53 protein-coding genes, 1 tRNA gene and 1 pseudogene (2 of these 55 cut by a window edge) are annotated in these 56858 nt (G+C 69.2%); 12 read left to right on the forward strand and 43 right to left on the reverse strand.

The genetic code is table 11. The features are described from left to right. On the forward strand, positions 1–757 hold the 3' portion of the coding sequence (locus DC434_RS17940) for a phosphatase domain-containing protein (RefSeq protein WP_116636684.1). Its footprint begins 269 nt before the window's first position; 757 of the gene's 1026 nt are visible here — the last part of the coding sequence; its start codon lies off the left edge, out of view; its stop codon occupies positions 755–757. A gap of 1 nt (position 758) precedes the next feature. Next, positions 759–1622 (forward strand): 3-methyladenine DNA glycosylase, encoded by an 864-nt coding sequence (locus tag DC434_RS17945; RefSeq protein WP_116636685.1) that lies wholly within the window; start codon positions 759–761, stop codon positions 1620–1622. Between the two features lie 19 nt (positions 1623–1641). Here the strand turns inward: DC434_RS17945 and DC434_RS17950 are convergent, their stop codons facing one another. From DC434_RS17950 to DC434_RS17970, 5 genes are read right to left on the reverse strand one after another with little or no spacing between them, the layout of a single operon-like run. Beyond that, the gene (locus DC434_RS17950) at positions 1642–2832 is read right to left on the reverse strand and encodes a glycoside hydrolase family 3 N-terminal domain-containing protein (RefSeq protein ID WP_243409005.1); all 1191 of its coding nucleotides are present in this window, start codon (positions 2830–2832) and stop codon (positions 1642–1644) included. Between the two features lie 35 nt (positions 2833–2867). Further along, a complete protein-coding gene (locus tag DC434_RS17955) occupies positions 2868–3524 on the reverse strand; it encodes an SDR family oxidoreductase (protein ID WP_116636686.1) in 657 nt (218 codons plus the stop codon). Positions 3525–3565: 41 nt separating this feature from the next. Next, positions 3566–4093: a hypothetical protein gene (locus DC434_RS17960; protein WP_133192838.1), complete on the reverse strand. Its 528-nt coding sequence runs from the start codon at positions 4091–4093 to the stop codon at positions 3566–3568. Next, positions 4090–4881, reverse strand: a complete 792-nt coding sequence (locus tag DC434_RS17965) for a hypothetical protein (RefSeq protein WP_116636688.1) — start codon at positions 4879–4881, stop codon at positions 4090–4092. Before DC434_RS17965 ends, DC434_RS17960 begins: the two co-directional genes overlap by 4 nt. Before the next feature lie 60 nt (positions 4882–4941). Next, positions 4942–6012, reverse strand: a complete 1071-nt coding sequence (locus DC434_RS17970) for an NAD(P)-binding domain-containing protein (protein ID WP_165808127.1) — start codon at positions 6010–6012, stop codon at positions 4942–4944. 137 nt (positions 6013–6149) lie between these two features. Here DC434_RS17970 and DC434_RS17975 point away from each other — a divergent pair. Together DC434_RS17975 and DC434_RS17980 are read left to right on the forward strand one after the other, a co-directional pair. After that, a tRNA-Ala gene (locus DC434_RS17975) sits at positions 6150–6222 on the forward strand. 135 nt (positions 6223–6357) lie between these two features. Further along, positions 6358–6543 (forward strand): hypothetical protein, encoded by a 186-nt coding sequence (locus DC434_RS17980; RefSeq protein WP_116636690.1) that lies wholly within the window; start codon positions 6358–6360, stop codon positions 6541–6543. Here the strand turns inward: DC434_RS17980 and DC434_RS17985 are convergent. From DC434_RS17985 to DC434_RS18015, 7 genes and pseudogenes are all read right to left on the reverse strand, one after another. Next, positions 6540–7574, reverse strand: coding sequence for an Lrp/AsnC family transcriptional regulator (locus tag DC434_RS17985; protein WP_116636691.1), 1035 nt, complete (start codon positions 7572–7574; stop codon positions 6540–6542). The two genes, DC434_RS17980 and DC434_RS17985, sit on opposite strands and share 4 nt — an antisense overlap. After that, positions 7571–8497: pseudogene (locus DC434_RS17990) on the reverse strand (alpha/beta hydrolase); the annotation flags it as partial. The gene DC434_RS17985 and the pseudogene DC434_RS17990, both read right to left, overlap by 4 nt. 4 nt (positions 8498–8501) lie before the next feature. Continuing rightward, a complete protein-coding gene (locus DC434_RS17995; protein WP_116636693.1) occupies positions 8502–9680 on the reverse strand; it encodes a Xaa-Pro peptidase family protein in 1179 nt (392 codons plus the stop codon). Positions 9681–9689: 9 nt separating this feature from the next. Then, positions 9690–10589, reverse strand: coding sequence for an ABC transporter permease (locus DC434_RS18000; RefSeq protein WP_116636694.1), 900 nt, complete (start codon positions 10587–10589; stop codon positions 9690–9692). Next, complete coding sequence (locus tag DC434_RS18005) at positions 10586–11548, reverse strand: ABC transporter permease (protein ID WP_116636695.1); 963 nt, start codon at positions 11546–11548, stop codon at positions 10586–10588. Before DC434_RS18005 ends, DC434_RS18000 begins: the two co-directional genes overlap by 4 nt. 31 nt (positions 11549–11579) lie before the next feature. Next, complete coding sequence (locus DC434_RS18010; RefSeq protein ID WP_116636696.1) at positions 11580–13199, reverse strand: ABC transporter substrate-binding protein; 1620 nt, start codon at positions 13197–13199, stop codon at positions 11580–11582. Then, complete coding sequence (locus tag DC434_RS18015; RefSeq protein WP_116636697.1) at positions 13199–14407, reverse strand: membrane dipeptidase; 1209 nt, start codon at positions 14405–14407, stop codon at positions 13199–13201. The genes DC434_RS18010 and DC434_RS18015 overlap by 1 nt, the downstream gene beginning before the upstream one ends. A gap of 170 nt (positions 14408–14577) precedes the next feature. On the opposite strand from DC434_RS18015, the gene DC434_RS18020 reads away from it, so the two are divergent. Beyond that, positions 14578–16233, forward strand: coding sequence for an ABC transporter ATP-binding protein (locus DC434_RS18020; protein WP_116636698.1), 1656 nt, complete (start codon positions 14578–14580; stop codon positions 16231–16233). 6 nt (positions 16234–16239) lie between these two features. Here DC434_RS18020 and DC434_RS18025 read toward each other — a convergent pair whose 3' ends face one another. The 10 genes from DC434_RS18025 to rplU all read right to left on the reverse strand — a co-directional run bounded on the left by DC434_RS18025 (position 16240) and on the right by rplU (position 23730). Beyond that, on the reverse strand, positions 16240–16929 hold the full coding sequence (locus DC434_RS18025) for an SDR family oxidoreductase (RefSeq protein ID WP_116636699.1): 690 nt from the start codon (positions 16927–16929) through the stop codon (positions 16240–16242). A 1-nt stretch (position 16930) separates the two neighbouring features. Then, positions 16931–17311 carry a ribosome silencing factor gene (gene rsfS, locus DC434_RS18030; protein WP_116636700.1) on the reverse strand — a complete coding sequence of 127 codons (381 nt, stop codon included), beginning with the start codon at positions 17309–17311 and terminating at the stop codon, positions 16931–16933. Next, entirely contained in the window at positions 17311–18588 is a 1278-nt protein-coding gene (locus tag DC434_RS18035) for a hypothetical protein (protein ID WP_116636701.1), read from the reverse strand. The genes rsfS and DC434_RS18035 overlap by 1 nt, the downstream gene beginning before the upstream one ends. Beyond that, positions 18585–19190: a nicotinate-nucleotide adenylyltransferase gene (nadD, locus tag DC434_RS18040; RefSeq protein ID WP_116636702.1), complete on the reverse strand. Its 606-nt coding sequence runs from the start codon at positions 19188–19190 to the stop codon at positions 18585–18587. Before nadD ends, DC434_RS18035 begins: the two co-directional genes overlap by 4 nt. Positions 19191–19196: 6 nt before the next feature. Then, the gene (locus DC434_RS18045; RefSeq protein ID WP_116636703.1) at positions 19197–19421 is read right to left on the reverse strand and encodes a hypothetical protein; all 225 of its coding nucleotides are present in this window, start codon (positions 19419–19421) and stop codon (positions 19197–19199) included. Positions 19422–19486: 65 nt separating this feature from the next. After that, on the reverse strand, positions 19487–20740 hold the full coding sequence (locus DC434_RS18050) for a glutamate-5-semialdehyde dehydrogenase (RefSeq protein WP_116636704.1): 1254 nt from the start codon (positions 20738–20740) through the stop codon (positions 19487–19489). A gap of 9 nt (positions 20741–20749) precedes the next feature. Beyond that, positions 20750–21535: a glutamate 5-kinase gene (gene proB / locus DC434_RS18055; RefSeq protein ID WP_116636705.1), complete on the reverse strand. Its 786-nt coding sequence runs from the start codon at positions 21533–21535 to the stop codon at positions 20750–20752. Further along, entirely contained in the window at positions 21532–23031 is a 1500-nt protein-coding gene (gene obgE / locus DC434_RS18060; protein ID WP_116636706.1) for a GTPase ObgE, read from the reverse strand. The genes proB and obgE overlap by 4 nt, the downstream gene beginning before the upstream one ends. Positions 23032–23145: 114 nt before the next feature. Further along, positions 23146–23403, reverse strand: a complete 258-nt coding sequence (rpmA, locus tag DC434_RS18065; protein WP_028501603.1) for a 50S ribosomal protein L27 — start codon at positions 23401–23403, stop codon at positions 23146–23148. Between the two features lie 18 nt (positions 23404–23421). Further along, entirely contained in the window at positions 23422–23730 is a 309-nt protein-coding gene (gene rplU / locus DC434_RS18070; protein WP_046012653.1) for a 50S ribosomal protein L21, read from the reverse strand. Between the two features lie 213 nt (positions 23731–23943). Between rplU and DC434_RS18075 the strand changes: the two genes are divergently transcribed. Next, entirely contained in the window at positions 23944–24213 is a 270-nt protein-coding gene (locus DC434_RS18075) for a DUF4031 domain-containing protein (protein WP_116636707.1), read from the forward strand. Here the strand turns inward: DC434_RS18075 and DC434_RS18080 are convergent. Then, positions 24175–26760 (reverse strand): Rne/Rng family ribonuclease, encoded by a 2586-nt coding sequence (locus DC434_RS18080; protein ID WP_116636708.1) that lies wholly within the window; start codon positions 26758–26760, stop codon positions 24175–24177. The genes DC434_RS18075 and DC434_RS18080 overlap by 39 nt on opposite strands. Positions 26761–27043: 283 nt before the next feature. Here DC434_RS18080 and DC434_RS18085 point away from each other — a divergent pair, with 283 nt between their 5' ends. Next, on the forward strand, positions 27044–27661 hold the full coding sequence (locus tag DC434_RS18085; RefSeq protein ID WP_116636709.1) for a vitamin K epoxide reductase family protein: 618 nt from the start codon (positions 27044–27046) through the stop codon (positions 27659–27661). A gap of 70 nt (positions 27662–27731) precedes the next feature. Here the strand turns inward: DC434_RS18085 and ndk are convergent, their stop codons facing one another. From ndk to DC434_RS18110, 5 genes are all read right to left on the reverse strand, one after another. Beyond that, positions 27732–28148 (reverse strand): nucleoside-diphosphate kinase, encoded by a 417-nt coding sequence (ndk, locus tag DC434_RS18090; RefSeq protein WP_067120383.1) that lies wholly within the window; start codon positions 28146–28148, stop codon positions 27732–27734. A 1-nt stretch (position 28149) separates the two neighbouring features. Then, a complete protein-coding gene (locus DC434_RS18095; RefSeq protein ID WP_116636710.1) occupies positions 28150–28572 on the reverse strand; it encodes a DUF4233 domain-containing protein in 423 nt (140 codons plus the stop codon). After that, a complete protein-coding gene (locus DC434_RS18100; RefSeq protein WP_116636711.1) occupies positions 28560–29912 on the reverse strand; it encodes a folylpolyglutamate synthase/dihydrofolate synthase family protein in 1353 nt (450 codons plus the stop codon). Before DC434_RS18100 ends, DC434_RS18095 begins: the two co-directional genes overlap by 13 nt. Beyond that, a complete protein-coding gene (gene ileS, locus DC434_RS18105) occupies positions 29909–33310 on the reverse strand; it encodes an isoleucine--tRNA ligase (protein ID WP_116636712.1) in 3402 nt (1133 codons plus the stop codon). The genes DC434_RS18100 and ileS overlap by 4 nt, the downstream gene beginning before the upstream one ends. Before the next feature lie 341 nt (positions 33311–33651). Then, positions 33652–34335: a DNA/RNA helicase gene (locus DC434_RS18110; protein ID WP_116636713.1), complete on the reverse strand. Its 684-nt coding sequence runs from the start codon at positions 34333–34335 to the stop codon at positions 33652–33654. Between the two features lie 285 nt (positions 34336–34620). On the opposite strand from DC434_RS18110, the gene DC434_RS18115 reads away from it, so the two are divergent. Then, positions 34621–35271 (forward strand): pentapeptide repeat-containing protein, encoded by a 651-nt coding sequence (locus tag DC434_RS18115; RefSeq protein WP_116636714.1) that lies wholly within the window; start codon positions 34621–34623, stop codon positions 35269–35271. On the opposite strand, the gene DC434_RS18120 is transcribed toward DC434_RS18115, so the two are convergent. The 4 genes from DC434_RS18120 to DC434_RS18135 are packed head-to-tail and all read right to left on the reverse strand — an operon-like array spanning position 35261 to position 40143. Next, a complete protein-coding gene (locus DC434_RS18120) occupies positions 35261–36769 on the reverse strand; it encodes an ABC transporter ATP-binding protein (RefSeq protein WP_116636715.1) in 1509 nt (502 codons plus the stop codon). The genes DC434_RS18115 and DC434_RS18120 overlap by 11 nt on opposite strands. Then, the gene (locus tag DC434_RS18125) at positions 36766–37578 is read right to left on the reverse strand and encodes an ABC transporter permease (RefSeq protein ID WP_116636716.1); all 813 of its coding nucleotides are present in this window, start codon (positions 37576–37578) and stop codon (positions 36766–36768) included. Before DC434_RS18125 ends, DC434_RS18120 begins: the two co-directional genes overlap by 4 nt. Further along, positions 37575–38519 (reverse strand): ABC transporter permease, encoded by a 945-nt coding sequence (locus DC434_RS18130; RefSeq protein WP_116636717.1) that lies wholly within the window; start codon positions 38517–38519, stop codon positions 37575–37577. Before DC434_RS18130 ends, DC434_RS18125 begins: the two co-directional genes overlap by 4 nt. A gap of 16 nt (positions 38520–38535) precedes the next feature. Then, positions 38536–40143, reverse strand: a complete 1608-nt coding sequence (locus DC434_RS18135) for an ABC transporter substrate-binding protein (protein ID WP_116636718.1) — start codon at positions 40141–40143, stop codon at positions 38536–38538. A 194-nt stretch (positions 40144–40337) separates the two neighbouring features. Between DC434_RS18135 and valS the strand changes: the two genes are divergently transcribed. Further along, the gene (gene valS, locus DC434_RS18140; RefSeq protein WP_116636719.1) at positions 40338–42944 is read left to right on the forward strand and encodes a valine--tRNA ligase; all 2607 of its coding nucleotides are present in this window, start codon (positions 40338–40340) and stop codon (positions 42942–42944) included. Beyond that, complete coding sequence (locus DC434_RS18145) at positions 42944–43174, forward strand: hypothetical protein (protein WP_116636720.1); 231 nt, start codon at positions 42944–42946, stop codon at positions 43172–43174. The genes valS and DC434_RS18145 overlap by 1 nt, the downstream gene beginning before the upstream one ends. Before the next feature lie 19 nt (positions 43175–43193). Here the strand turns inward: DC434_RS18145 and DC434_RS18150 are convergent, their stop codons facing one another. From DC434_RS18150 to tdh, 4 genes are all read right to left on the reverse strand, one after another. Further along, complete coding sequence (locus DC434_RS18150) at positions 43194–43412, reverse strand: hypothetical protein (RefSeq protein ID WP_116636721.1); 219 nt, start codon at positions 43410–43412, stop codon at positions 43194–43196. Continuing rightward, positions 43409–44020, reverse strand: coding sequence for a helix-turn-helix domain-containing protein (locus DC434_RS18155; protein ID WP_116636722.1), 612 nt, complete (start codon positions 44018–44020; stop codon positions 43409–43411). The genes DC434_RS18150 and DC434_RS18155 overlap by 4 nt, the downstream gene beginning before the upstream one ends. A gap of 73 nt (positions 44021–44093) precedes the next feature. Beyond that, a complete protein-coding gene (locus DC434_RS18160; protein ID WP_116636723.1) occupies positions 44094–45272 on the reverse strand; it encodes a glycine C-acetyltransferase in 1179 nt (392 codons plus the stop codon). Then, on the reverse strand, positions 45272–46315 hold the full coding sequence (tdh, locus tag DC434_RS18165) for an L-threonine 3-dehydrogenase (protein ID WP_116636724.1): 1044 nt from the start codon (positions 46313–46315) through the stop codon (positions 45272–45274). The genes DC434_RS18160 and tdh overlap by 1 nt, the downstream gene beginning before the upstream one ends. Before the next feature lie 82 nt (positions 46316–46397). On the opposite strand from tdh, the gene DC434_RS18170 reads away from it, so the two are divergent. Continuing rightward, positions 46398–47315 carry a LysR family transcriptional regulator gene (locus DC434_RS18170; RefSeq protein ID WP_116636725.1) on the forward strand — a complete coding sequence of 306 codons (918 nt, stop codon included), beginning with the start codon at positions 46398–46400 and terminating at the stop codon, positions 47313–47315. Between the two features lie 32 nt (positions 47316–47347). Next, entirely contained in the window at positions 47348–49399 is a 2052-nt protein-coding gene (locus tag DC434_RS18175; protein WP_116636726.1) for a M3 family metallopeptidase, read from the forward strand. A 363-nt stretch (positions 49400–49762) separates the two neighbouring features. On the opposite strand, the gene DC434_RS18180 is transcribed toward DC434_RS18175, so the two are convergent. The 7 genes from DC434_RS18180 to DC434_RS18210 all read right to left on the reverse strand — a co-directional run. Next, on the reverse strand, positions 49763–50872 hold the full coding sequence (locus tag DC434_RS18180) for an epoxide hydrolase family protein (RefSeq protein ID WP_116636727.1): 1110 nt from the start codon (positions 50870–50872) through the stop codon (positions 49763–49765). Between the two features lie 56 nt (positions 50873–50928). After that, positions 50929–52197: an ATP-dependent Clp protease ATP-binding subunit ClpX gene (clpX, locus tag DC434_RS18185; RefSeq protein WP_116636728.1), complete on the reverse strand. Its 1269-nt coding sequence runs from the start codon at positions 52195–52197 to the stop codon at positions 50929–50931. Between the two features lie 157 nt (positions 52198–52354). Further along, entirely contained in the window at positions 52355–53206 is an 852-nt protein-coding gene (locus DC434_RS18190; RefSeq protein WP_116636729.1) for an aldehyde dehydrogenase family protein, read from the reverse strand. Then, positions 53203–54645, reverse strand: a complete 1443-nt coding sequence (locus DC434_RS18195; protein WP_116636730.1) for an aldehyde dehydrogenase family protein — start codon at positions 54643–54645, stop codon at positions 53203–53205. Before DC434_RS18195 ends, DC434_RS18190 begins: the two co-directional genes overlap by 4 nt. A gap of 8 nt (positions 54646–54653) precedes the next feature. Beyond that, positions 54654–55655: a deoxyribose-phosphate aldolase gene (gene deoC, locus DC434_RS18200; protein ID WP_116636731.1), complete on the reverse strand. Its 1002-nt coding sequence runs from the start codon at positions 55653–55655 to the stop codon at positions 54654–54656. Further along, positions 55652–56587, reverse strand: a complete 936-nt coding sequence (locus DC434_RS18205) for a sugar-binding domain-containing protein (RefSeq protein WP_116636732.1) — start codon at positions 56585–56587, stop codon at positions 55652–55654. The genes deoC and DC434_RS18205 overlap by 4 nt, the downstream gene beginning before the upstream one ends. A gap of 154 nt (positions 56588–56741) precedes the next feature. Continuing rightward, positions 56742–56858, reverse strand: partial view of an ATP-dependent Clp protease proteolytic subunit gene (locus DC434_RS18210; RefSeq protein WP_116636733.1) — the final stretch only. Its footprint extends 525 nt past the window's final position; only the last 117 of its 642 coding nucleotides appear in the window; its start codon lies off the right edge, out of view; it ends in the stop codon at positions 56742–56744.

Raw genomic sequence — 56858 nt, forward strand, 5'->3', positions numbered from 1 at the left:
CCACGTCGGCGGGTCGACGCACCAGGTGGTCGCCGACCGCGGCGGTGTCGTCGACACCGTCATCCACGCCGACCTCGAACCGGGGTGGCAGACCTTCACGATCTCCGTCGAGGGACAGGAGCCCGTAGAGGCGCGGGCGTTCATCGTGGCCGAGAGCACCACGTTCGGCGTGCTGTCCGACGTCGACGACACCGTGATGGTGACCGCACTCCCGCGTCCGTTCATCGCCTTCTGGAACTCCTTCGTGCTCGACGAGCATGCGCGCCTCCCCGTCCCCGGAATGGCCGTGCTCCTCGATCAGCTGCTGCGACAGCATCCGGGCGCCCCGATGGTCTACCTGTCGACCGGCGCCTGGAACGTGGCGCCCACGCTGTGGCGCTTCCTCAGCCGTCACCTGTTCCCGGCCGGCTCCATGCTGCTGACCGACTGGGGTCCCACGCACGACCGCTGGTTCCGCAGCGGACGCGAGCACAAGCTCACCAACCTGCGGCGACTCGCCACGGAGTTCCCCCACGTGAAGTGGCTGCTGATCGGCGATGACGGTCAGCACGACGAGTCCATCTACACGCAGTTCATGGAGGAGCACCCCGAGTCGGTGGCGGGCGTCGCCATCCGTCGCCTGCTCCCCGCCGAAGCCGTGCTCGCCGGTGGTCGTGCCGAGTCGGAGCCGCACGCCGCGGACTCCGCTCCCTGGGTCAGCGCCGAAGACGGCGCAGGGCTCCGCGATCAGCTGGGCGAAGCCGGCATCCTGCACTGACATGGCACTCGCACGCGAGGAGTGGCTGGTGCGCGAGAGCGCCCACCAGGAGCGAGCAGACGCCCTGACGGCCGCGCATCGCGACCGCGCAGCGCGCGGAGAGAAGCACCCGGTGTGGGACTTCCTGTTCACCTACTACGCCTACAAGCCCGCCCAGTTGCGGCGCTGGCACCCGGGGGCTGGCGTCGAGCTGGCGGATGCTCCCGAGCGCGCCTCGTGGCGCTGGTACTCCCCCGGCTCCACGGAGAACTCCGTCGTGCCCGACGCCGAGGCGTTCGCTGCGGAGAAGCAGGAGCTCGCCGGACTCATCGAACGGATGCTGCGCCGCACGGCCTCTCGACCCGGACAGTTCGGATGCTTCGGACTGCACGAGTGGGCCATGGTGTATCGGACCGACGAACTTCGCCACCCCGTGCCGCTGCGGCTCGGACAGGCCGGCACCGACGCGGTGGTCGAGGGGCACGACCTGCGCTGCACGCACTTCGACGCGTTCCGCTTCTTCACCCCCGACGCCGTGCCGCGCAATCGCACCGCGCTGTCACGCGAGGAGCAGCCCCTGTTCGAGCAACCCGGCTGCCTGCACGCCGGGATGGACCTGTACAAGTGGGCGATGAAGCTCGGACCGCTGATCCCGGGCGAGCTGCTGCTCGACACCTTCGAGCTCGCGCGCGACATCCGTCTGCTCGACATGGAGGCGGCACCGTACGATCTCTCGGCCTGGGGTGTCGTGCCCGTGCCGATCGAGACCGTCGACGGAAAGAGCGAGTACGTGCGCCGTCAGCGCGGGTTCGCCGACCGCGGCATCGTCCTGCGCTCCGCGCTGCTCACGGCATGGCTCGGAGAGAGCACCGCCGAGGCCGCCTGAGCGTCAGGCTGCCTGGTCCTCAGTCCGCCGGCTCGCAGTCCGGGCACACGGCCCACTGCGCCGTCGCGGTGGACAGGCTGAGGCGAAGCGCCATCACCCGTGTCGCGGCCTCGGTCAGCCGCTCCGCCGGGAGCGACCCGGATTCGACGGCGGCCGCGATGCCGGCGGCCATCTGTCCGGCCGTCTCGGCATCGGACCCGGCGATCATCAGCACGAGGTCGTTGCCCGCGGCGACGGCCGCCACGCCATTGGCCACCGGGTCGGCGTACGCGGGATCTCCGGAGGAGAGCAGCATGCCCAGATCGTCGGTCACCGCGACGCCCTCGAAGCCGAGCTCCTCCCGGGCGATCTCGTGCCACGTCGCCGACAGCGAGGCGGGCGTCGGATCGACCGACGTGTACGACAGGTGACCGAACATGAGCAGCGACGCGCCGGCATCGATGCCGGCGGCGAAGGGCAGAGCCTCCGTCGCGCGCCATTCGTCCAGGCCCATCGGCGTGCTCGGGATCGCACTGTGCGAGTCCCCCGGTGCGGCCCCGTGGCCGGGGAAGTGCTTGAGCGTCGACCCGACGAACTGCTCCTGAGCCGTCGTGGCAGCGGCGACCCGATCGGCCGCGGACGACGCGTCGGCGCCGAGCGACCGACCGTAGCTGAAGGATGCGGTGTCCGCCGTGAAGTCGGCGACCGTTCCGAAGTTCACTGTGATGCCGGCGCGGGCGACGAGAGAGCCGCGGGCGGCGAAGGCTGAGGCCGCGTCTTCCGGCGGGAGGACCTTGAGGGTCGTCGAGGCGGCGAAGTCGTCGCCGTCGAGCCGCGAGACCAGACCGCCTTCCTGATCGACGGCGATCAGCGGCGGAAGGGCCGGATCGATGGTCAGCGCGGCGGTGAGGCCCTGGAGCTCGGCCTCGGTCGCCGGGATGTTGGCGCCCATCAGGATGAAGCCGCCGATGCCGGACTCCATGTACGAGCGGAGAGCCCCCGCATCGGTGCTCGGCACGTGTCCCATGACGATGCTCGCCGCCTGCTCCGCCACCGTCATCCGGGCGACGAGCTGGTCGGCACGATCGCTCGGACCGGAGGGCACGGCAGCGACCGCCGGAGCGGGTGCCCGCGTCGTCGCCGTCGCCGACGCGGCCGTCGCGACGCACACCACGGCGACGACGATCCCGGCGAGGGCGGCGGCCGCCCACCCACGGTGTCGACGCGTCACGGCGCTCCTCCTCGTTCTCCCTGCCCGTGGCACGCTCAGCAGGCGAGCGCCTCGGCGATGGGCAGCGCGGTCTGCGTGCTCCCGTTGCCGAAGCGGAGGGTGCGACCGATCGTGCACGGCTCTGCGAGCGACGCGGCGATGACCGCGGCGACGTCGGCCCGGGACACCTCTCCGCGGCCGTCGGGGTCGATCCGGATCCGGCCGGTCGGGTCGTCGAGCGTGAGCGTTCCGGGAGCGAGGATCGTGCCCTCGAGCCCCGTGCCGCGCAGGTGCTCGTCGGCCGCCCACTTGGCATCGGCGTAGGCGAAGAACGAGTCGCCCTCGGGGACGCCGTGATCGGCGGTCGAACCGATCCACGAGACCATGACGTAGCGGCGCACGCCGGCGCGCTCCGCCGCATCCATCGACCGCTCCGCCGCGTCGCGGTCGACGGCGTAGGTGCGCTGCGGATCTCCCCCGCCGGCACCGGCCGACCAGACGACGGCATCGTGACCGCGGATGATCTCGGCGAGAGCCTCGACATCCATCGTCTCGATGTCGGCCACCAGCGCGCGGGCCCCGCCCGCCTCGACATCGTCGGCATGTTCGGGGTTGCGGATGACCCCGGTGACCTCGTCACCCCTCTCGACGAGCAGGGGCGCGAGGAGCAGGGCGATGCGGCCGTGGCCGCCGAACACGATGATGCGCGACATGCTCCTCACCCTACGCTCCGGGTGCGACGCGGGGGATGACGTCAGCGCGGGGTCTGCGTGCTGTCGATCACGAAAGCCTGCGGATGCGATGCCAGATACCGCACGACGACGGGCGAGCCGCTCGGCAGGTAGCTGTCGCGGTCCGGGTAGACCGCCGGAGTGAAGAAGTTGCTCTCCAGCGTGTACTCGACGCCCTCGGCCGTCGTGAAGGTCACCCAGTCTCCGTCCATCGTCGCCGTGGTCGGGCGGCCGTTGTCGTGGATGTAGGCGCGCGTCACCGGGACACCCGTGAGGCTCAGGATGCCGATCACCAGCGATCCCAGCATGATGAACGCGAGGATGCGGAAGAACACGCGGAGGATGCGTCCGCCCACCTGCCCTCGCGCCCGTTCCTCCGGCCGCAGGAGCCCCTCGCGCTCGCGGATGGCACGGAGCTCGCCGCCCGGCGAGGCTGCACGCACGGACATCGCGAACAGGCCGAGGATCGAGAATCCCGCGATGAAGACCATCGCGTAGCCGTGCGCCGCCGGGAAGTTCAGCAGCCAGATCAGCGTTTCCATGGGGTTCATCGCCCGGCCTCCTTCTCGATCGTGATCGCGACCGTCTGCGGATCCTCTCGCCGGTAGAACGCCCAGATCGGCGCGCCGACCTGCAGATGGGAGATCGCCTGCGGGTAGACGAAGACCGTGGTGTCCGCCTCCCACGTCGCCGCACCCTCCGGAGCCATCAGCACTCGGAGCGCGAGCTCGCTCTGTCCCTCTCTGCGACGGCCCGTCGGACGGACCTCGAGGACGGATGCCGGGACCTGGGTGCCGGTCGTCCGCGCCCGTACCTGACTCGGATCGATCAGCCCGCGACCGATCCGCCACTGCAACAGGGCGTCCCGGACGGCCGGATCGGAAGGATCGGCCAACTCGATCGTGTCCTGATCGGTCGGGCTGTAGCGGACCGCCAGCGGCTGGCCGACCTGCAGCGCGGCCGCGTCGGTCGCCTCCACCAGCATCCGCAGCTGTCCGATGAAGTCGTCTCCGGCAGACGGCGTCACGCGGATGAAGACGTCATACTGCGGCACGTCGTTCACGGTCAGCCCGGTGCGGGAGACCTCGACGATCGTGCCCACCCCGATCTGCTGTTCGCCGCGCGGGATCCTGCGCCCCCGGAAACCGAGGAACATGCCGCCGAAGGTGAGCAGCAGCCCCCACGCGACGCCGATGAGGATCGGCCCGCCGAGCGTGTCCTCGCCGGAGAACGGGAGGATCGAATGCCGCTGGTCGACGCCGAAGAGGCCCTCGCCGACCCAGATGAGGAGCCAGGCCGAGAGCAGAAGCCAGACGATCACGAACACGATGCGGAGCATGCCCTCAGCGTAGCGACGGGGTGCGCGACCTACCGAACACAGGTTCCGCGTGCGGACGTGCTAACCGGCGGTGACCGGAGCCCCGGAGAGGCGCAGCATCCGCTGCACGCCCGTCGCCGCCGAGCGCCCTGCGCGGTTCGCGCCGATCGTGCTCGCCGACGGACCGTATCCGACCATCTGGATCCGGGGATCGGCGACGGCGGTCGTGCCCCGCCCGTTCCGATCGAGCTGGATGCCGCCCGCGGCGCTGCGGAGGTGGAGCGGAGCGAGATGCGCGATCGCGGGACGGAAGCCCGTCGCCCACAGGATCACGTCGACGCGCTCGAACGAGCCGTCCGCCCAGCGCACGCCGTCGGCCTCGATCCGCTCGAACATCGGGCGCCGATCGGCGTAGGCGCCCAGGCGCTCCGCCTCGCGCTCCTGGGGACGCAGCATGAGCCCCGTGACGCTGACGACGCTCTGCGGCGGGAGTCCGGCCGCGACGCGCTGCTCGACGAGCGCGACAGCGGCGGCACCGGCCTCCGGAGAGAAGTCGTCGGTGCGCCAGACGGGTTCGCGGCGCGTCACCCACAGCGTCTCCGTGAGGGGAGCCAGCGCGCCGAGGAACTGCACGGCCGAGGCTCCTCCCCCGACCACGAGCACGCGCTTGCCGACGAAGTGCGCGGGACCCGGGTAGTCGACGGTGTGCAGCTGCTCCCCGACGAAGGTCTCCATGCCGGGCACATGCGGCAGGAACGGGTGCGTCCACGTGCCTGTCGCGTTCACGAGGGTGCGCGTCGTCCACTCCCGTTCCTGAGCGCGCACGACGAGGAGTCCGTCCCGGTCCTCGACACGGTCGACCTTCACCGGACGGATGACGGGGAGCGCATGCTCCTGCTCGTAGGCGGCGAAGTACGCGGGCACGGCGACGTTCGCACGTTCCTCGTCCCGGGGCGGAGCGACGTCGTCCGGGAGCTCGGCGACGCCGTGCACGTCGCGCATCGTCAGCGCATCCCAGCGGTGCTGCCACGCTCCGCCCGGACGGTCGCCCGAGTCCAGGACGACGTGGGAGATCCCGAGGCGGGAGAGGTGGAACGACGACGAGAGGCCGGCCTGCCCTGCACCGATCACGAGGCTGTCGAGGATGCTCACGATGTATCGAACGTCTTCGAGCACGTCGTTGTTCCGCCCCGCGACGACGCGCCCGGGAGGCCCGCCCCGATTGGTGTTCGCGCGGATTCGTGTAGTACTCTTTTCAAGTTGCTCCGGGAAGTTCGGAGCGGCGTTCTGGGCCTGTGGCGCAGCTGGTAGCGCACCTGCATGGCATGCAGGGGGTCGGGGGTTCGAGTCCCCCCAGGTCCACAACGAAAGCCCCCGGGTCACCGGGGGCTTTTCCCGTCTTAGCGCGCTGTGCGACCGCGGTCAACCCGCTCTCTCGCACGTCGGGCGCGTTTTATCGTGACCGCATCCAGATCCGCCACGCGAAAGGATGCGATCATGTCCAACCCGATCCCGCCCGTCGTCCCCTTCCCGGACGACGACACCCCCGACGGCGTCCCGACGAAGGAGGTCGACGGCGAGCAGGTGCCCGACACCGACATCGACGATGCGCTGGTCGACAGCGCCGAGGCCGACCGCGTCGCCTCCGGGGCCGCCGATGACGACGAGGACGATCTGCCCTAGCCCTCGATCTCCGTCCCACCCGCCGAGGCGACCTGTGCGCGCCACCAGGGCGTCTCGATGAAGCCGCGCTTCATGAAGACGAGCTCCATCGAGGCGTTCCAGCCGCGCACGCCCTTCAGGTGCGCGATCGTCCCGGTGAGGAAGTCGTGCAGCGTCTCCGTGCTCGGGAGGATGATCTCGCAGTAGAGCGAGTTCTCCTCCAGGGCGGCCGCGAGAAATCGGACGGACACGTGCTGCGCGAGCGTCTGGGCCACCGAAGCGATCCTCGACGGCTCCACCCGGAGGATGAGCAGGGTCTCGGCGCTCATCCCGAGCGCGGATGCCGGGACCATCGTCACGGTGGTGAGACAGCCCCCGTTGCGCATGCGCTCGTAGCGGCGGCGAACGCTGCTCTCGTTCATGTCGAGCTTCGCGCCGATCGAGAGGAACGACGCGCGGCCGTTGTGCCGCAGCTCCTCGACGATCGCACGGTCGGCGTCGTCGAAGTGCGTCGGGTCGCAGGTGTTCGGAGCAGGCATGTACGACTTCGGGTCGCTCGTCGCCTCGGCGTGGGCGTCGTACAGCTGGCGTCCCCAGTCGAAGCTCACCTTGTAGGTGTGCACCACCAGGTCGCTGCGCCACCGCTCGACGCCGGGGATGCCCTGGAGATCGGTGAGCACGTGCGCGTACGTCGCCGAGTCTCCGGGGATCACGACCTCGGCGAACACGTCGAACTTGCCCGTCACGAGGGTCACGAACCGCACGTACGGCGATCCGATCAGCTTCTGCGCGACGGCCAGCTGCGCACCGGGCGTGCAGTTGATCCGCACGAAGAAGGTCTCCACATGCCCCTCGCTGCCGAGCGTGGGCACGATCCCCACCTGCACGACGCCCTCCGACAGCAGCTGCTGGCCCCGACGGGTGACGGTCGATACGGATGCCCCGGCGAATTCGGCGATCGACGTCCAGCTCGCTCGGCCGTCCTGCTGCAGGGCGACGACGATGCGGCGGTCGAGATCGCTGAACTCACGGCCGATATGGATGCTGCTCATCGCGTCAGCGGCGGGTACACCCGGTGCAGGAACGTGCGCACGGTCTCGGTCCACGCCTCTGCCTCCTCGATCTGCGGGGAGTGACCCGACTTCTCGAACACCACCATCTCAGAGTCCGGGATGAGGTCGGCGATCACCTGGCTACACGATACTGGCGTGATCCAGTCGGTCCGGCCCACGGTGATGAGTGTCGGCACGGCGATCTCGGGAAGACGCGGCTTCAGGTCGTAGTTCGGCAGGTTCACCGAGAACGCATAGTTGTGGGCACGGTACCGGTACGGCGTCGCCTGGACCTTCCGCTCCACGGCATCCGGGTCGTACACGAAGTCGTAGAGGGGCAGGATCTCGCGCCAGCAGTCCTTCAGGTCCTCGTCGTCGCGCACCTGGCCGACGTCGATGCGATCGAACTTCTCCATGTCGATCGTCACGCGATCGGACGCCAGGGCGTTCTCGCGTGCGAGGTGCGCATTGGAGTTGTCGGCCGAGGTGTCCCGCAGCACGATCGCCGCGACGCGGTCCGGGTAGCGCAGCGCATACTCCATCGTCATGAATCCGCCGTACGATCCACCGGCCATCACGATCTTCTCGGCCCCGATCCACTCGCGCAGACCGTCGATGTCGGCCGCCCACTGCTCGTGGCTGTACGTGCCCTCCCCCTCGCTCTGCCCGCTCCCTCTGGCGTCGAAGACGACGACCCGGTACTCGTCGGCGAGACGGCCGAAGCTCGCACGCGGCTCCGCCCTGGAGCCGAGCCCGGGGGCGCCGTGGTGCGTGATGATGACCGGAGCACCTTCGGGACCGAGCACCTCGACCGCCAGATGGTTGCCGTTGATCTCGACCCATTCGTAGGCGCTCGTCGCCGCGGCGAACTCCGGGGAAACCGGCGGGGTGGATCTCATGTCGTCCTCTTTCTCGAGATCGGGTGCGTCAGAGCGCGATGGTGCAGTCGTCGAGACCGCGGGGGAAGGTCGTGAGCGCCTCGGCGCCGTCGTCGGTCACGAGCATGCTGTCGCTGATGCGGTAGCCGGCATGGCCGGGCACGTAGATGCCCGGCTCGTTCGACACCACCATGCCCGCCTCGAGCAGGGTCGCATCGCCGTCCTCCAGCCACGGCGCCTCGTGCATGCCGAGGCCGATGCCGTGCCCCTGACGGTGCCGGATGAACTCGCCGAGACCCGCCTCGCGGATCACGTCGAGGCAGAGCCGATTCGCCTCGCGGCATTCGAGCCCCGCACGGATCGTCTCCCGGCCCAGCTGCTGCGCCGCGTGGATCGTGTCGTGGTAGCGCCGCTGCTCGACCGTCGGCTCGCCGAGCACGAAGGTCCGCTCCCCCTCGATGAAGCGTCCGCCGACCGCGCACCCGAGCGACAGCATGAACGTGTCCCCCGACTTCAGCCGGTTGACGGACGGCAGACCGTGCGGGAAAGCGGAGTTCGCCCCGGAGTAGACCAGTCCGCCCGCGAGCAGCGAGGCGACGACCACGTTGCGGTGCTCCGCGTACATCAGCGCGGTCCCGGCCGAGGTCACGTGACGCTCGACCTCGGTCTCGGTGGGGAGGTCGCCGCCGGCGGCGACCGCGTCGCTCACGAGCTGCACGCCGGCCTCCAGCATCCGGTCGGTGATGCGCGCGGCCTCGCGGTGCAGGACGACCTCCTCGGGGAACTTCACGTACCGGGCGCGGGCGAGCAGGTCAGACCCGACGAGCTCCGCACCGCTCATCGCCGCCCGTGCCGCCGAGAGGCGCTGGTAGGGCATGGTCGAGGCGAAGCCGACCCGGCCCCGCGGCGCCACCGCGTTCGCGAGCACCTCGAACGGCGAGACGACCCCCGGGAACTCGAAGAATGCGACCAGCTCCGCGCGCGCCGACTGCGACTGCGCGTACTCCCGCTCGAGCTCCGGCAGGAGCATCACCACGCGCCCGCCGGCCTCGATCCAGATCGCCACCGGACGCTCCGACGGGTGGTGGAAGAACCCGGTGAGGTACGCGATGTCCTCGGGGTGGTCGGTGAGGAAGGCATCGAAGCCCTCTTCGGCCATGCGGTCGCGCACACGGGCCTGCACCCGGTCGAAGAACGCGGGGTCGAGACGCTGGTCGAACTCGGTCATGTCGGTCTCCTAGCGGGCGAGATGGCGCGGATTGCGCGCGTCGTTGTAGGCGATCGACAGCAGTGTCGCCGAGAGCACGAGGATGAGGATCGCGATCGACGGGAAGAGCGTCAGCCACCAGGCGCTCACCATCGCACCGGCCTGCTGCGCCTCATAGAGGATGCGCCCCCACGACCAGGTGGTCGGATCCCCGAGCCCGAGGAACGCGAGGCCCGCGGCGGAGAGCACGGCACGAGACGCCGTCACCACGACCGAGACGACCACGACCGGGGTGACGGCAGGGAGGACGTGCCGCGAGATGATCCAGAGCGGAGAGGTCGTCATGAGCCGCGAGGCGTCGACGTACGGGAGGCCGACCACGGTGAGCGCCTGGGAGCGCACGAGCCGCGTGACCTCAGGCCACGAGAACGCCGCGACGACGAAGATGATCGTCGAGGTGCTGGGCCCCACGAGGGCGGCGATCAGGATCATGAGCGGCAGCACGGGCAGCGAGAGCGTCATGTCGACGATCACGCTGATGATGCTGTCGAGCTTGCGGAAGTAGGCGCCGATCACGGCGATGATCGTGCCGAACACGATTGCGATCACAGAGGCCGCGACGGCGACGAGCACGCTCTGCTGGGTGCCCCAGATCACCTCGGCGAACACGTCGCGACCGAGCGCGTCGGTCCCGAACCAGTGGTCGCCGCTCGGCGGGCGCAGCACGTCGGGTCCGTAGCTGGCCGGATACGGTGCGATGAGCGGCGCCGCCAGCGCGATGATCACGAGCAGGATCAGCAGCCCCAGCGAGATCATGCCGAGCGGATCGCGGCGGAACGCCCGCCAGGTGTGCGCACCGGCGCGCTCGCTGCCGACGGCGGCGGGCTCGCTCGGGGCGAGAGGGACGGACGAAGGGAGCGGCGCGGTCATGAGGTCTTCACTCTCGGGTCCAGGTAGCCGTAGATGATGTCGGTGGCGGTGTTCGCGACCACGACTGTGGTGGCGAGCATCAGGAACGCGCCCTGCAGCACCGGGAAGTCGAGCTGCGTGACAGCCTCGTAGATGCCGCGCCCGATGCCCGGGTAGGCGAACACCGTCTCGGTCAGCACCGCCCCGCCGACGAGGAAGCCGAGCTGCAGGCCGATCAGCGTGGTCGTCGGCAGCAGCGCGTTGCGGAGCGCGTGCTTCCACAGGATGCGCCGACCGCGGAGCCCGTTGGCCTTCGCGAGCAGGATGTAGTCCTCTCCGAGCGTCTCGATGAGCGTCGAGCGCATCGTGAGCACGTAGGACCCGACCTGGATGAGCATGAGCGAGACGGCGGGGAGCACCAGGTGCTGGGCGACGCTGAGGTACCACTCGATGCCGTAGGTGTTGTTCGTGTACGCGCCGCCGATCGGGAACCAGCCGAGGTTCAGCCCGAAGACGAACAGGAGCAGGATCGCGACGCTCGGCACGAACAGGGACTGGCCCGTGACCCCGACGATCTGCACCGCCCGGTCGATGAATCGTCCCTTGTGCGAGGCGGCAGCGACCCCCAGCGGGATGCCGATGATGATCGTCAGCGCCAGGGCGGTGAGCGTCAGCAGCAGCGTCCAGGGCAGCCGCTGCAGGAGCACGTCGAGCACGGGGATGGACTGCGTGAACGAGATGCCGAGGTTCCCCTGCACCAGCTGCCACATGTAGAGGCCGTACTGCACGATCAGGGGCTGGTCGAGCCCGTACTGCTCGAGGATGGTCGCCCGGATGTCGTCCGTCATGTTCGGGCTCGCCAGCGCCAGGGCCGGATCACCGGGAAGCAGCCGCAGGAGCAGGAACGTCACGGTCACGGCGAACCAGATCGTGAGCAGACCTCGACCTGCGCGACGGAGAATGAACGATGCTCGGGACACCCGGGCGACCTTCCTCGAGATTTCAGTGGTGTTATTCGACCGGGTGCGCGCTCGCGAGCGAGAGCGGGTTCACGATCGAGAGCAGCTCGCTCGGCTTCGAGATGAAGCCGGCCCACTCGTCGCTGGCGGCGAAGAACAGGTTCTGCGTGTACATGATGTTGTCGTAGACCTGCTCGTGCACGATCTTGTTCGCGTCGCGCATGATCGAGATCTTCTCGTCCTCGTCGAAGGTGACCATGCCCTCTTCGATCAGGGCGTTCAGATCGGGGTCGTCGACGTGCGTGTAGTTGATCGCTCCGCCCGGCAGGTACGACAGGGCGAAGTTCGTCACCGGGTCGTCCATGATGGCGAAGTTGCCCGCATAGATGTCGTAGTCCCCTTCGCTGGTCATCGAGAGGTACGTGTTCCGCTCGGTGCCCTGGAGCTCGATCGTGATGCCGGCCTCCGCCGCGCTGTCCTTCACCATCTGCGCCCACTGGCTCGTGACGCTGTCCTGCAGGGAGTAGATCAGGCGGAACGACACCGGGAAGTTGCCACTGGCGTCGGCCGTGTAGCCGGCGTCCTCCATGAGGGAACGCGACTTCTCGGGGTCGAACTCGTACTCCTTCACCGAGTCGTCGTAGTACTTCGCGAGCACCGGCATCAGCGCGCTGGAGCCGGTCGAGACGGCCTGATCCTGCAGCACCACCGTCCGGATCGCGTCGTAGTCCACGGCATGGGCGAGCGCCTGACGGACCTCGGTCTTCGCGAGGTCCGGCTTCTCCATGTTGTACACGAGGTGCGCGTAGCCGAGACCCGCCGCCTCGATGACCTGCAGCCCGTCGGTGCTGCTGAGCTGCTCGACCTGCGCGGGCGGAAGCGCGTTCGCGATCACGTCGATCTCGCCGCTCTGCAGTGCGAGGATCTCGGTGTTCACGTCGGGATACACGCGGTAGACGACCTCGGCGGGACCGGGGACGCCGCCCTCGACGAGCGGGTAGTCCTCGACACGCTCGAGCGTGTAGTGCTGGCCGACCTGGAAGTCGCTCAGCACGAACGGGCCCATGCCGACCCAGCCGCCGTCGCTGCCGTCGTTCGCGAACTCGGCGATCGAGCCCTTCGGGTCGAACACGTGCTTCGGAACCACGACGCCCCAGAACCCGATCTCCTCGATGATCGACGAGTCCGGCTGGGTGAGCGTGAGCTCGACGCGGGTGTCCGAGACCGCGGTCGCGGTGTCGAGGTTGCCCAGCTGCCCGAAGAACGTGCCCGGTGCCTGATCGCGCTTGACCGCGTTCAGTGTCCAGGCGACATCCTCGGCGGTCAACGGCTCGCCGTCGCTCCAGGTGAGATCGTCGCGGATCTCGTAGAACCCGGTCGTGTCGTCCACGTAGCCCCAGTCGGTGGCCACGTGGGCCTCCTTGGTGCCGTCCTCGCTGATGCTCAGCAGGTGCGGATACATCAGGTTCGTTATCCACGAGTCGGTCCGGCTGTTGCCGAGCACCGGGTTGAAGTTGACGACGTCCGTCGTCGTGCCGATGCTGAGCGTCTCATCGCTCGGACCGGTGCTCCCCGATGTCTCGCCAGGCTCCGGAGCCGTGGGGGCGCACGCGGCGAGGCCGACGGCGAGAGCCGCGGCGGCGCCGAGTGCGAGGTACTTGCTGTGCTTCATCAGACCCAAACCTCCTCGAGTACGCGCATGGTGTTCCCCCCGACGACGGCGCGGATCTCGTCGTCGGAGTAGTCGTGCTTCACAAGCCAGCCGATGATGTTGTAGAACGCCTCGGCCGGGTTCTCGATGCCGTCGACGTACGGCTGCTTCTCGTATTCGACGTTGGCGTGCGCCTGGCCGAGCGAGAGGTTCGACGAGAAGGCGTCGTGCAGGCCGACGTGGTCGCCGAACAGGGTGTCGGGACCGAAGCTCACGTGATCGAGTCCCACCAGGTCGACGCAGTACTGGAAGTGATCCATCACGGATTCCAGCGAGTGCTTCGGATGCTGCGGCGAGATGGTCGTGTGCGGCGCCGCCTCGATGCCGATCACGCCGCCGCGCTTCGCGCACTGGATGATCGTCTCGTCGGTCTTCATGCGGTTGGTCGGCCAGAGGCCGCGCGCACCGGCGTGCGTGATGAACACCGGCTTCTGCGAGTGCGCGATCACATCGAGGCACGTCTGGTCGCCGGAGTGCGAGATGTCGATCGCGATGCCGAGCTTGTTCATGCGCTCGACGGCGCGCTCGCCGAAGTACGTCAGGCCGCCGTCGCCGCGCTCCTTGAGGCCGCCGCCCAGCATGTTGGCCTCCGAGTAGGCGATGCCCATCTGCCGCACGCCGAAGCCGTAGAGCACGTCGAGCCGGTCGACCTCGTTCTCGATCATGGTCGACGCCTCGAGCGCGAAGATGTGGGCGACGCGCCCGGTCTCCGCCGCGTACCGGATGTCCTTGATGGACTCGGCCTTGATGACGAAGTCCTGGTGCGCGAGGTCGGCCATGCGCACGCCGAGGTCGAACAGCACGTCCTGGTACTTCCAGCCGGCGTCGCTGGAGATGCAGCAGGTGCCGTCCATGCCGTTGTCGAAGACGGCGGTCAGACCCGAGCGGGCCAGACCCTGGTAGCCGGTGGGTTCGCGGCCCTGACGGATGTGGTCGCGGAGCTCACCCATGTCCTCCGGGAACACCTGCACGTGCTCGTGCAGCGAGATGACGGTCTCCTCGCGCAACAGGCGCTCGGTGCGCTCCTTCTGCGAGTCGCTGAGCTCGAGACCCTCGTACGCCGGCACGCGGCCGATCTGCTTCGCGTAGCGGAACTCGCGGTAGTCCTTGCCCGCCTCGAGGTAGTCGTAGGCGGTGTAGCCGCTGTAGCGGTCTGCTTCTTCGAGCACGAATGCGCTCCTTCGGTTCGGTTGTGCGGATGCCTCTCCCGATCGACGAGTGGGAGATTTCCTCGAATCTCGATGATTTCGGCGCAAATGTCAACCTTGCTGAACAAATTCGGCTGAGATGTTTCTTGTTCGAAACAATTCGGGGGTACTCTCCTGGCATGATGGCAAGCATGGAGAACACGTCAGCGCCGGAGAACGGCGTCGTCCTCGACGTCCGCGGGCTCACAGTCACGCTGTCCACCGATGGGCGTCCGAACCGCGTGGTCGACGACATCGACGTCACGGTGCGCCGTGGCGAGGTCTTCGCCCTGCTCGGCGAGTCCGGGTCGGGGAAGTCCATGACCGCACGGGCGATCATGGGTCTGATCGACAACGGCGAGGTCGAGGCGACCAGCATGACGCTCGGCTCCACCGACCTGCTCGCCCTCTCCCCCGAGCAGCATCGCCGTCTGCGCGGCGTCAAGGTCAGTCTCGTCATGCAGGACGCGCTCTCCGCCCTCAACCCGGTGCTCAGCATCGGCGATCAGATCGTCGACCTCATCCGCGCGCACCGACCGGACAGCCGCCGTGCCGCACTGGTGCGCGCGGTCGAGCTCCTGACACTGGTCGGCATTCCCACGCCGGAGAAGCGCGTGCACGACTACGCGCATCAGTTCTCCGGCGGTCAGCGACAGCGCATCCTGATCGCGATGGCGATCGCCCTCGAGCCCGACCTGATCATCGCCGACGAGCCGACGACCGCGCTCGACGTCACGGTGCAGGCGCAGATCCTCGATCTGCTGCTCTCGCTGCGCGATCGGCTGGGCATGGGGATCCTGCTGATCACGCATGACCTCGGCGTCGTGATGGAGGTCGCCGATCACGTCGCCGTCATGCGCACGGGACGCATCGTCGAGGCCGGCAGGGCCGACGACGTCCTCACCCGCCCCCAGCATCCGTACACCCTGCAGCTGTTGAACGCCGTGCCGCAGGACGTGAGCGCCGCGGTGGAGGACGACGGCTCGACGCCGATCCTCGACGGACGCGGTCTCGAACGCACCTTCCGATCCGGGAGCGGGCGCCGGGCGCATCGCGTGGCCGCCGTCGCCGGTGTCGACCTCCAGCTGCGCAGCGGAGAGATCCTCGCGATCGTCGGGGAGTCCGGCAGCGGCAAGTCGACGCTGGCGCGGATGCTGGTCGGCCTCGACTCCCCGGATGCCGGCACCCTGCGCTACCGCGACGAGGGCGTGACCCGAGGCCGACTGCGCGACCGCAGGATCCTGCGTCGCGGCGTGCAGATGGTGTTCCAGGACCCGTACATGTCGCTGAATCCGAGGATGACCGTCCAGCAGATCATCGCCGAGCCTCTCGCCGCCACGCGCACCGGGAGTCCGGCGAGCCGACGCGACCGCGTCGCCGAGCTGCTCGAGCTCGTGGGGCTCACTCCGGAGATGGCCTCGCGCTTCCCGCATCAGTTCTCCGGCGGCCAGCGCCAGCGCATCGGCATCGCCCGCGCTCTCGCCCTCGACCCCGACGTCCTGGTGTGCGACGAGCCGGTCTCCGCGCTCGACGTGTCGATCCGCGCGCAGATCATCGACCTGCTCTGCGACCTGCGAGAGCGCCTCGGCATGTCCATCGTCTTCATCGCGCACGATCTGTCGCTCGTGCGCCACATCGCCGACCGTGTCGCCGTGATGTATCTCGGACACATGGTCGAGATCGGCGACACGGAAGAGGTCTATCGGAACCCGACGCACCCGTACACGCGCTCGCTGCTCTCGGCGATCCCTCCGCAGACGCGCGCCGAGCGAGGGATGCTCTCCCGGAGGACGCGTCTGACGGCGTGACCGGGCTCAGACGCCCGGACGCACCGTCAGGTCGGTGATCTGCGCGTCACGCGGCAGATCGAGTGCCGTGAGGACGGTCGTCGCGACGGCATCCGCGCTGATGAAGCGCTCGGGCACGTACTCGCTGCCTTCCTGCTGGTGCACGCGCTCCTGCATCGGCGTGGCGGTCCGTCCGGGGAAGATCGAGGTGACGCGCACACCGTGCTCTGCCTCTTCCGCCCGCAGGGCGTCGGCCAGCGCCTTGAGTCCGTGCTTCGAGGCGGCATATGCCGACCACCCGGCGTGTGCATGCAGGCCGGCGCCCGAGTTGACGAACACCACCTGTCCGCGCGTCACGCGCAGTACCGGGAGGAGGAGCCGGGTGAGCTCGGCGGGTGCGACGAGGTTCACGGCCAGCTGCTGCTCCCACAGCGTCGGCGGGAGGTCCGCGACCGTGCCGAGGTCGACGACGCCGGCCACGTGCAGCAGTGAATCGATGCGCTCCGGCAGGTGCTGCTTGGAGAGCGCCCAGGAGATGCGGCCGGGGTTCGCGAGATCCGCGACCAGCGTCGAGGCACCGGGAAGCTCCGCCACGATCTCGCGGGCGCGACCGACGTCTCTCGCGACCGCGATGACCTGATCTCCGCGATCGAGCAGCCGACGCGCGAGGACGGCGCCGATGCCGGAGCCCGCACCGGTGATCAGGTGCGTCTGCACGTCAGGGACGATCCGCAGCCGGCTCGGCGACGTCGATCGGGACGACGGGGCAGTCCTTCCAGAGGCGCTCGAGACCGTAGTAGACCCGCTCCTCCTGGTGGAAGACGTGGACGATCAGGTCGCCGAAGTCGAGGAGCACCCAGCGCGCCTCGGCGCGGCCCTCGCGGCGGACGCGCTTGTGCCCCGACTCGATCAGGCGGTCCTCGATCTCGTCGGCGATGGCGGCGACGTTGCGCTCGCTGTTTCCGGTGACGAGCAGGAAGATGTCGACGAGCGGCAGCGGCTCCGACACGTTGAGCGCGACGAGATCCTCACCGCCCTTGTCGATGGCGGCTTGTGCTGCGAGGCGCAGCATCTCTTCGGCGGTTTCAGGTGATTGCATCAGAACACATTCGTTGAGAAGGCGACGATGACGGCAGTACCCACCGCGAGGGCGAGACCTCCGGCGACGATGGCCAGGATGAGCAAGAGTCGGTTGCCCTTTTCGGGGGCGGGCGGACGGATGACTTCGCCCGCGGGCTTGATGGTGCTGACCGCGGCGCTCGCGGCGATCGGCGTGGGAGAGGATGCCGGCGGCAGCTCGCCGTCGATCAGCACGGCGTCGACGTCCTTGCCGTCGGTCGTCCCGTGCGCGTGGCCCTGCGAGCCGAGGCCCTTGGGGAGCTCGTACGAGCCGGTCACCAGGATCTCGCCGGTCGAGGCGACGGGACCGGACAGCGAGCCCTCCCCCGCGGACGGGGTGAAGATCAGCGCGTTGGGAGCGGAATGCTGCGACCCCGTGGAGTCGCCCACGGTGAGCAGCTCGTCGAACGAAGGGCGGAACGGAGCATGCACGTCGGGAGCATCCGTCAGGACGCCCTCGCCGAATGCGGGGTTGACGGTCGGGCGAGGATCCTCGACGACATCGTCGTCGTCCGCGTCATCGACGTCGGCGAGCACGTCGTCGTCGGCCGCGGCGTCCTGCGGCTCGGGCGAGAACCCGAGGACCGCGGCGACGTCGTCCTGTCGCTCGGCCTCCGCCGGCTCCTCGAGGACGTCGAGCGGGACGACGCCCACGCTGTCGGACGCATCGGAGGCGCGGACCGGCTCTACCACGATCTCGTCGTCGATGTCGTCGTCGTCGCCCGCCGTGTCGGCCGGGGCTTCGACCGGCGCGGGAGCGGAGAAGTCCGGCAGTCCGGACACGATGCCGGACGACGCCGGAGCAGGCTGCTCGACGGCCTCGGGTGCGGCGGCTTCGGGTTCGACGACCTCAGGCTGCGCGATCGCCGGTGCGACCGCCTCGGGCTCGATGACCTCGGGCTCGACGATCTCGGGCTCGATGACCTCGGGCTCGACGACGGCAGCATCAGCGGCAAGCGCGTCATCGACAGCGGGGGCGTCGGTCTCACCGACGGAGACGGCGCCGGTCTTGAGGCGCTCCTGCTCGCGGACCTGACGGCGCGTCAGCGGGGCTCCCGCGCCGTCGACGGCATCCGTCGGGGCGGACGGGACCTGCACCGGCTCTGCGGCGCGGGGCAGGGGCGGCGCCGGCGGGGCGGCCTCGGCGACGGCTGCCGCCTCTTCCGGGGTGATCACGGGGGTCGACCCCGTCAGGCGGATCTCCCGCAGCTGCTTGCGCGTCAGCGGACCGTGATCCGGCTGATCCGAAGTACTCATGCCTTGCTCCGATACAGATGATGCTTCGCGATGTACTGAACGACTCCGTCGGGGACCAGGTACCAGACCGGCTGATCGTCGCGAACGCGTTCACGGCAGACCGTCGATGAGATCGACAGTGCCGGTACCTCCAGTTGGCTGACGTTGTCGCTCGGGAGGCCGTCGGTGCTCAGAACGTGTCCTGGGCGAGAGACCGCGACGAAGTGGGCCAACTCCCACAACTCATCATGGTCCCTCCAACTGAGAATTTGCGCTACGGCATCCGCTCCGGTGATGAAGAAGAGCTCCGCATCGGGCCGGTCGCGCTTCAGATCGCGGAGCGTGTCGATCGTGTAGGTCGGTCCCTCGCGGTCGATGTCGACGCGGCTCACCGTGAATCGGGGGTTGGATGCCGTCGCGATCACCGTCATCAGATAGCGGTGCTCGCTGGGGGTGACGTCGGACTTCTGCCACGGGTGGCCGGTCGGGACGAACACCACCTCGTCGAGGTCGAAGGAGTGCGCGACCTCGCTCGCGGCGACCAGGTGGCCGTGATGGATGGGGTCGAACGTTCCGCCCATCACGCCGATGCGCGGGGTGCGCGTGGTCGCAGCAGTGTCCATAAGGGCCTAGTGGCCGTGTCCTGCCTCGTGTCCGTCCTTGCCGTGCTTCGCGGCCCAGGCCTCGGCCTTCGCCGAATGACGGTTGGCGACGTTCTTGTACGACAGCGTCACGAGCCCGAGGAACGCGAACACGATCGCAGCGATGACTCCGAAGATCACCGTCTCGAGCGCGACGTTACCGTGGTGCTCGGTTTCGGCGGCGGCCATCGCGATCTGTGCGACGAGGTTCATCGTGACTCCGTTTCGTGGCGTGCTCTTCGGGATCCTGAGCGGGACAGCGTCCCCCAGTCTAGCCCTCAGCCGCGGGTCTGACCCGATCCACGCGCGAGCCACTTCGTGCTGGTCAGCTCGGAGAGCCCCATCGGGCCGCGAGCGTGCAGCTTCTGCGTCGAGATGCCGACCTCCGCACCGAACCCGAACTCGCCTCCGTCGGTGAAGCGGGTGGATGCGTTGGCCATGACCACGGCGGAGTCGACCTCCGCGAGGAAGCGCTCCGCATTGCGCGTGTCGGTCGTGACGATCGACTCGGTGTGACCCGTGCTGTAGCGGCGGATGTGGTCGAGCGCCTCGTCGAGCGAATCGACGACCTTCATCGCGATGTCGAGGCTCAGGTACTCGGTGGCCCAGTCCTCCTCCGTCGCGGGGATCACGTTCGACACGAGGCCGGCGACGACGTCGTCTCCGTGGATCGCGACGCCCTCGCTCTGCAGCGCACTGGCGACGAGCGGGATCAGTCGCGGCGCGGCCTGCCGGTGCACGAGCACGGTCTCGACCGCGTTGCACACGCTCGGACGCTGCACCTTGGCGTTCACCACGATGTCACGCGCCCAGTCGTCGGGAGCGGTCTCGTCGAGCAGGATGTGGACGTTGCCCGCGCCCGTCTCGATCACCGGGACCGTCGACTCGGTGACGACGGTCTCGATCAGCCCGGCGCTCCCCCGCGGCACGAGGACATCGATGAAGCCCCGGCCGTTCATGAGCGCCTTCGCGCCTTCGCGCCCGAAGTCGTCGACGGTCTGGATCGCCTCTGCCGTGACTCCGGCGCCCTCGAGCGCGTCGCGCATGACCTCGACCAGCACCGTGTTCGACTCGCGCGCCGCGCTTCCGCCACGCAGCACGACGGCGTTGCCCGATCGCAGGGCGAGAGCGGCGATGTCGACCGTCACATTGGGACGCGCCTCGTAGATCGCTCCGACCACGCCGAAGGGCACGCGAACCTGTTCCAGAGCCACGCCGTTCGGCATGCGGTGCCCACCCACGACGCGGCCGACCGGATCCGGAAGCGAGGAGACCTGGCGCACCGCGGCGGCGAGGGCGGCGACGCGCTTCTCGTCGAGCCGCAGCCGGTCGATGAGCGACTCGCCGATGCCGTCGGCGCGGCCGCGCTCGATGTCGCGGGCGTTCGCCTCGATGATGCGGGCGCTGTTCTGCTCGAGCGCCACGGCGATCGATTCGAGGGCGCGCACCTTGTCGTCGCTGGTGAGGGCGGCAGTGGCGCGAGACGCCTCCTTGGCGCGCTCCAGGCGCACCTGCGGGGTCTGGTCGGTCATCCGATCAGTTTAGGAGATGGCCGGTTCGAACCAGGTTCCTATTTCAGCGCCGGCGAGGGCCTTGTCCACCAGGTCGGCGCTGGTCACCAGGACGCCGATGCCGGATGCCGCGGCGAGACGCGCAGCGGAGACCTTGGTCGCCGCTCCCCCGGTACCGACGCTGTTCACGACCGTCGCGCCGAACTCGAGCCCGGCGAGGTCGGCATCCGGTGCGACGATGTCGATCGGCTCCGCTCCGGGATCGGACGGCGGCTTCGTGTAGAGCGACTCGATGTCGCTGAGCAGGATGAGCGCGTCCGCCTCGATCAGCTGCGCGACGAGGGCGCCGAGCCGGTCGTTGTCGCCGAAGCGGATCTCCTGCGTCGCCACGGTGTCGTTCTCGTTGACGATGGGGAGGATGCGCAGGCCGAGCAGCCGCTCCATCGCGCGGCGGGCGTTCGATCGCGAGGTCGGGTGCTCCAGGTCGCCGGTCGTGAGCAGCACCTGTCCCGCGACGATGTCGAAGGGACGCAGCGACTCCTGGTAGCGGTAGACGAGGATGTTCTGCCCCACGGCCGCGGCCGCCTGCTGCGTCGCGAGATCGGTGGGGCGTGCGTCGAGACGCAGGAAGGGGATGCCGGTGGCGATGGCGCCCGAGGAGACCAGCACGACCTCGGCGCCGCGGGCGTGCGCGGCGGCGAGAGCCTCGACCAGCACCGGGATGCGCCAGGACGACTCCCCGCTGATGGACGAGGACCCCACCTTCACGACGATGCGGGAGGCGGTGGCGAGATCGGCGCGGGTGCGAGCGGTCACTCGCCCTCCTCGCGGTATGCCGCGAGGCGCTGGGCCTCCACCTCCGCACGTGCAGCGGCCTTGGCGTCCATGCGCTCGTAGTATGTGGCGCGACGCTCCGACGTGGTGCGCCGATCGTTCGGCGCGAGGCGCGGGTCGGTTCCACGGGGCGCAGCCATCAGCTCGGCGGCCGAGCTCATCGTCGGCTCCCAGTCGAACACGATGCTGTCGGCCTCGCCGATCACGACGGTGGACCCCTGCACGGCGCCCACGCGGAAGAGCTCGTCTTCGACGCCGAGCTTCTCGAGCCGGTCCGCGAGGTAGCCCACGGCCTCCTCGTTCTGGAAGTCGGTCTGCTGGACCCAGCGCACCGGCTTCTCTCCGAGGATGCGGTACACGTTGCCGTAGGTGCCGCCCTCGACGCGGATCGAGAACTCCTTCTTCGAGCCGCGAGGGCGGATGACCACCCGCTCCTTCGGCGGCGCGATGACCGCCTCGGCCCGGTGCTTCTCGACGAGCTCGCCCAGGGCCAGAGTGAGCGGACGCAGCCCCTCGTGCGAGACCGTGGAGATCTCGAAGACGCGGAAGCCCCGTGCCTCCAGGTCGGGGCGCACCATCTCTGCGAGGTCGCGCGCCTCCGGCACGTCGATCTTGTTCAGGGCGATGATCTGCGGACGCTCGAGGAGCGGCGTCTGTCCCTCGGGGACCTCGTATGCCCCGAGCTCCGCCAGGATCACGTCAAGGTCGGAGATCGGGTCGCGGCCCGGCTCGAGCGTCGCGCAGTCGAGAACGTGCAGCAGAGCGGTGCAGCGCTCGACATGGCGCAGGAACTCGAGGCCGAGACCGCGCCCCTCGCTCGCGCCCTCGATGAGCCCGGGGACGTCGGCGACCGTGTAACGGAAGTCCTCCGACTGCACGACACCGAGGTTCGGGTGCAGCGTGGTGAAAGGGTAGTCCGCGATCTTGGGCCGGGCGGCGGAGATCGCACCGATCAGGCTCGACTTGCCGGCGGACGGGTAGCCGACGAGTGCGATGTCGGCGACGGTCTTCAGCTCGAGGACGACATCGCCCTCGTACCCGGGAGTGCCGAGCAGCGCGAAACCGGGCGCCTTGCGCTTCGGGGTCGCGAGGGCCGCGTTCCCGAGGCCTCCCTGACCTCCGGCGGCGACGACGAAGCGCTCCCCCGGCTCGATCATGTCGATCAGGACCTCGCCGGCCGTGTTCTTCACGACGGTGCCGACGGGAACGGGCAGTTCCAGCGTCTCGCCCAGGAACCCCGAACGGTGATCGCCCATGCCGGGTCCGCCGTTGCCGGAGCTGCGATGCGGCGAGTGGTGGTACGACAGCAGGGTGCCGGTCTGCGGGTCGGCGACCAGCACGACGTCTCCGCCATCACCGCCGTTGCCGCCGTCCGGGCCTCCGAGAGGCTTGAACTTCTCGCGGTGGACCGAGACACAGCCGTTGCCGCCCTTGCCCGCACGCAGGTGCAGCGTCACGGTGTCGACGAACGTGACCATGTCTCGATCTCCTCCTGTTTGAATCTGTGCTGCCCGCCGAAGTCCCGGCGGGCAGATACACGGACGGGGCGAGCCGAAGCCCGCCCCGTCCGGATGACTAGTGTCGCGCTGAGATCACTCAGCAGCGGCGACGATGTTGACGACCTTGCGGCCGCCCTTCGCGCCGAACTGGACCGCACCGGCGGCCAGAGCGAACAGCGTGTCGTCGCCACCACGGCCGACGTTCACGCCGGGGTGGAAGTGCGTGCCGCGCTGGCGGACGATGATCTCGCCGGCGAGGACCTGCTGACCGCCGAAGCGCTTGACGCCAAGTCGCTGAGCGTTGGAGTCACGACCGTTGCGGGTGGAGCTTGCGCCCTTTTTATGTGCCATGTCCTGGTCTCCTCGGTCTTACTTGATGCCGGTGATCTTGACGCGCGTGAGCTCCTGGCGGTGGCCCTGACGCTTCTTGTAGCCGGTCTTGTTCTTGTACTTCTGGATGATGATCTTCGGGCCGCGGAGGTTGCCGATGACCTCGGCCGTGACCTTGACCTTCGCCAGCTTGTCAGCGTCGGTGGTCACCGTGGCGCCGTCGACGAGCAGCACAGCGGCAAGCTCGATCTTCTCGCCCTGGGCAGCCTTGACACGGTCGAGCTGAACGATCGTGCCGACCTCGACCTTCTCCTGCCGCCCACCGGCGCGCACTACTGCGTAAACCACTTCATACCTGTTTCGTTGGGGAGCACGCGGCTCCGAGAATCTCACGGGAAGACTGTTGCTTGCATGCGTCGCAGGACGACGAGTGCGAAAGCAAGGCTCTCCGCTCCGACCGACGAGGACGGGACGGCATACGCACCAAGGGACTACTTTACCGGATGCGGAGCGGTGTCGCAAAGCGAGCCGGGTGGCGTGTCCGCGTCCTAGGCTTGCGGGATGACCGTACTCGTCGACGACCCGCTCTGGCCCGCGCACGGGCGCCTCTGGGCCCACCTGGTGAGCGACGCCGATCTCGACGAGCTGCACGCCTTCGCGAAGGCGCACGACGTCCCCGCGCGCGCCTTCGACCTGGATCACTACGACGTTCCCGCCGACCTGGTCCCCCGGCTCATCGCCGGGGGCGCCGAGCACGTCGCGGGCAAAGAGCTGGTGCGACGACTGATCGCCTCAGGACTCCGTGTCCGCGGACGCGACCGGCGCCGCTGACGCGTCGTTGTTGACCGACACCGGGGTACCGGTGAGCGCGGCCGTGCTCACGCGACGACGTCCTCGGCCCTGACCGGGAGCCTTGGGCTCCGGCAGCGCGTCGAGAACCGAGTCGAGCAGCGCCTCCGCCGGCGACTTGGGCGCCTTGCGGTCGGAGCCGCGCTTCTTCCTCGGCTTCTTCGCGCGCTCCGGCGCAGCGCTCTGCGCCGCCTCGGCCGAACCGGCATCCGCGGCGATCTCGACCGGCTCGATGCTGGGTGCCAGGGTCGACGCGGCGATCTGCGCGAGCGCCGACTTGGCGCCCTCGGGAATGCTGTGCGTGACGTTCGGCGCGGGCGGCGCGCTCTGGCTCTGGCCGTTGCCCCCGCCGCGCTGGCGGCGGTTGCCCTGGCTGTTGCCGTTCCCGTTGCTGCGATCGTTGCCGTTGGAGCGGTGCTTGACGACCGGGTCGTGGTGCACGATGACACCGCGACCGGCGCAGACCTCGCACGCCTCGCTGAAGGTCTCCAGCAGGCCCAGGCCGAGCTTCTTGCGCGTCATCTGCACGAGACCGAGCGAGGTGACCTCGGCGACCTGGTGCTTCGTCCGGTCGCGGCTCAGGCACTCGATCAGGCGACGCAGCACGAGGTCGCGATTGGACTCGAGGACCATGTCGATGAAGTCGACGACGATGATGCCGCCGATGTCGCGCAGACGCAGCTGGCGGACGATCTCCTCCGCGGCCTCGAGGTTGTTCTTGGTGACCGTCTCCTCGAGGTTTCCGCCCGAGCCGACGAACTTTCCGGTGTTGACGTCGACGACCGTCATGGCCTCGGTGCGGTCGATCACGAGCGAGCCGCCGGAGGGCAGCCAGACCTTGCGGTCCAGCGCCTTCTCGATCTGCTCGGTGATGCGGAACGCGTCGAACGGGTCTGTCTCGTCCTCGTAGGCCTCGACCCGCTCGAGCAGGTCGGGAGCGACGCTCTCGAGGTACGCGCGGATGGTGCGCTGCGACTCGTCGCCCTGGATGAGCATCTTCGTGAAGTCCTCGTTGAAGACATCCCGGACGATCTTGACGAGCAGGTCCGGCTCCGCGTGCAGGAGGGCCGGCGCCTGCTGGTTCTCGACCTGCTTCCGGATGTGCTCCCACTGCGCGGTGAGACGCTGCACGTCGCGCGTCAGCTGGTCCTCGGTGGCCCCCTCGGCGGCGGTACGGACGATCACACCGGACGACTCGGGCAGCACCTCCTTGAGGATGCGCTTCAGACGGGCGCGCTCGTTGTCGGGCAGCTTGCGGCTGATGCCGTTCATCGAGCCGCCCGGCACGTACACGAGGTAGCGGCCGGGAAGCGAGATCTGGCTAGTCAGGCGAGCACCCTTGTGCCCGATCGGGTCCTTCGTGACCTGCACGAGCACGCGGTCGCCCGGCTTGAGAGCGAGCTCGATGCGACGCGGCTGGTTGCCGGTCTCGACGCCGTCCCAGTCGACCTCGCCGGAGTACAGCACGGCGTTGCGGCCGCGGCCGATATCGACGAACGCGGCTTCCATGCTGGGGAGGACGTTCTGCACGCGGCCGAGGTACACGTTGCCGATCAGCGACGCGTCCTGGTTGCGGGCGACGTAGTGCTCGACGAGGACGCCGTCCTCGAGGACGCCGATCTGCGTGCGGCCGTTCTTGGCACGGACGACCATCTTGCGATCGACCGACTCGCGCCGGGCGAGGAACTCGGCCTCTGTCACGACCGGGCGACGACGACCTGCGTCACGCCCGTCGCGGCGGCGCTGCTTCTTCGCCTCGAGACGCGTCGAGCCCTTAATGGCCTTCGGCTCGGTGATGTACTCGACGACGCGCTGACGCGGACGGGGCTCGTCCCGCTGGTCATCGCCTTCGGAACCGCCGCGACGGCGGCGTCCTCGGCGGCCGGATGCCGGCTCGTCCTGGTCGCGCTCGGCGATGCGGTCGAAGATGCGCTCGTTGCGCTCGGGGCGCGCCGGGAGCGGCACGATCTCGGGCGCGTAGAAGTGCAGCTGGGTGGAGACCTGGGAGACGAACACCTCGGGCAGCAGGCCCAGCGACACCGCGGTCACGGGTGCTGCGACCTCGGGCTCCTCAGCCGGCTTCGTCTCCTCGGCCGCCTTCGTCTCAGTCTCGGCCGCCGGCTCCGCCGGGAGCTCAGCGTCATCAGCGGGCTTCACGTCCGACTCGATCTCGAGGCTGGAGGCGACGAGGGCCTCGGCGATCACCTCGGCGTCGCCCTCCGGCGCATCGACGGTCTCGTCCTCGACCGGCGTCGCCTCGGCGACGGACGTCTCGTCGACGCCCGCAGCGGATGCTCCACCGTCAGCCTCGTCCGCGGCGATCTCGGCCTCGGCGACCGCGACAGCGACGGCCTCGGAGTCGATGATCGGCTCGTCGGTGGTCGGCGCCTCCGCCGGCGCGGCCTGCTCGGCCGCCTCGCCCTCACGCGTCGCGTCAGTCTCGGAAGCCGTCGACTCCGTCAGAGACTCCGCGGCCTCAGCCGAGGTGTCGAGGGTAGGGACGTTGTTGTCATTGTTCTCATCGGCCATCTCTGGCTTGCTCCCTGCGCAGAGCACCAGGTGCTCCGCGAAATCTCATGCGACACCCGCGGGTGCCGCGAACTCAATCGAAGTGCGACCGGCTCATGGCTCTGATCGCGTGGGGCCATGGGGCCCCGAAGTCTGCGTCGATGCGCGTGACGGCGGCGCCGTCCATCGCATCACAGGCCATTATCGCACCAAGTCGCGTGGAATACGGCATCCCACCGTCGAGCCCGCGTTTTCTCCGGCCTGTTCTCGTCGCATCCATAGCCGTCACTGAGATAATCCCGATATGAGCGAGCAGCGCACCCGCCCCGTGGTCTACGCCGTCTGGTTGATCATCGCCGGCGTCATCGGCTGGTTCGCCGCCTTCCAGCTGACGATGGACAAGTTCATCCAGCTGGCGAATCCGGAGGCCGATCTCAGCTGCAACGTCAGCGTGATGATCCAATGCGGCAAGAACCTCGACTCCTGGCAGGGCGAGCTGTTCGGCTTCCCGAATCCGATCCTCGGCATCGCGGGCTGGATGGCCCCGATCTTCGTGGGCGTGGCACTCCTGGCCGGAGCGCGCTTCCCCCGGTGGTTCTGGGCGACGTTCGGGGCGGGGGTCCTCCTCGCCTTCGTCTTCGTCTGCTGGCTCATCGGTCAGAGCCTCTACGCTCCGAACCTCGGCGTGCTGTGCCCCTGGTGCATGCTCACCTGGTCGGTCACGATCCCGACGTTCTTCGCGACCATGCTCCATCTCACGCGCAACGGGACGTTCACCGGCAACGAGAAGGTCAAGGAGCGGGCGAACCGCCTCATGGTCTGGGTTCCGCTGGCGACGATCCTCGCCTACGCCGTCATCATCCTGCTCGTGCAGCTCCGCGGTCTCGACCTCCTCGGCGAGGTCATCGGCATGATCTCCTGATTCGCACCGCACGGACGACGAAGCCCGCCGGGATCCGAGGATCCTCCGGCGGGCTTCGTCGTACGTGGTCTCAGTCGAACCAGATGCCGAGTTCGCGCGCGGCGGACTCGGGGCTGTCGGAGCCGTGCACGAGGTTCTGCTGCACCTTCAGGCCCCAGTCGCGACCGAAGTCGCCGCGGATCGTGCCGGGCGCAGCCGTGGTCGGGTCGGTGGTGCCGGCGAGCGAGCGGAAACCCTCGATCACGCGGTTGCCCGCGAGACGGATCGCGACCGACGGGCCGGAGAGCATGAACTCGAGCAGCGGCTCGTAGAAGGGCTTGCCCTCGTGCTCGGCGTAGTGCGCGGCGAGGAGGTCGCGGTCCGGCTCGACGAGGCGGATGTCGACGAGCGCGTAGCCCTTCGCCTCGATGCGCGCCAGGATCGCTCCGGTGAGGCCGCGGGCGACGCCGTCGGGCTTGACGAGGACGAGTGTTTCTTCGGTGGCCATGTCATTCACTCTCTGTCTGAGTCTCGGTCGAGGGCTCGGCGGGACGTCGTGCGTCCAGGCGGGCCCCCATGATCGTCGCATACGCCCACATGCCGCCGAAAATCAGGACGACGAGCAGGATGGCCGGTTCGAGGAACGCCGCCAGCGCGATGACGACCTGGATGACCCAGCCTGCAGCGATCGCCCACGGCTTGGTGATCATGCCGGCGACGGCGATGCACGCCAGACCGACGACCGCACCGGCGACGATCGCCCACCAGGGCTCGATGCCGGCGGGGAGAGCCTTCAGGCCGAAGATCGTGAGCCCGGCGAGGAACACCACGATCGCCTCGAAGCCCAGCACGATCGGTGCGAGCTTCTGCACGAGCGTGCGCGGCGGACGAGGCCGGCGGGCGGGCGCGGCATCCGCACTCACGCGCGCCACCCCGACTTCCAGTCCTCTTCTTCGGCGAGGGCGATGGCCTCGCCGGCCAGCACGACGGATCCGGCGATGACCACGGCGCGACGGTCCGACGATGCCGCCCATTCGCGCGCGGCGTCGGCGGCGTCGGCCAGGGAGTGATGCACGGTGGCGCGGTGACCCGCCTGCTCGACCAGGTCGGCGATGGCATCCGCATCGCTCGCCCGGTCGGAGTCGGGTGCTGTGGCGAACACGTGCGCCGCCGCCGGAGCGAGCTGCGCGATGATGCCCGCGGCGTCCTTGTCGGAGAGCACGCCGAGCACGAGGCCCCACTCGTCGAAGTCGAAGCTGTCGTCGAGCGCCTGCGCGAGCGCCTTCGCGCCGTGCGGGTTGTGGGCGGCGTCGACGACGACGGTCGGGGCGATGCCGAGCAGCTGCAGGCGCCCCGGTGAGGTGGCGCCCTGCAGGCCGTCGGTGATGACCTCGGCGGCGATGCGCTGGGTGCCGCCGCCGATGAGCGACTCGACCGCCGCGATGGCGAGAGCGGCGTTGTGGCCCTGGTGGGCGCCGTAGAGAGGCAGGTACTCCTCGACGTACTCCCCCGCCAGACCGCGGATCGAGAGGAGCTGTCCGCCGACGGCGAGCTTCTGGTCGACGAGTCCGAACTCCTCGCCCTCGAATGCGATCGTCGCGTGGCGCTCGGCTGCGACGCGTCGCAGCACCTCGGCGGCCTCCGGCGGCTGCTGAGCCGACACCACGGCGGCGCCCTCCTTGATGATGCCGGCCTTGACCTGGGCGATCTCGGCGATCGTGTTCCCGAGCCGATCCGCGTGATCGATGTCGATCGGAGCGAAGACTGCGACGTCGCCGTCTGCGGTGTTCGTCGAGTCCCACTCGCCGCCCATGCCGACCTCGAGCACGAGCACGTCGATCGGCGCATCCGCCGCGGCCACGAAGGCCAGGACGGTGAGCAGCTCGAAGAAGGTGAGGGGCGCGTCGCCTGCGGCCTCGAGCTCGGCGTCGACGATGTCGACGAACGGCTCGATCTCGTCCCAGGCGTCGGCGACCGCGGCATCGTCGATCGGCTCACCGTCGATCATGATGCGCTCGGTGAAGCGCTCCAGATGCGGACTCGTGAACAGGCCCGTGCGCAGGTCATGGGCCCGCAGGAGGCTCTCGATCATCCGCGCGGTCGAGGTCTTGCCGTTCGTGCCCGTGATGTGCACGACCCGGTACGTCCGCTGCGGGTCGTCGAGGAAGGCGAGGATGCGCGCGGTGCGCTCCTTGCGCGGCTGCACCCAGCGCTCCCCCGCACGACTCAGCAGGGCCTCGTAGACCGCGTCGGCCCGTTCGCGATCGCTCATGACGCCGCCTTTCCGCTGACGACCGCCGTGGCATCGATGGTCACGATGATCGGTGCCTTCGTGGCGCCGAGCGCGCGGGCGCCGGAGCGGAAGACCCCGTCACCCGGACTGGTCACGTCATCCACCAGCGTCTCCATCTCCTCCGTCGCCTGCACGGCGAACGCCACCGAGAGCGTCTCGGCCGCGATCAGCTCCGCGTGCTCCTCGAGCGCCGCGGCGTGCTCCGGTGCGGCGTTGAGCGCGAGGACGATGCGGTCGCTGACGTCGAGGCCCGCGTTCTTGCGCGCCTCCTGGACGACACGGATCGCATCTCTGGCGAGCCCCTCCGCCTCGAGCTGCGGCGTGGTCTGCGTGTCGAGCAGCACGAAGCCGCCCGACGGCACGATGGCGAGTGCCTCGCCCTCGGGTCGACCGGTGGTCTCCAGCGCGAGTTCGTACTCGGAAGGCTCCAGAGCCAGCCCGCCGGCGGTCACCACACCGTCGACCTGCGACCAGTCGCCGGCCTTCGCCGCCTTGATCACCGTCTGGACGTTCTTGCCCAGACGCGGACCGGCCGCTCGGGCATTCACACTGAGGCGGTGCGTGATGCCGTAGTCGGCGGCCGTGCTCTCGGCGAGCGTCACCAGCTCGACCGCCTTGACGTTGAGCTCCTCGCGGAGGATGTCCTCGAACTGCCCGAGCGACGCGGCCTGCGGCGACACGACCGTGAGGCGGGCCAGCGGCAGGCGCACTCGCAACTTCTCCTTCTTGCGGAGCGCGTTTCCGACGCTGGAGAGCTCGCGAACGGCATCCATCGCATCGCGGATGTCGTCGGCTGCCGGGAACGCGGCGGCGTCCGGCCAGTCCTGCAGGTGCACGCTGCGGCCGCCGGTGAGCCCCTGCCAGACGCGCTCACTGACCAGCGGCACGAGCGGGGCGGCGACGCGGGTCAGCGTCTCCAGCACCGTGTAGAGCGTGTCGAAGGCCTCCCGGCTCTTCGGGTCGTCGGTCACGCCGACCCAGAACCGGTCGCGCGAGCGCCGGATGTACCAGTTCGTCAGGACCTCGGCGAAGTCGCGCAGACGAGCGGACGCCGTCGTCGAGTCGAGGCCTTCCAGGTCGGAGCGCACCTCGCGCACGAGGTCGCCCAGGCGCGCCAGGATGTAGCGGTCGAGCACGTCGGTCGAATCCGTGCGCCACGACGCCTCATATCCGTCCGGGCCCGAAGCGTTGGCATACGTCGCGAAGAAGTACCAGGAGTTCCACAGCGGCAGCAGGAACTCGCGGACGCCGGCGCGGATCCCCTCCTCCGTCACGGCGAGGTTGCCGCCGCGCAGAACGGAGCTCGACATCAGGAACCAGCGCATCGCGTCGGAGCCGTCGCGGTCGAGCACCTCGGACACGTCCGGGTAGTTCCGCAGCGACTTCGACATCTTGTAGCCGTCGCTGCCGAGCACGATGCCGTGGCAGCTGACGCCCGTGAACGCGGGACGGTCGAAGAGCGCGGTGGACAGCACGTGCATGACGTAGAACCATCCGCGGGTCTGCCCGATGTACTCGACGATGAAGTCGGCCGGCGCGTGCGAGTCGAACCACTCCTGGTTCTCGAACGGGTAGTGCACCTGCGCGTACGGCATCGAGCCGGAGTCGAACCACACGTCGAACACGTCCTCGATGCGGCGCATCGTGCTCTTGCCGGTGGGGTCGTCCGGGTTCGGGCGGGTGAGGTCGTCGATGTACGGGCGGTGCAGGTCGATCTCGCCCTCGGGGTTGCGCGGCAGCGTGCCGAAGTCGCGCTCGAGGTCCTCCAGCGATCCGTAGGCGTCGACGCGCGGGTACTCGGGGTCGTCGCTCTTCCAGATCGGGATCGGCGAGCCCCAGTAGCGGTTGCGGCTGATCGACCAGTCGCGTGCGCCCTCGAGCCACTTGCCGAACTGGCCGTGCTTGACGTTCTCCGGCACCCAGGTGATCTGCTCGTTGTTCGCGAGCATGTCGTCCTTGATGTCCGTGACGCGGATGAACCAGCTCGACACGGCCTTGTAGATCAGGGGGTTCCGGCAGCGCCAGCAGTGCGGGTACGAGTGCTCGTAGCTCTGCAGACGGATGAGGCGTCCGTTGTCGCGGATGATCCGGACGAGCGGCGTGTTCGCCTCCATCCAGAGCTCCCCGGCGACGTCGGTGACGTTCGGGAGGAAGCGACCGCCGTCGTCGAGCGAGAGGATCGTGGGGATGCCAGCGGCTCCCGCCACCCGGAGGTCGTCCTCACCGAAGGCCGGAGCCTGGTGCACGATGCCGGTGCCGTCCGTCGTGGTGACGTAGTCGTCGACGAGGATGCGCCAGGCGTTCTCGGTGCCGTAGGTCTCGGCATCCGCGTAGTAGTCGAACAGCCGGTCGTAGGTGACGTCCTGCAGCTCGGAGCCGCGGACGGTCGCGTCGACGGCGGCGAGCGCCTCCTCGGCGTTCTCGTAGCCGAGGTCCTTCGCGTATCCGCCGAGCAGATCGCGTGCGAGCAGGTAGCGGTGGGCGGAGGCCTCGACCGCCGCATCCGTCGTTCCCGGTGTCTGATGCACGTCGGCCGCGCCGGCCGGACCCGCGGGGAGGACGACGTAGTCGATGTCGGGTCCCACGGCGAGCGCGAGGTTCGTCGGGAGGGTCCAGGGCGTGGTCGTCCAGGCGAGGGCCCGCACGCCGGTGAGGCCGAGCGACTCCGCCTTGGCGCCGGTCAGCGGGAACGTGACCGTGACCGAGGGGTCCTGACGCATCTGGTACACGTCGTCGTCCATGCGGAGCTCGTGCGCCGAGAGCGGCGTCTCGTCGCGCCAGCAGTACGGGAGCACCCGGTACCCCTCGTAGGCGAGACCCTTGTCGTACAGGGTCTTGAACGCCCACAGCACGCTCTCCATGTAGCCGAGGTCGAGCGTCTTGTAGCCGCGGTCGAAATCGACCCAGCGGGCCTGACGGGTGACGTAGTCCTGCCACTCGTGCGTGTACGCCAGCACCGAGCTCTTCGCCTTCGCGTTGAAGACGTCGATGCCCATGGCCTCGATCTCGCTCTTCTCGGTGATGCCGAGCTGCTTCATCGCCTCGAGCTCGGCGGGGAGCCCATGGGTGTCCCAGCCGAAGACGCGGTCGACCTTGTGGCCGGTCATGGTCTGGAAGCGCGGGAACACGTCCTTCGCGTAACCCGTGAGCAGGTGACCGTAGTGGGGCAGACCGTTGGCGAACGGCGGACCGTCGTAGAACACCCACTCGGGCGATCCCTCGCGCTGCGCGATCGAGGCGCGGAAGGTGTCGTCGGCCTTCCAGAAGTCGAGCACCTCCTCCTCGATCTGGGGGAAGCGGGGGCTCGGCGCGACGGAGTCGGCGGCGGGGCCGAAGGAGGAGGTCCCTGAGCTTGTCGAAGGGCGGGGGTAGGTCATCGTGTCTCGCAGTGATCGTCGTGGCGGATGCTCCTGCGAGGACGATCCTCGCGGACCGCGGTACCACCTCGCGTGCGCGCCTCACGGCGGGCCACTCTCACTGCGGCTGTGACGGGCCTGCCCCGCTCGGTTCTACTGACTTCTGCCTGCGCTGAGCCTGCCGAAGCGTTCTTCCGAGAGCTCCCCGGTGATGCCGGATCGATGCTCGTGCGTCCATTGTACGCTCCGGCGCGGAGGCCTGCGCCGCGCGTGAGCGCCCCGCGCGGAGATGTGCTCTTCGCAAGGCCGGATACGGCCGATGCATCCTTGCGAGGCGCACATCTCCTTTCGACGTGTACGCCTCATCGCGCGAGATGGTGGCCCTGAGCGACCGCGCGCATGATCAGATCCTGCACGGACGCCCAATGGCCGGCGATCCAGATCTGCACCAGGACGCGCAGCTTCAGCCAGCGAAGCCGCTCGCGCACGTAGGTCTCAAGCCCGGCATCGGCGAACGGCGACGCGCGGAGCAGGATCCCCCTCGCGGCCGGCTTCCAGGCGAGGCCGTGCAGCGACTCCACCGTCACCAGTCCCCCGTGGAGCGCCGATTCCCAGGTCGCGAGTGCCTGTTCGAATGGCTCGCATTCGGCGATGTGCGCCAGGACGTTCTCCACCGGGTCGGCCAGCGCGTCCGGATGCCGCGGCAGAGGCGCCCGTCCCCGGTGCAGCTTCGCATCCACGGGGAGCTGCGGCGCGCTGTGCGGCGGCACCGCGAAGTGCGGTCGACCACGGTGATCATGCAGCCACAAGCCGAGACGGCTCGCCTGAGTGCGGCAGGTCAGCACCACCCCCAACCGTGCGGCGGCCACCAGCTGCCTGTCGGCATCCGTCGCCGCGATCCATCCGCGACGAGGTCTCGTGATGATCCCTCGCGCCACGCCCGCATCGACCGTCCGGCGGGAGAACCCCCGCTCCGCGACGACCACAGAGCGAGCGACCCCGCCGAGAACGGTGAGGAAGGCGGACAGTTCATCGAGGCGCGTCATCCGGAACAGCCTGGCGCTCCGGCATCCGTCGTCGCGTCGCCCCGCCGCGAGGACGCCGCAGATGTGGACAGGTCGAAAGGGGCACTCCCTGTGCAGCGAGACGGGCGCGGCGATTCCACCCCCTACGCCGGCCACCCGCCCGCCCGCCCGTGCGACTCGTACGCCAGCGCAGGACAAGAACGTCTGACAAGGTCGACCTGCCGCAGAATGCCCTTGTCTGGCGCACGAGTCCTGTCCAGGCGCACGGGCGACGCGACTGTCGGTCCGCCCCACTAGCCTCGACCCATGCCCCGCACGACAGAATCTCCCGCTGCACCCCGCGTCTCCCCTCCCGACCTTCCCGACGTGTTCGAGCCGGCCGCCCCGACGCGCAGCGGCGACCTCCTCGCCGCGAGCCTCGACCTCACCGCGAGCGCCGATCTGGCCTACGCGTCGCTCGAGCAGTGCACGGTGCGCGCCGACGCCGACGAGGTCGACCTCACCGGAGCGACGATCCTCGACGTCGCGATGGACGGCGTCCGCATCGCGTCGCTGAAGATGCGCGACGCCGGCATCCGGCGGCTGCGGATCAGCGGAGGCCGGATCGGCACGCTCGACCTCAGTGGGGCGCGCATCAACGAGCTCGAGCTCCGCGACCTGCGCATCGACTACTTGAACCTCGGTGCCGTGCGCGCGACCGACGTCGAGATCTCCGGCTGCCGCATCCGCGCGATCGATCTGCCCCAGGCCGAGGTCACCCGCGCGCGCTTCACGGCCACGTCGAGCGACGAGGTCGATCCCCGGGGCATGAAGGCGAAGGACGTGGACCTGCGCGGTCTCGACGCCCTCGCCTATCTCGATGCGAACAGCCTGCGCGGCACCACGCTCACCGGGTTCCAGGTGCAGCAGCTCGCCCCCGTGATCGCCGTCGGCCTGGGTATCCAGATCAAGGAGTGACGGTTCCGCTCGCGTCGAGCAGCTCCCGGGTGAACGGATGCTGCGGCGCGGAGAAGACGTCACCCGTCGCCCCCTGCTCGACGATGCGCCCGTCCTGCATCACGATGATGTCGTCGGCGACCGCGCCCACGACGTCGAGATCGTGCGAGACGAGGATCATCGTCAGCCCGCGCTCCTGCTGCAGCCTCGTCAGCAGACCCAGGATGCGCTCGCGCACCGACGGGTCGAGGGCCGAGACCGGCTCATCGAGCACGAGCACCTCCGGTTCGGCGGCGAGCGCCCGGGCGATGGCCGCGCGCTGGCGCTGGCCTCCGGAGAGCGCGGCCGGACGCCGGTCGGCGAGAGCAGGGTCGAGGTCGACCTCGGCGAGAAGGGCGGCCACACGTGCGGCACGTCGGGCGCGAGGAACGCCTCCCGCCTCGAGCGCCTCCCGCAGCGAGCGTCCGACCGTCCACCGCGGATCGAAGGCCCCGAGCGGGTTCTGATGCACGAGCTGCACGCGACGATCGCCGATCCAGCGCAGGGTTCCCTCATCCGGCTGCTCGACACCGACGATCATGCGCGCCAGAGTCGTCTTGCCCGACCCCGACTCCCCCACGACACCGAGCGTGCGCCCCTCGGCGACCGAGAACGATGCCGCGACGACCGCGGGGACCTCGCCGAAGCTCTTCGACGCCTCCACGACGGCGAGCACGGGAGCGGACGCCGCCGATGACGAGACCCGCGGCTCGTGCATCGTCGCCGCGATGAGCTGTCGCGTGTACTCGTGCTGCGGTCGTCCCAGCACATCGGCGACCGGCCCGCTCTCGACCACCTCTCCGCGGCGCATCACGAGCACCCGGTCCGCGAGCCTGCGGACGGCGGCGAAGTCGTGACTGATGAAGACCACGGCCGTCCCGGTGTCGGCGATCTCGCGCAGCAGGTCCAGGACACGTGCCTGCACCGTCGCATCGAGCGCGGTGGTCGGTTCGTCCGCCACGAGGACGGCTGGATCCGCGGCGATGGCCGAGGCGATCAGCGCGCGCTGTCGCTGCCCGCCGGACAGCTCGTGAGGGTACTGGCGGATGCGGCGCTCGGCATCCGGCATCCACACGCGCGCCAGCAGCGAGCGCACCCGTTCGGCCAGCGCGGTGCGACCGTGGACGATGCCGTGCAGCCGCAACGGCTCGGCGATCTCGGCGCCGATGCGCTGCAGCGGGTCGAGCGACACCAGCGCGTCCTGCGAGACGAGGCCGATGCGCGCACCGCGCAGCTTCCGCCACTCGCGCTCACCGAGAGCTGCGGCATCCGTGCCGTCGATCACGAGCCGGTCGACGTGCACGTCGGCATCGGTCGGCGTCAATCCGAGGAGGGCGCGTGCGGTGAGCGACTTGCCGGCGCCGGACTCCCCGACGATCGCGACGCACTCGCCCGGCGCGACCGTGAGCGAGACACCGTCGACGACGCTCGCTCCGTCGAAGGCGATCCGCAGTCCCTGCAGCTCGAGTGCGGCGCTCATGGCGTACGGCCCTCTCCCCGTGCCCGCAGGATCCGTCCGACGACCGTCGCCGAGACCACTGTGAGCGTGATGGCGATGCCGGGGAACACGGAGATCCACCAGGCCTGCCCCAGCACGTTGCGTCCGCCGGCGAGCATCAGCCCCCACTCCGGCGTCGGCTCGGACGGACCGAGACCGAGGAAGCTCAGGCCTGCGGCGGCGAGGATGCTCGATCCGATGCCGATCGTGGCGAGCACGCTCAGCGAGCCGAGCACCCCCGGCGCGACGTGCCGGAGGAATGCCCGGAGAGGAGGGACGCCGAGGATGCGCGCCGCCTCGACGTGCTCCGCGACCCGCAGCGTGCGCGTCTGCACCCGGGCGAGGCGGATGTAGACCGGGCCGGCGGCGAGCGTCACGGCGATCGCGATGTTCACCGGCCCCGGGCCGAGCACCGCGACGACGACGAGTGCGACCAGGAACTCGGGGAACGCCATGAGGACGTCGTTGATGCGCATCATCGCCGCGTCGATGCCGCGCGGCGCGACGCCGGCGAGCGCCCCGAAGAGGAGACCTCCGACGAGGGCGATGCCGGTGGCGAGCAGACCGATGCCCAGCGAGCGTCCGGCTCCGTACACGACCCGCGAGTACACGTCGCGCCCGCTCTGATCGGTGCCGAAGAGGTGCTCGGCACCGGGCGGCAGGAGCGCAGACTGCACGTCGGTCTGCAGCGGGTCGTGGGTCGCGAGGACACCGGGCCAGAGCGCCGCGAACGCGATCACGAGCAGGACGGTGACCGCGACTCCGAACAGCCACCGCTGCGCGCGCCTCATCGGCCACCGCCGGAGCGCGCGGCCCTCACCCGAGGATCGATCAGCGGATGCAGCAGCTCGACGATGAGGTTCACGGCGACGAACACGACGGCGCTCAGCAGGATGATCCCCGTGATGACCGGAAGATCACGGTCGCTGATGGCGGCGAGTGTGACGCGTCCGAGGCCGGGACGAGCGAACACGGTCTCCACCAGCACAGCCCCGCCCAGTACCGAGCCGGTCAGGTAGGCGGCGAGGGTCACGGCTCCCGCGGCACCGTGCCGCAGGCCGTGCCGCAGCGTGAACCAGGTGGGACCGGCGCCGCGCGCGCGGACGGTCTCGGCGAACGGCATCCGCTCCGCCTGCACGAGCCCGTCGCGGAGCACCTGGCTCAACAGCGCCGCCACCGGGAGCGCCAGGGTGATCGCGGGCAGCACGATCGTCGCGGGATTGCGGGCGCCCGAGACCGGGAACCATCCGAGCCCGAACGCGAAGACGCTGAGCAGGATCAGCCCGATCCAGAACACCGGAGACGACAGCACCACGAGCTCGATCCCCGCCGCGACGGCGCGACCGGCTTGACCGCGGACGAACAGCGCCACGGCCAGCGCTAGCACGACCGCGATCAGGAGCGCGAGCACCGAGAGCTGCAGCGTCGCACCGAGCTGCCGCCCGATGACCTCGGTCACCGGCATCCGCAGCTGGTACGACTCGCCGAGATCACCACGCGCGAGCTGGCCGATGTACGTCAGGTACTGCTCGAGCGGTGGTCGGTCGAGACCGAGGTCGGCACGGATGCCGTCCTTGACCGCCTCGCTCACCTGCGCCTGCGGTCCGAGCATCACCGACACGGGATCACCAGGGATCACCCGGAAGGCGAGGAACGCGACCGTCGCGGCGCCCCACAGGACGATGACGACGGATGCTGCGAGGCCGGCGACACGGAGCAGCACAGCCTTCACAGCACGTGCCCTTCGATCAGCCGACGCTCACATCGTAGAACAGCGGCCGACCGTACAGGTCGTAGGCGAGTCCCTTCACACGCTCGCCGACCGCGGTGATCGCGGACGGGCTGTAGAGGGGCACGATCGCCGTGTGCTCGGCGTTCCACTCCTGCAGCTGCGTGTAGAGCACGTTGCGCTCGTCCTGGTCGCTCGACGCGACGGCCTGCTCGAGCAGAGCGTCGACCGCCGGATCGGACACCTGCGACGCGTTCTGGAAGCCGTCCGTGTGCAGGTGGCTGCGCAGGAAGTCGGGATCCACGCCGGAGAAGCCCCAGTCGGTGAGGTCGAACGTCTTCGGGCCGTACTGCTCGTTGTACGCACCGGGCTCCAGCACCTCGCGGACCACGTCGATGCCGATCTCCTTGAGGTCGGACTGGATCGCGTTCGCGAGAGCGGCGCGGTCGTCGGGGACCGGCGTCCAGGCGATCCAGCGCACGGAGAGCGGCTGCCCGCCCTTGGTGCGGATGCCGTCGGCATCGCGTTCCGTCCATCCGGCTTCGTCGAGGAGCGCGTTGGCGGCGTCCTGGTCGAACTCCCATGTTCCTTCGAGAGAGGCGTCGTACCCGGGGGTGGTCGATCCCAGCACGCTCCAGGCGCGCGGGAACTGGCCGAAGAAGATCTCCTTCACGGCCGGATCGATGTCGATCCCGCGGGCGAACGCCTGCCGTACCTTCTCGTCGGCGAAGACGCCGTACTTCTCGTTGAGGTACAGCGAGTACGGCAGTCCGGGGTACTCGACCGAGTCGACCGTGAGGCCGTCACCGAGGTCCTTCGCCAGGTTCGGCGGGATGTTGCTGGCGAGGTCGGCCTCGCCGCTCTCCACGACGCCGGCACGCACCGACGCCTCGGGCTGGATCTCGACCCGGAGCGTCTCGACCTTCGGTGCCTTCTCGCCGTGCGGGCCCCAGGCGTAGTCGTCGTTGCGCGTGTAGACGATCTCCTGGTCGGGCGTGTACTCGGTGAGCTCGAACGGGCCGGTGCCGACGGTGATGCCGGGGCCGCCCGCCTTCAGCTGGTCAGCGGACTCCTCGAGGACCGCCGGCGAGTAGAACCCGAGCTGCGGCGTGCTCGCCGCCTGCAGGAACGGCGCATAGGGCTGCGTGAACGTCACCTTCACCGTGTGGTCGTCGACGACCTCGGTGCCGGCGTAGAAGTCCGCACCGAGCATGCTGGCGGCCTGAGCCGACGCGGTCTCGGGATCGACGATCCGGTCGAAGTTCGCCTTCACCGCGGCGGCGTCGAACGGCTCGCCATCGGTGAACGTCACGTCGTCGCGGAGCGCGAAGGTGTACTCGGTGCTGTCGTCCGACACCTCCCACTCCTTCGCCAGCCACGGCGTGAAGGAGCCGTCCTCCTCCTGGAAGACCAGCGAGTCGAGGACCGCGCGCTGCACCATGCCGGAGACGTCGAGCTGGCTGACCTGCGGGTCCATGTGCCCGGCCGAGAGGTTCGCTCCTTCGATCGACCAGACGAGCTCGCCGTCGCTCCCGCCGGAGGGCCCGGCGCAGGCTGTCAGCACGAGCGCGGTGGCGGCGGCGAGCGCGGCGAAGGGCAGGAGACGACGCGCGGGATGTGCGGGCATGACGATTCCTCAGAACGAACGGGTCGGGATGCCTCAAGTCTATGACCGAATTGTTGGACCGGGTCGATCTGTGTGGCTCCGATCGACCCGGCCCCCTCCGGCGGGAGCACATCCGCGGCTCGCTAGACTGGTCGACACACCCCACACTCAGGCACGCTCACACAGTGCCGCATACATCGCGCAAGGAGACCGTCATGTCTATTCCCGACAAGCCCGCACTCGAAGGTCTCGAAGCGAAGTGGGACGCCGCCTGGGCGGAGCAGGGGACCTACCTGTTCGACCGCCTCCGCGCGGCACAGGCCGGACGCGAGGGCGTCTACTCGATCGACACCCCGCCGCCCACGGCATCCGGAAGCCTGCACATCGGCCACGTGTTCTCGTACACGCACACCGATGTCAAGGCACGATACGAGCGCATGCGCGGCAAGACGGTGTTCTACCCGATGGGCTGGGACGACAACGGCCTGCCCACCGAGCGACGCGTGCAGAACTACTACGGCGTGCGCTGCGACCCGTCCCTCCCCTACGACGCGGACTTCACTCCCCCGTTCGAAGGCGGCGACAACAAGTCGAGCCGTGCGGCCCACCAGCAGCCGATCAGCCGCCGCAACTTCATCGAGCTCTGCGAGCGCCTCACGATCGAGGACGAGAAGCAGTTCGAGGCGCTGTTCCGCCAGCTCGGGCTCAGCGTCGACTGGACCCAGACGTACCGCACCATCTCGGATGACACGATCCGTCAGAGCCAGCTGGCGTTCCTGCGCAACATCGAGCGCGGCGAGGCCTACCAGGCGCTGGCCCCCACGCTCTGGGACATCGACTTCCGCTCGGCCATCGCGCAGGCCGAGCTCGAGGACCGCGACCAGCAGGCCGCGTACCACACCATCGAATTCCCCTTCGCGGACGGCTCCGGCTCCATCGCCGTCGACACCACCCGCCCGGAGCTGCTCCCGGCGTGCATCGCGATCGTGACGCACCCGGAGGGTCCGCACAAGCACCTCATCGGCACGAAGGTGCGCACGCCCTTCTTCGACGCCGAGATCGAGATCCACGGCCACCACCTCGCCCAGCCCGACAAGGGCACCGGTGCGGCGATGGTCTGCACGTTCGGTGACGTGACCGACATCATCTGGTGGCGCGAGCTGCGCACCACCGCCGGAGAGTCTCTCCCGAACATGACCACGATCGGCCTGGACGGGCGCTTCCTGCCCGAGGCGCCCGCATCCGTGGGCGCGGACGAGGCCACCGCCTGGTACGCCGAGAACATGGGCGGCAAGACCGTGTTCAGCGCGCGCAAGGCGCTCGTGGAGAAGCTGCAGGAGACCGGCGACATGACCGCGGTCGGCAAGCCCTTCAACCACGCCGTGAAGTTCTTCGAGAAGGGCGATCGTCCGCTCGAGATCGTGTCGACCCGCCAGTGGTACATCCACAACGGCGCCCGCGACGGCGAACTGCGGGACCAGCTCATCGCACACGGCACCGAGCTCGCCTGGCACCCCGAGTTCATGCGCGTGCGCTACGAGAACTGGGTCGGAGGCCTGACCGGCGACTGGCTCGTGTCGCGGCAGCGCTTCTTCGGCGTGCCCATCCCCCTCTGGTACGGCCTCGACGAGAACGGGGAGCGCGACTACGACCGCGTGCTCGCGCCCGACGCCGAGTCCCTCCCGATCGACCCGACGACCGACGTCCCCGCCGGGTACACCGAGGATCAGCGTGGCGTGGCCGGCGGATTCGACGCCGAGGCCGACATCCTCGACACCTGGGCGACGTCGTCGCTCACCCCGCAGCTGGCCGGCGGCTGGCAGCGCGACGAGGAGCTGTGGCAGCTCACCGCGCCCTTCGATCTGCGCCCGCAGGGCCAGGACATCATCCGCACCTGGCTGTTCTCGACGATGCTCCGTTCCACGCTCGAAGACGGCAGGACGCCGTGGCGCAACGCCGCGATCTCCGGCTTCATCGTCGACCCCGACCGCAAGAAGATGTCGAAGTCGAAGGGCAACGTCGTCACGCCCGCCGACGTGCTGGACAATCACGGATCGGATGCCGTGCGCTACTGGGCGGCATCGAGCCGTCTGGGCATGGACGCGGCGTTCGACCCGCAGAACCCGACGCAGGTGAAGATCGGCCGACGCCTGGCGATCAAGGTGCTCAACGCGGCGAAGTTCGTGCTGTCCTTCCCCGTGCCCGAGGGCGCGCAGATCACGCACGCACTCGACGCGTCGATGCTCTCCGCCCTCGACAGCGTGGTCGTCGAGGCGACGAAGGCCTTCGACCGCTACGACGCGGCCCGCGCGCTCGAGCTCACCGAGGCGTTCTTCTGGACGTTCTGCGACGACTACCTGGAGCTCGTGAAGGAGCGCGCCTACAACCAGGCCGACGTGGGGCAGGCATCCGCCGCACTCTCGCTGCGCCTGGCCCTGTCGACCCTGCTGCGTCTGCTCGCCCCGGTGCTGTCGTTCGCCACGGAAGAGGCCTGGTCCTGGTTCGAGGAGGGTTCCGTGCACACGGCTGCGTGGCCGGTGGCCGGGTCCCTGAGCTCGGCGGAGGGCGAGGGCGACCCCGCCGTGCTGTCCGTGGCGAGCGAGGCGCTCATCGGCATCCGGCGCGCGAAGACCGAGGCCAAGGCCTCGCAGAAGACCCCGGTCTCCCGCGCCGTCATCGCCGCTCCCGCCGAGAAGCTCGCCGCCCTCCGCGCCGCGGCCGACGACCTCCGCGCCGTCGGCCGCATCGCGGAGCTCGAGTTCGTCGAGGCGGAGGAGTTCGCGGTCACCGCGATCGAGCTCGCTCCGGTCGAGGACGCCTGATGCAGCTGGGCACTCGCTGGGCAGCGGGATCGGAGCCACCGGCTTCGGTGCCCGCGGCCCTGCGTCCGGCGATCGCCGAGGTCGAGGCGGATCTGTCCGCGTCGAGCGGGTCGAAGGGCCATTGGACCCTCACCTGGCTGGAGGGCAGGGCGATCGCCGAGCTCGATGCCGGCTGGGAGGTCTTCCAGACCGCCGCAGGCGACATCGTGGCCCGTCCGTTCCAGGACTGACCCCGCACCTGCAACCAGATCAGCGCAGCGGGAGCCCCAGCTGCGCGAGAGCGAGGTCGACGGCACGCGGGTCCTGCTTGCGGGCCTGCTGTTCGCGGAGCATGTCGAGGGCGATCTCGCGGCGCTCGGCGCGCGCGGCGATGCGCCACTCGACGTGACGGACGATCCCGAGCGCGGTGCGCTGGAGCATCCGCTCGAAGGGTGTGGGGGTGGCGAGGCGGAGCGTCGCGGTGGTCATGATCCCTCCTCAGGGATGTTCCGGCGGCTGTCCGCCTGGGGCAGGTCGAAGATCTCGGCACGCAGGGACACGCGCCGCACGTCGGGCCCGGTCTGCCCGCGGAAGCGCTCGATCGCGCTCTCGACGATCGCTTCGAGCTCACCGCGGAGCTCCATCACCTGCGCGGCCGTCATGTCGAGGTGCGTCGTCATCGTCAGTCCGACGTCGCGCCACTCCTCGGGCACCTCGGACTGCGGACGGTTGAGGTAGGTCATCAACGTCTCATGGCGCAGGCGGAAGAACTCCGACGTCACGATCTGGGCGGCTGCGCGGTTCGCCGGCGACATGGTCTCGTCCGGACCGGGCATGTCGATGCGTCCCTTGGGTCGCTCCCACCACCGCTCCCGCGCGGTGCCGCGGCCTTCGACCTCGCGGATCAGGTCGTGCGCGGCGAGGGCACGAAGGTGATAGCTCGTCGACCCCGACGTCTCGCCGACCAGCGCGGCGAGCGAGCTCGCGGTCTGCGGCCCCTGGGACGCGAGGATGTCGAAGATCCGCACCCGCAGCGGATGCGCGAGAGCCTTGAGCGCCCCCGAGTCGAGGGTCCTGATCTGCGTGTCATCCGTCATGCATGCAAAGATACTCTTGCAAAGACTTCTTTGCAAGTATTCCTTTGCAACAGATTCTCTGCACAGGAAGGAGTCAGCCCACCGACTCCCGTGCCGCGACGAACGCCGCGACGCACCGGTCGATCTGCTCGGCGGTGTGCGCGGCCGAGAGCTGCACGCGGATGCGGGCGAGACCGCGCGGCACCACCGGGAAGCTGAACGCGGTGACGAAGATCCCCTGCGCCTGCATCTCCTTCGCGATCAGCGCGGTCTTCGCGGCGTCGCCGAACATCACCGGCACGATGGGGTGCTCCCCCGGGAGCAGGTCGAAGCCCTCAGCCGTCATCCGCTCACGGAAGTGCGCGGCGTTCTCGCGGAGCCGGGCGCGCAGGTCGGCGGAACCCTCCACCAGATCGAGCGCCGTCAGCGTGCCGGCGACGATCGCCGGAGCGAGGGTGTTCGAGAACAGGTACGGGCGCGAGCGCTGGCGCAGCAGGGCGACGATGTCGGCGTGCGAGGCGACATATCCCCCGGATGCTCCGCCGAGGGCCTTCCCGAAGGTCCCGGTGTAGATGTCGACGCGATCCGCGACGCCGCAGAGCTCCGGGGTGCCACGACCGTTCTCACCGACGAAGCCCACGGCGTGCGAGTCATCGACGAACACGAGTGCGTCGTAGCGCTCGGCGAGGTCGCAGATCTCTGCGAGCGGGGCGATGTACCCGTCCATCGAGAAGACGCCGTCCGTCACGACCACACGGAACCGCGCATCGGATGCCGCACGCAGCTGCTCCTCGAGATCCGCCATGTCGCGGTTGCGGTAGCGCAGTCGGCGCGCCTTCGAGAGACGGATGCCGTCGATGATCGAGGCGTGGTTGAGCTCGTCCGAGATGATCGCGTCCTCGGCGCCGAACAGCGTCTCGAAGACGCCGCCGTTCGCGTCGAAGCACGACGAGTAGAGGATCGCGGCCTCGGTGCCGAGGAAGCCCGCGAGGCGACCTTCCAGCTCCAGGTGCTGTTCCTGGGTGCCGCAGATGAAACGCACGCTGGCAAGGCCGTAGCCCCACTCCTGCAGCGCTGTCGTCGCCGCGTCCAGGATCCGCGGGTCGTCCGCGAGACCCAGGTAGTTGTTGGCGCAGAAGTTCAGCACCTCGGCGCCGTCGGCGGTGATCTCGGCGCTCTGCGCACCGCGGATGCCGCGCTCACGCTTCGTGAGGCCCGCCTCCTCGATCCCCGCCAGCTCCGACTCCACATGCTTCTGGAATGTCCCGTACATCACAGCTCCGTCCAATCGAGGATGATCTTGCCCGTGCCCGCGGACTCCGCCGCGGCGAAACCCGACTCCCAGTCCCGCGCAGGGATGACATCGGCGATGACGCGGCCGATCGAGTCCCGGAGCGTCGCACTGGTCTGCAGCATCGCCCCCATCGCGTTCCAGGTCTCGAACATCTCCCGTCCGTAGATGCCCTTGATGGTGAGCATGTGGGTCACGAGCTTGCCCCAGTCGATCTCGAAGCCCGCGCTCGGCAGGCCGAGCATCGCGATGCGCCCGCCGTGGTTCATGTTGTCGATCATCGCCGGAAGAGCGGCTGCCGAGCCACTCATCTCGAATCCGACGTCGAAGCCCTCGCGCAGGCCGAGCACGCGCTGCGCGTCGCGGATGTCGCGCTTCGAGACGTCGACGACCTCGTCGGCTCCCATCCGGCGTGCCATCTCCAGCCGCGGGGCGCTGACGTCGGTCGCTGTGATGAAACGTGCGCCGGCGTGCCGCGCGACCGCGATCGCCATGAGGCCGATCGGACCGCACCCGGTGACCAGCACGTCCTCCCCGATGAGCGGGAAGGTGAGGGCGGTGTGAACGGCGTTGCCGAGGGGATCGAAGATCGCGCCCAGCTCGGGGCTCACCTCGGCGTGATGCACCCAGACGTTCGTGGCGGGCAGCGACAGGTACTCGGCGAACGCGCCGTCGCGCTGGAGTCCGAGGCCGATCGTCCGGATGCACATCTGACGTCGCCCCGCGCGGCAGTTCCGGCAGGTGCCGCACACGATGTGCCCCTCTCCGGAGACGCGATCGCCCACGGCGATGTCGTGCACGAGGGGTCCGACCTCGACGACCTCGCCGTAGAACTCGTGCCCGGGGATGAGCGGCGCGGCGATCGCGGATGCGGCCCAGTCGTCCCAGCGGAGGATGTGCAGGTCGGTTCCGCAGATCCCGGTGCGGAGCACCCGGATGATCACCTCATCCGCGGCGGCCACCGGATCGGGCCGGTCGACGAGTTCGAGACCTGCACCGCGTGCGCCTTTGAACAGTGCCTTCATGGTCTCGATCCCACCTCATCGAACCCTGTAGAGCAATCCTCATTGTCTGCACCATCGTTGTAGCTCGAACTAAACTCTCGGGATGGAACTCCATCAGCTGCAGATCCTGCGGGAACTGCATGCGCTCGGCAGCGTCACCGCCGTGGCCGAGGCCCTGCGTGTGACCCCCTCGGCGGTCTCGCAGCATCTCGCGGCTCTGCAGCGCGGCTTCCGCAGCCCCCTCACCCGCCGAGAGGGCAGGACCCTCGTCCTCACTCCCGCCGGTGAGGTCCTCGCGGCGGCCGGTGCCGACGCGATCGATGCGATGGCGGCGGCGCGGAACGCCCTCGACGACTTCGAGGGCACGGCCACCGGCGTGGTGAGCGTCAGCGGCTTCCACAGCGTGGGCCAGGCGCTGTTCGGCCCCCTGCTGCGCGATCTCTCCGATGTCCCCGACGCACCCACCGTGCAGCTCACCGACGAAGACGTCGCGCAGAGCGAGTTCCCCGGGCTCACGGCCCGCTACGACCTCGTGCTGGCACATCGCATGGAGCACTCCGATCCGTGGCCGCCCCAGGGAGTGCGCAGTCTGACGCTCATCCGCGAACCCCTCGACGTGGCCGTCCCGGCCTCGCATCCGCTCGCGTCACGCCGCAGTGTCACGCCGCAGGACGTCGCGGGTGAGCGATGGGTGACGAGCCGCGTCGGATACTCCCCCGATGACGTGCTCCGCGCCGTATCCGCGGTCGCGAAGCGGCCGATCGAGGTGCAGCATCGCATCAACGACTACGGCGCGGTGTCGGCGGTCGTCGCTGCGGGCGGCGTGCTGGGCATGCTGCCCCGCTTCACCTCGCGCGGCGTGGACGACCGCGACATCGTCCGCGTGCCGCTGCGCGGTGTAAGCACCCACCGCATGATCGATCTGCTCGCTCGACCGGAGAACCTGCGGCGCCGCTCGGTGCGGCTCACCGTCGACGCGCTGCAGCGGGTGATGACCATGCTGAGCGAGAACGCCTCCTGAGCGCGAGCCGTGCCGATGGCTAGGCTCGGAGGATGACCGACGCCTCGAACCCGCTGCTCCAGCCGTCCGCACTCCCCTACGGTCTCCCCGACTACCGCGCGATCCGCCCCGAGCACTACCTCCCCGCATTCCGCGCCGCCTTCGAAGAGCACCTTCGCGAGGTCTCCCGGATCACGATGGTGCGATCCATGCCGACGTTCGAGAACACGATCGAGGCGCTGGAGCGCTCAGGTGAACTGCTGGACCGCGTGTCGCACGCCTTCTACACCGTGAGCTCGGCCGACGCGACGCCCGCGATCCAGGCCGTGGACGAGCAGCTCGCTCCCCTGATGGCCGCCCATCAGGACGCGGTCTCGCTCGACAGTGCGCTCTTCTGGCGCGTGCAGCAGGTGCACGATCAGCTCGACGACCTCGATCTCGACGCCGAGCAGCGATACCTCGTCGAACGCCACCACCGCGAGATGTCGCACGCGGGTGCGGGGCTCGACGACGAGGCGAAGGCACGGCTGACCCTGCTCAATCAGCACCTGTCGACCCTGAGTAACACGTTCGAACGTAACCTCCTCAATGACACGAACGACCTCGCCGTGGTGTTCGACTCCGCCGAGGAGCTCGACGGGCTGACCGCGGGCGAGCTCTCCGCGGCGGCCCGCGCGGCACAGGAGCGCGAGCTGGACGGCGGTTTCCTGATCGCCCTCCCGCTCTTCACCGGTCACCCGTACCTCGCGCAGCTGCGCGACAGGGAGTCGCGCCGGCGGATCATGGCAGCGTCACGAGCACGCGGCTCGCGCAGCAATGCGAACGACAATCGACCGGTGCTCGCCGAGATCGTGCGCCTGCGCGCCGAGCGCGCGCAGCTCCTCGGGTACGAGTCGCACGCGGCGTACGTCACAGCCGACGAGACCGCCGGCACCCCGGACGCCGTCGAGCGGATGCTGCGCAGACTCGCGGCCCCGTCCGCGAGGAACGCCACCGCGGAGCGCGAGGCGCTGCAGGCGATCGTCGACGAGACCGAGGCGGCGCCCTTCCCCGTCGAGGCGCACGACTGGGCGTTCTATACCGAGAAGGTGCGCAGCGCCCGCTACGACATCGACTCCGGCGCGCTCCGACCCTGGTTCGAGGCCGAGCGAGTCCTGCAGGACGGCGTCTTCTTCGCGGCGGAGCGCCTGTTCGGCGTCACGTTCGCCGAACGCCGCGATCTCGTGGCCTACCACCCCGGCGCGCGGGTGTTCGAGGTGAGCAACGCCGATGGAAGCGCCCTCGGACTCTACATCCTCGATCTCTACACCCGAGACGCCAAGCGCGGCGGCGCGTGGATGAATCCGATCGTCAGCCAGTCGCGGCTGCGCGGCACGGCGCCCGTGGTCGTCAACAACCTGAACGTGCCTCTGCCCGGTGACGGCGAGCCCACGCTGCTGACCCTCGACGAGGTGACGACGCTGTTCCACGAATTCGGTCACGCGCTGCACGGCCTGTTCGCCACCGTCACCTACCCGCACTTCGCCGGGACGAACGTGTTCCGTGACTTCGTCGAGTTCCCGAGCCAGGTGAACGAGATGTGGATCCTCTGGCCCGAGGTCCTCGACAACTACGCGCGCCACCATGAGACCGGAGAGCCTCTCCACCCCGCGATCGTCGAGCGCCTGCGGGCCACGGAGACGTTCGACCAGGGACACGCGACCAGCGAGTACCTCGCCGCCGCCTGGCTCGATCAGGCGTGGCACCGGATCGGCACCGCGACCGAGATCGACGACGTCGCGGCCTTCGAAGCGGCGGCCCTCGCCGACATCGGGCTCGACGACCCGGTGGTCCCCACCCGCTACTCGTCCACCTACTTCGCGCACGTCTTCTCCGGCGGGTACAGCGCGGGCTACTACTCGTACATCTGGAGCGAGGTGCTCGACGCCGACACCGTGGAGTGGTTCCGCGAGAACGGCGGCCTGACGCGCGAGAACGGCGACCGGTTCCGGGACCGCCTCCTGGGCGTCGGAGGGTCGAAGGATCCGCTCGAGGCGTACCGCGACTTCCGCGGCCGCGATGCCGAGATCGGGCCGCTTCTCACGCGCCGCGGTCTCGAGGCCTGAGTCGCGCATGAAGGATCCGCTGCGCCTGATCAGCGAGGCGTTCGACGCGCGAGCCGCCCGGTACGACGAGAGCGCGATGCATCGTTCGGTCGCCGCCGCCACGGCCGCGTTCACCGACCTGTCCGAGGCACGGGTCGTTCTGGACGTCGCCACCGGCACCGGTCTCGTCCTCCGGGAGATCGCGTCACGAGAAGTCGAGGCGGATCTCATCGGCCCTATTCGAGCCCGACGCGCATCGCCGCGACGTTCGAGCACCATGGGTTCGCGTTGCGGCGCCACCGCGACTGGAGCGACGGGACCGACGATCTGCTCCTCGCGGAGTTCGTCGTGGACGGCACGTCGAGCTGATCCTGAGGCGCGACCTCAGCCCGCGAGCAGCCCGAGCCCGCGCGCGAAGCCACGCATCCGCTCGGCGACCGCTTCCGGAACCTCGGCGGCCGCGAAGTGCCCGCCCTCCGGCATCCGATCGAAGGAGCGAAGGTCACGGTAGAAGGAACGAGCGACGCTCTCCGGGTAGTCGTGCTCGTGCGTCTGGATCGCGACGGCCGCCGGCACCTCCACCGGAGGGATCCGCTCATCGGCGCCACCGTCGAAATACGGACGGAACGATGTCGCGATGCTCTGGGTCGCCCAGTAGATCGTCGCCTCGGTGAGGATCCGATCGCGCGAGATCCGCCGCTCGACCAGCTCCGGCTGCGCGGTGGGCGTATCGCTCCACTCGACGAGCTTCTCGGTGAGCCAGGCGAGCAGCCCGGCCGGAGAGTCGTTGAGACCGACGGCCAGGGTGTCGGGCCGTGTCGCCTGGATGTGCGCGTAGGCGCCGTCCGGCCCGCCACGGGCGGCGAGTGTGTCGAAGAACGCTCGCGCCTCCGGGTCGTCCAGAGCGTCGCGCTCCTCCGCGGTGCCGAAGTGCGCATGGGTCGCGAGTATCCCCTGCACCGCCTCGGGGTGGCGCGCGGCGATGAGGTCGCTCACGTTCGCGGAGACGTCTTCGCCGTAGGTCAGGTAGCGCCGATACCCCAGCACGTCCGTCATGAGCGTGTGCATCAGTTCGGCCATGACGCTCTCCGTCAGCGTTCCGTCGAACGGCGCGGAGAAGGCGAAACCCGGCAGACTCGGAACCACGACGTGGAAGTCCGGCAGCAGCCGGGCGAGCGCGAGCTGGAGGGCGAACGTGTGCGGCCAGCCGTGCATGACGAGCAGTGCGGGCGCATCGGGACGATCGGACGGCAGGCGGACGAAATGGATCTCGGTGCCGTCGACGTCGGCGAGGTACTGCGGACTCTCGTTCAGCCATCGCTCGCGAGCCCGCCAGTCGAAGTCCGCCCAGCTGTCGACGAGCACACGGAGGTACTCGGCGGACATGCCGGCCTCTGGGCGACGCGGCGAATGCGGCAGCAGTCGCGTTCGCGAGAGCCGCGCACGAAGGTCGTCGATGACGTCGTCCGGAATCGCTATCTGGAAGCTGCGCATGGCGCGACGCTACGCGCGACCACCGACATCCCGGAATCACTCTCCGCGGGACGGACTCACGCGCTCTTGCGCTTGCGCTCCATCACGATGGTGGGAGGTGCACCCTCGTCGACGGCGGCGCGGGTCACGATGACCTTGGCGACGTCTTCGGCCGAGGGGATCTCGAACATGATCGGGCCGAGCACGTCTTCGAGGATGGCGCGGAGACCGCGGGCTCCCGTCTTGCGCTCGACCGCCAGGTCGGCGATCGACCGCAGCGCCTCTTCGTCGAACTCCAGCTGGACGCCGTCGAGCTCGAACATGCGCTGGTACTGCTTGACCAGTGCGTTGCGGGGACCGGTGAGGATCTCCATCAGCGCGTCCTGATCGAGCGGTGAGACGTTCGTCACCACGGGCAGGCGCCCGATGAACTCCGGGATGAGACCGAACTTGTGCAGGTCTTCCGGCAGCACTTCGCTGAAGAGATCGAGGTCCTTGGTCTTGTCGTGCAGCGGAGCACCGAAGCCGATGCCGTGCTTGCCGACGCGCGCCGACACGATGTCCTCGAGGCCCGCGAACGCGCCGGCGACGATGAAGAGGACGTTCGTCGTATCGATCTGCAGGAACTCCTGGTGCGGATGCTTGCGGCCGCCCTGCGGCGGAACCGAGGCGACCGTGCCTTCGATGATCTTGAGCAGCGCCTGCTGCACGCCCTCGCCGGACACATCGCGCGTGATCGACGGGTTCTCGGCCTTGCGGGCGATCTTGTCGACCTCGTCGATGTAGATGATGCCCTGCTCGGCGCGCTTCACGTCGTAGTCCGCGGCCTGGATGAGCTTGAGGAGGATGTTCTCGACATCTTCCCCGACATAGCCCGCCTCGGTCAGAGCGGTGGCGTCCGCCACGGCGAACGGCACGTTGAGACGCTTGGCGAGTGTCTGGGCGAGATAGGTCTTGCCGCAGCCGGTTGGTCCGATCAGGAGGATGTTGCTCTTCGCGATCTCGACCTCTTCGGCCTTCTGCTCGGCCGTCTGGAGGGTGCCGTGGGCACGCACGCGCTTGTAGTGGTTGTACACGGCGACCGCCAGTGCGCGCTTCGCGGGCTCCTGACCGACCACGTATTCCTCGAGGAAGGAGAAGATCTCGCGCGGCTTCGGCAGATCGAACTCCGCGACGCCGTCAGCGGAGGACTCCGCCATCCGCTCCTCGATGATCTCGTTGCACAGCTCGACGCACTCGTCGCAGATGTACACACCGGGGCCAGCGATGAGCTGCTGCACCTGCTTCTGGCTCTTTCCGCAGAACGAGCACTTGAACAGGTCAGCGCTTTCACCGATACGGGCCATGCGCGTCCTCCTATGGGGGATCCAGAGATCGTCCTTCGAGCCTAACCTCTGCGTGCGACACAGGGCCGCATTGGCGCGTACCGGTTCCGACACGACCGCGACGCAGAGAGGCCGGGCCCGCAGTCGCCTGCGGGCCCGGCCTCCGACGCGTCTCGGATCAGACCATGCTCTTCGTGTGCCAGACGGTCTTCACCTCGGTGAAGGCGCCGATGCGCTCGGGCGAGGCCACGACCTCTCCCGGCGCGAGGACGCGCTTCAGAGTCTCGGCCGCGGCGATCTGCATGTCCACCCAGTCCAGGTCGCCCGCACCGGCAAGATCGAGCGCGTTGACGTCCTGGTGCGAGGCGAGCCACGGCGCGATCTCCGCCGGCGAGCCGGTGAGCACGTTGACGACTCCTCCGGGCACATCGCTGGTGGCGAGGACCTCGGCGAGGCTGATGGCGGAGAGCGGATGCCGCTCGCTCGCGATCACCACCACGGTGTTGCCCGCGACGAGAGCCGGGGCGACGACCGAGACGAGGCCGAGCAGCGCGGAGTCCTGCGGCGCGACGATCGCGACGACACCGGTCGGCTCCGGCACGGAGATGTTGAAGTACGGACCAGACACGGGGTTCGCGTTGCCGGCGACCTGCGCGTACTTGTCGCACCAGCCGGCGTACCAGACCCAGAGGTCGATCGCCTCGTCGACCTGTGCGGCGGCCGCTGACGCGGACCCGCCCTCCTGGGCGACGATCTCGTCGATGAACTGCGCGCGGCGCCCCTCGAGCACCTCGGCCACGCGATAGAGCACCTGGCCGCGGTTGTACGCGGTCGCGCCCGACCAGCCCTTGACCGCGGCGCGCGCGGCGACCACGGCGTCACGGGCGTCCTTGCGGGACCCCTGCGCGGCGTTGGCCAGGAACGCGCCCTTCGGCGACAGCACCTCGTAGGTCCGCCCCGACTCGCTCCGCGGGAACGCCCCGCCGATCGCGAGCTTGTACGTCTTCGGAACGCTCAGTCGCTTGCTCATGCTGCGGCTCCCTTGAGGTAGGCGGTGAGACCCTGTCGTCCGCCCTCGCGGCCGTATCCGGACTCCTTGTAGCCGCCGAACGGGCTCGACGGGTCGAAACGGTTGAACGTGTTCGCCCAGATGACTCCGGCGCGCAGACGGTCGGCGACCGCGAGGATGCGCGAGCCCTTGTCCGACCAGATGCCCGCGGAGAGACCGTACGGCGTGTTGTTCGCCTTGGCGATCGCCTCGGCCGGGGTGCGGAAGGTCAGAACCGAGAGCACCGGGCCGAACACCTCGTCCCTGGCGATGCGATGCGACGCCTCGACACCGGTGAAGATCGTCGGCGCGAACCAGAACCCCTTCTCCGGAATGACACAGTCCGCGGTCCAGCGCTCCGCGCCCTCGGCCTCGCCGATGTCGCTGAGCTCCCGGATGCGCGCGAGCTGGGCCGCCGAGTTGATCGCACCGATGTCGGTGTTCTTGTCGAGCGGGTCGCCGAGGCGCAACGTCGACAAGCGGTTCTTGAGCCGATCGATGACCTCGTCGTGGATCGACTCCTGCACCAGCAGCCTGCTGCCTGCGCAGCAGACATGCCCCTGGTTGAAGAAGATGCCGTTCACGATGCCCTCGACGGCCTGGTCGATGGGCGCGTCGTCGAAGACGATGTTGGCCGCCTTGCCGCCGAGCTCGAGCGTCAGCTTCTTCTTCGTGCCGGCGACGGCCTTGGCGATGTCGCGGCCGACGCCGGTGGATCCGGTGAAGGCCACCTTGTCGACATCGGGGTGCCGCACGAGTGTCGCGCCGGTCGCGCCGGCGCCGGTCACGATGTTCACGACACCCGCAGGCAGATCCGCCTGCTGGAGGATCTCGGCGAAGATCAGCGCCGTGAGCGGCGTGGTCTCGGCCGGCTTCAGCACGACCGTGTTGCCCGCGGCCAGAGCGGGCGCGAGCTTCCACGCGAGCATCAGCAGCGGGAAGTTCCACGGGATCACCTGGGCAGCGACGCCGAGCGCTCGCGGGTTCGCACCGAGACCCGCATGGTCGAGCTTGTCGGCCCAGCCGGCGTAATAGAAGAACCAGGAGGCGACGAGCGGGACGTCGACGTCGCGGCTCTCCTTGATCGGCTTGCCGTTGTCGAGGCTCTCGGCGACGGCGAGCTCGCGAGCCCGCTCCTGCACGAGACGGGCGATGCGGAAGAGGTACTTCCCGCGGTCGCGCCCGCTCATCCGCGACCAGGTCTTCTCGTAGGCGCGTCGAGCGGCGGCGACGGCCCGGTCGATGTCGCCGTCATCCGCCGTGGCGATCTCGGCGATGCGCGTCTCGTCGGAGGGCGAGATGGTGCTGAAGCTCTTTCCTGATCCGTCGACGAACTCGCCGTCGATGAACAGTCCGTAGCTGTCCTTCAGGTTCAGGATCGCCTTCGACTCCGGTGCCGGAGCGTATTCCAGAAATGACATGAGAATCCCTAGTCGATCGTGACGTAGTCGGGGCCGGAGTAGTGGCCGGAGCTGAGCTTCTGACGCTGCAGGAGCACATCGTTGAGCAGGCTCGACGCGCCGAAGCGGAACAGGTGCGGCTGGAGCCACTCCTCCCCCACCGTCTCGGCGACCGTGACGAGGTACTTCACGGCGTCCTTCGACGCACGGATGCCGCCGGCGGGCTTCACGCCGATCTTCTCGCCCGTGCCTCGATACCAGTCGCGCACGGTCTCGAGCATCAGGAGCGTGGTCGGCAGCGTGGCCGCGGGCTGCACCTTGCCGGTCGACGTCTTGATGAAGTCGCCGCCCGCCAGGATGCCGAGCCAGGACGCGCGCTTGATGTTGTCGTAGGTGTTGAGCTCGCCGGTCTCGAGGATCACCTTGAGCGAGGCGTACGTCCCGTCCTCGCGACGGCAGGCCTCCTTCACCTGGGCGATCTGGTCGAACACCAGACCGTAGCGTCCCGAGAGGAACGCGCCGCGGTCGATGACCATGTCGATCTCGTCGGCTCCGGCGGCGACGGCTTCAGCCGTGTCGGCGAGCTTGATCGCGAGCGACGAGCGCCCGCTCGGGAACGCCGTGGCGACGGCGGCCACCGAGATCAGTCCGTCGTCGGGGTCGCCGTGCAGGCTGCCGAGTGCGGTGACCGCGTCACCGACCATGTCGCCGTACACGCAGACGGCCGCGACCCGCGGAGTCGTCGGGTCGGCGGCATCCGGGTTCTTCGCCTTCGCGACGAGCGAGCGGACCTTGCCCGGGGTGTCTGCGCCCTCGAGGGTCGTGAGGTCGATCAGCTTGATGATGGTGTCGAGCGCCCACGCCTTCGACGTGGTCTTGATCGAGCGGGTGCCGAGCCCGGCAGCACGCTGCTCGAGTCCCACCGCGTCGACGCCCGGAAGGCCGTGCAGGAAGCGTCGGAGAGTGGCGTCGTCCGGCTCACCGCCGAGAACGTCCACCGCCGCTCTGCGGCTGAGTTCTTTGGTCGTCACTGTTCCTCCAACAATGCTCGTGCTGTGGTCTCATCGGTCACCAGAACGCCGCACAGGCCGCTGGTCACGACTGTACGCGCGATGTCGTGCTTGGCGGGGCCCGCCGTGACGAAGATCGCCCGCTTGGCGCCGCGCAGACGGTCGAGCGAGACGCCGACCGTGCGGGCGTCGAGCTGCGAGTCGACGATGTTGCCCTCGGCATCGACGTAGCGGCCCAGGACATCGCCGACTGCGCCCCTTCGCGCGAGCTCTTCGACGTCCTCAGCGGTGAGGTAGCCGTTCTCGACATGGGCGGACGTCGCGTCGCAGGGACCGGCGGTGAAGAGGAACGCCTGCGCCTCTGCGGCCTCCTCGAGGACGGCAGCGACGGTGCGGTCGGACTCGATGGCCTGCTTGGTCTCGACGCGCTCGAGGATCGCGGGGCTCGGCAGCAGCGACACCTGACCGGAGGCGCGCTGCGCGATCGTCACGGCGAGGCCGGCGGCACCGCCGGAGCGCCTGTTCAGACTCACCCCGCCGTTGAGCTGCACGACGGTGACGCCGTTGGCCCATCCGTCCGGGAGCGCCTCGGCGACAGCCCGGAGCGTGCGGCCCCAGCTCACGCCCAGCGTGCGCGGAGCCGGCCGGAGGGCGGAGAGGAAGTCGGCAGCGGCCTGCGCGACACGTTCCAGTGTGCCGTCGTCGCCGTCGGGTGCAGGCACGACGACCGCGTCGGCCAGACCGAAGCGCTCGACGAGCAGACGCTCGAGGCCGAGGCGTCGTGCGCGCGGGTGCACGATCTCGATGCGGACGATGCCGCGCTCGCGGGCCTGCGTCAGGAGCCGGCCCACCTTCCAGCGGGAGACCTTGAGGAGTCCGCCGATCTCGTCCTGTGTCTTGTCCTCGTCGTAGTACAGCTCGGCGACGCGGACCATGAGCAGATCTTCTTCCACGGCATCCTCCTTCCTCTTCCAGAGTAAGCCCTGATCTGCGTTCGCGCATCCGCGTGCTCATATGCGCAGCTGCCCACCCACAGCCTGCACATCCGCCGGAGACGACGAAGGGGCGCCCGTCGTGGTGACGGACGCCCCTTCGGAGTCGAGGTTCTCAGGCGCGCTTGCGCGTGGTGAGGACCTGGTCGACGATGCCGTACTCGAGGGCCTGCGTCGCCGAGAGGATGTTGTCGCGATCGATGTCGCGGTTCACCTGCTCGACGGGCTTGCC

It is taken from the genome of Microbacterium sp. TPD7012 (assembly GCF_003075395.1).
GTDB lineage: Bacteria > Actinomycetota > Actinomycetes > Actinomycetales > Microbacteriaceae > Microbacterium.

Bases quoted from the DNA above. Each gene is read 5' to 3' on its own strand.
- DC434_RS17945 (WP_116636685.1), top strand. From the start codon at position 759: ATGGCACTCGCACGCGAGGAGTGGCTGGTGCGCGAGAGCGCCCACCAG.
- DC434_RS17955 (WP_116636686.1), bottom strand. From the start codon at position 3,524: ATGTCGCGCATCATCGTGTTCGGCGGCCACGGCCGCATCGCCCTGCTC.
- DC434_RS17960 (WP_133192838.1), bottom strand. From the start codon at position 4,093: ATGAACCCCATGGAAACGCTGATCTGGCTGCTGAACTTCCCGGCGGCG.
- DC434_RS17965 (WP_116636688.1), bottom strand. From the start codon at position 4,881: ATGCTCCGCATCGTGTTCGTGATCGTCTGGCTTCTGCTCTCGGCCTGG.
- DC434_RS17980 (WP_116636690.1), top strand. From the start codon at position 6,358: ATGTCCAACCCGATCCCGCCCGTCGTCCCCTTCCCGGACGACGACACC.
- DC434_RS17985 (WP_116636691.1), bottom strand. From the start codon at position 7,574: ATGAGCAGCATCCATATCGGCCGTGAGTTCAGCGATCTCGACCGCCGC.
- DC434_RS17995 (WP_116636693.1), bottom strand. From the start codon at position 9,680: ATGACCGAGTTCGACCAGCGTCTCGACCCCGCGTTCTTCGACCGGGTG.
- DC434_RS18000 (WP_116636694.1), bottom strand. From the start codon at position 10,589: ATGACCGCGCCGCTCCCTTCGTCCGTCCCTCTCGCCCCGAGCGAGCCC.
- DC434_RS18010 (WP_116636696.1), bottom strand. From the start codon at position 13,199: ATGAAGCACAGCAAGTACCTCGCACTCGGCGCCGCCGCGGCTCTCGCC.
- DC434_RS18020 (WP_116636698.1), top strand. From the start codon at position 14,578: ATGGAGAACACGTCAGCGCCGGAGAACGGCGTCGTCCTCGACGTCCGC.
- rsfS (WP_116636700.1), bottom strand. From the start codon at position 17,311: ATGCAATCACCTGAAACCGCCGAAGAGATGCTGCGCCTCGCAGCACAA.
- DC434_RS18035 (WP_116636701.1), bottom strand. From the start codon at position 18,588: ATGAGTACTTCGGATCAGCCGGATCACGGTCCGCTGACGCGCAAGCAG.
- nadD (WP_116636702.1), bottom strand. From the start codon at position 19,190: ATGGACACTGCTGCGACCACGCGCACCCCGCGCATCGGCGTGATGGGC.
- DC434_RS18045 (WP_116636703.1), bottom strand. From the start codon at position 19,421: ATGAACCTCGTCGCACAGATCGCGATGGCCGCCGCCGAAACCGAGCAC.
- DC434_RS18050 (WP_116636704.1), bottom strand. From the start codon at position 20,740: ATGACCGACCAGACCCCGCAGGTGCGCCTGGAGCGCGCCAAGGAGGCG.
- obgE (WP_116636706.1), bottom strand. From the start codon at position 23,031: ATGGTCACGTTCGTCGACACCGTGACGCTGCACCTGCGTGCGGGCAAG.
- rpmA (WP_028501603.1), bottom strand. From the start codon at position 23,403: ATGGCACATAAAAAGGGCGCAAGCTCCACCCGCAACGGTCGTGACTCC.
- DC434_RS18075 (WP_116636707.1), top strand. From the start codon at position 23,944: ATGACCGTACTCGTCGACGACCCGCTCTGGCCCGCGCACGGGCGCCTC.
- DC434_RS18080 (WP_116636708.1), bottom strand. From the start codon at position 26,760: ATGGCCGATGAGAACAATGACAACAACGTCCCTACCCTCGACACCTCG.
- DC434_RS18085 (WP_116636709.1), top strand. From the start codon at position 27,044: ATGAGCGAGCAGCGCACCCGCCCCGTGGTCTACGCCGTCTGGTTGATC.
- ndk (WP_067120383.1), bottom strand. From the start codon at position 28,148: ATGGCCACCGAAGAAACACTCGTCCTCGTCAAGCCCGACGGCGTCGCC.
- DC434_RS18100 (WP_116636711.1), bottom strand. From the start codon at position 29,912: ATGAGCGATCGCGAACGGGCCGACGCGGTCTACGAGGCCCTGCTGAGT.
- ileS (WP_116636712.1), bottom strand. From the start codon at position 33,310: ATGACCTACCCCCGCCCTTCGACAAGCTCAGGGACCTCCTCCTTCGGC.
- DC434_RS18110 (WP_116636713.1), bottom strand. From the start codon at position 34,335: ATGACGCGCCTCGATGAACTGTCCGCCTTCCTCACCGTTCTCGGCGGG.
- DC434_RS18115 (WP_116636714.1), top strand. From the start codon at position 34,621: ATGCCCCGCACGACAGAATCTCCCGCTGCACCCCGCGTCTCCCCTCCC.
- DC434_RS18120 (WP_116636715.1), bottom strand. From the start codon at position 36,769: ATGAGCGCCGCACTCGAGCTGCAGGGACTGCGGATCGCCTTCGACGGA.
- DC434_RS18125 (WP_116636716.1), bottom strand. From the start codon at position 37,578: ATGAGGCGCGCGCAGCGGTGGCTGTTCGGAGTCGCGGTCACCGTCCTG.
- DC434_RS18135 (WP_116636718.1), bottom strand. From the start codon at position 40,143: ATGCCCGCACATCCCGCGCGTCGTCTCCTGCCCTTCGCCGCGCTCGCC.
- valS (WP_116636719.1), top strand. From the start codon at position 40,338: ATGTCTATTCCCGACAAGCCCGCACTCGAAGGTCTCGAAGCGAAGTGG.
- DC434_RS18145 (WP_116636720.1), top strand. From the start codon at position 42,944: ATGCAGCTGGGCACTCGCTGGGCAGCGGGATCGGAGCCACCGGCTTCG.
- DC434_RS18150 (WP_116636721.1), bottom strand. From the start codon at position 43,412: ATGACCACCGCGACGCTCCGCCTCGCCACCCCCACACCCTTCGAGCGG.
- DC434_RS18155 (WP_116636722.1), bottom strand. From the start codon at position 44,020: ATGACGGATGACACGCAGATCAGGACCCTCGACTCGGGGGCGCTCAAG.
- DC434_RS18160 (WP_116636723.1), bottom strand. From the start codon at position 45,272: ATGTACGGGACATTCCAGAAGCATGTGGAGTCGGAGCTGGCGGGGATC.
- tdh (WP_116636724.1), bottom strand. From the start codon at position 46,315: ATGAAGGCACTGTTCAAAGGCGCACGCGGTGCAGGTCTCGAACTCGTC.
- DC434_RS18170 (WP_116636725.1), top strand. From the start codon at position 46,398: ATGGAACTCCATCAGCTGCAGATCCTGCGGGAACTGCATGCGCTCGGC.
- DC434_RS18175 (WP_116636726.1), top strand. From the start codon at position 47,348: ATGACCGACGCCTCGAACCCGCTGCTCCAGCCGTCCGCACTCCCCTAC.
- DC434_RS18180 (WP_116636727.1), bottom strand. From the start codon at position 50,872: ATGCGCAGCTTCCAGATAGCGATTCCGGACGACGTCATCGACGACCTT.
- clpX (WP_116636728.1), bottom strand. From the start codon at position 52,197: ATGGCCCGTATCGGTGAAAGCGCTGACCTGTTCAAGTGCTCGTTCTGC.
- DC434_RS18190 (WP_116636729.1), bottom strand. From the start codon at position 53,206: ATGAGCAAGCGACTGAGCGTTCCGAAGACGTACAAGCTCGCGATCGGC.
- DC434_RS18195 (WP_116636730.1), bottom strand. From the start codon at position 54,645: ATGTCATTTCTGGAATACGCTCCGGCACCGGAGTCGAAGGCGATCCTG.